Source organism: Streptodolium elevatio, assembly GCF_053592165.1.
In genome coordinates this window covers 257935-315237 of the sequence record NZ_JBSFVE010000007.1, presented here as the reverse complement: position 1 = coordinate 315237, position 57303 = coordinate 257935, and the positions used below count along the sequence as shown (strand labels likewise).

At 72.2% G+C, this 57303-nt stretch carries 49 protein-coding genes and 1 other RNA gene (2 of these 50 cut by a window edge); 23 read left to right on the top strand and 27 right to left on the bottom strand.

Translation table 11 applies throughout. The features are described from left to right. The 4 genes from rny to ACWD12_RS16350 form a co-directional block, all read right to left on the bottom strand. A protein-coding gene (gene rny, locus ACWD12_RS16365; RefSeq protein ID WP_450100074.1) for a ribonuclease Y crosses the window boundary here: on the bottom strand, positions 1 to 1408 show its 5' portion. 191 nt of this gene lie to the left of the window's left edge; 1408 of the gene's 1599 nt are visible here — the first part of the coding sequence; it begins with the start codon at positions 1406 to 1408; its stop codon lies off the left edge, out of view. A gap of 762 nt (positions 1409 to 2170) precedes the next feature. Further along, positions 2171 to 3109 (bottom strand): regulatory protein RecX, encoded by a 939-nt coding sequence (locus tag ACWD12_RS16360; RefSeq protein WP_450100088.1) that lies wholly within the window; start codon positions 3107 to 3109, stop codon positions 2171 to 2173. Between the two features lie 465 nt (positions 3110 to 3574). Next, complete coding sequence (gene recA / locus ACWD12_RS16355) at positions 3575 to 4642, bottom strand: recombinase RecA (protein ID WP_450100073.1); 1068 nt, start codon at positions 4640 to 4642, stop codon at positions 3575 to 3577. Between the two features lie 376 nt (positions 4643 to 5018). Then, positions 5019 to 5210 (bottom strand): hypothetical protein, encoded by a 192-nt coding sequence (locus ACWD12_RS16350; protein WP_358356416.1) that lies wholly within the window; start codon positions 5208 to 5210, stop codon positions 5019 to 5021. A 423-nt stretch (positions 5211 to 5633) separates the two neighbouring features. Between ACWD12_RS16350 and ACWD12_RS16345 the strand changes: the two genes are divergently transcribed. After that, positions 5634 to 6245: an NADPH-dependent FMN reductase gene (locus ACWD12_RS16345; protein WP_358356414.1), complete on the top strand. Its 612-nt coding sequence runs from the start codon at positions 5634 to 5636 to the stop codon at positions 6243 to 6245. A gap of 263 nt (positions 6246 to 6508) precedes the next feature. Here ACWD12_RS16345 and npdG read toward each other — a convergent pair whose 3' ends face one another. Further along, positions 6509 to 7201 carry an NADPH-dependent F420 reductase gene (gene npdG, locus ACWD12_RS16340; protein ID WP_358356412.1) on the bottom strand — a complete coding sequence of 231 codons (693 nt, stop codon included), beginning with the start codon at positions 7199 to 7201 and terminating at the stop codon, positions 6509 to 6511. Between the two features lie 223 nt (positions 7202 to 7424). Here npdG and ACWD12_RS16335 point away from each other — a divergent pair, with 223 nt between their 5' ends. Then, positions 7425 to 8219 carry a histone H1-like repetitive region-containing protein gene (locus ACWD12_RS16335; RefSeq protein ID WP_450100072.1) on the top strand — a complete coding sequence of 265 codons (795 nt, stop codon included), beginning with the start codon at positions 7425 to 7427 and terminating at the stop codon, positions 8217 to 8219. Positions 8220 to 8347: 128 nt separating this feature from the next. Then, positions 8348 to 9130 (top strand): MgtC/SapB family protein, encoded by a 783-nt coding sequence (locus ACWD12_RS16330; protein ID WP_450100071.1) that lies wholly within the window; start codon positions 8348 to 8350, stop codon positions 9128 to 9130. 9 nt (positions 9131 to 9139) lie between these two features. Here the strand turns inward: ACWD12_RS16330 and ACWD12_RS16325 are convergent, their stop codons facing one another. Beyond that, on the bottom strand, positions 9140 to 9436 hold the full coding sequence (locus tag ACWD12_RS16325; RefSeq protein ID WP_450100070.1) for a hypothetical protein: 297 nt from the start codon (positions 9434 to 9436) through the stop codon (positions 9140 to 9142). A gap of 81 nt (positions 9437 to 9517) precedes the next feature. On the opposite strand from ACWD12_RS16325, the gene map reads away from it, so the two are divergent. After that, positions 9518 to 10366: a type I methionyl aminopeptidase gene (map, locus tag ACWD12_RS16320; RefSeq protein ID WP_358356406.1), complete on the top strand. Its 849-nt coding sequence runs from the start codon at positions 9518 to 9520 to the stop codon at positions 10364 to 10366. A 64-nt stretch (positions 10367 to 10430) separates the two neighbouring features. Continuing rightward, the gene (locus ACWD12_RS16315; protein WP_450100069.1) at positions 10431 to 11420 is read left to right on the top strand and encodes a hypothetical protein; all 990 of its coding nucleotides are present in this window, start codon (positions 10431 to 10433) and stop codon (positions 11418 to 11420) included. A gap of 99 nt (positions 11421 to 11519) precedes the next feature. Here ACWD12_RS16315 and ACWD12_RS16310 read toward each other — a convergent pair whose 3' ends face one another. The 3 genes from ACWD12_RS16310 to ACWD12_RS16300 all read right to left on the bottom strand — a co-directional run bounded on the left by ACWD12_RS16310 (position 11520) and on the right by ACWD12_RS16300 (position 13239). After that, positions 11520 to 12227 (bottom strand): bifunctional DNA primase/polymerase, encoded by a 708-nt coding sequence (locus ACWD12_RS16310; protein ID WP_358356402.1) that lies wholly within the window; start codon positions 12225 to 12227, stop codon positions 11520 to 11522. A 478-nt stretch (positions 12228 to 12705) separates the two neighbouring features. Further along, positions 12706 to 12948 (bottom strand): chaplin, encoded by a 243-nt coding sequence (locus ACWD12_RS16305; protein ID WP_358356400.1) that lies wholly within the window; start codon positions 12946 to 12948, stop codon positions 12706 to 12708. A gap of 87 nt (positions 12949 to 13035) precedes the next feature. After that, complete coding sequence (locus tag ACWD12_RS16300; protein ID WP_358356398.1) at positions 13036 to 13239, bottom strand: hypothetical protein; 204 nt, start codon at positions 13237 to 13239, stop codon at positions 13036 to 13038. A 274-nt stretch (positions 13240 to 13513) separates the two neighbouring features. Between ACWD12_RS16300 and ACWD12_RS16295 the strand changes: the two genes are divergently transcribed. Next, the gene (locus ACWD12_RS16295) at positions 13514 to 14083 is read left to right on the top strand and encodes a hypothetical protein (protein WP_450100068.1); all 570 of its coding nucleotides are present in this window, start codon (positions 13514 to 13516) and stop codon (positions 14081 to 14083) included. A 148-nt stretch (positions 14084 to 14231) separates the two neighbouring features. Here the strand turns inward: ACWD12_RS16295 and ACWD12_RS16290 are convergent, their stop codons facing one another. Then, complete coding sequence (locus ACWD12_RS16290; RefSeq protein WP_450100067.1) at positions 14232 to 15359, bottom strand: LLM class flavin-dependent oxidoreductase; 1128 nt, start codon at positions 15357 to 15359, stop codon at positions 14232 to 14234. A 527-nt stretch (positions 15360 to 15886) separates the two neighbouring features. On the opposite strand from ACWD12_RS16290, the gene ACWD12_RS16285 reads away from it, so the two are divergent. After that, positions 15887 to 16270: a winged helix-turn-helix transcriptional regulator gene (locus ACWD12_RS16285; RefSeq protein ID WP_450100066.1), complete on the top strand. Its 384-nt coding sequence runs from the start codon at positions 15887 to 15889 to the stop codon at positions 16268 to 16270. Between the two features lie 10 nt (positions 16271 to 16280). Here ACWD12_RS16285 and ACWD12_RS16280 read toward each other — a convergent pair whose 3' ends face one another. Then, positions 16281 to 16835: a carboxymuconolactone decarboxylase family protein gene (locus tag ACWD12_RS16280; protein ID WP_358356389.1), complete on the bottom strand. Its 555-nt coding sequence runs from the start codon at positions 16833 to 16835 to the stop codon at positions 16281 to 16283. Positions 16836 to 17015: 180 nt separating this feature from the next. Continuing rightward, entirely contained in the window at positions 17016 to 17666 is a 651-nt protein-coding gene (locus tag ACWD12_RS16275; RefSeq protein ID WP_450100065.1) for an SDR family NAD(P)-dependent oxidoreductase, read from the bottom strand. A gap of 265 nt (positions 17667 to 17931) precedes the next feature. Between ACWD12_RS16275 and ACWD12_RS16270 the strand changes: the two genes are divergently transcribed. Continuing rightward, entirely contained in the window at positions 17932 to 18828 is an 897-nt protein-coding gene (locus ACWD12_RS16270) for a LysR family transcriptional regulator (RefSeq protein WP_450100064.1), read from the top strand. A gap of 168 nt (positions 18829 to 18996) precedes the next feature. After that, positions 18997 to 19272 (top strand): hypothetical protein, encoded by a 276-nt coding sequence (locus tag ACWD12_RS16265; RefSeq protein ID WP_358356384.1) that lies wholly within the window; start codon positions 18997 to 18999, stop codon positions 19270 to 19272. A 576-nt stretch (positions 19273 to 19848) separates the two neighbouring features. Here ACWD12_RS16265 and rnpB read toward each other — a convergent pair. Together rnpB and ACWD12_RS16255 are read right to left on the bottom strand one after the other, a co-directional pair. Further along, positions 19849 to 20251: RNase P RNA component class A (gene rnpB / locus ACWD12_RS16260), an RNA gene on the bottom strand. A gap of 24 nt (positions 20252 to 20275) precedes the next feature. Further along, positions 20276 to 21706 (bottom strand): RNB domain-containing ribonuclease, encoded by a 1431-nt coding sequence (locus tag ACWD12_RS16255; protein ID WP_450100063.1) that lies wholly within the window; start codon positions 21704 to 21706, stop codon positions 20276 to 20278. Between the two features lie 205 nt (positions 21707 to 21911). Here ACWD12_RS16255 and yaaA point away from each other — a divergent pair, with 205 nt between their 5' ends. Then, on the top strand, positions 21912 to 22709 hold the full coding sequence (gene yaaA / locus ACWD12_RS16250) for a peroxide stress protein YaaA (protein WP_450100062.1): 798 nt from the start codon (positions 21912 to 21914) through the stop codon (positions 22707 to 22709). Between the two features lie 39 nt (positions 22710 to 22748). Here the strand turns inward: yaaA and ACWD12_RS16245 are convergent, their stop codons facing one another. From ACWD12_RS16245 to ACWD12_RS16235, 3 genes are all read right to left on the bottom strand, one after another. Further along, the gene (locus tag ACWD12_RS16245) at positions 22749 to 23972 is read right to left on the bottom strand and encodes a bifunctional RNase H/acid phosphatase (protein WP_450100061.1); all 1224 of its coding nucleotides are present in this window, start codon (positions 23970 to 23972) and stop codon (positions 22749 to 22751) included. After that, positions 23969 to 24712, bottom strand: a complete 744-nt coding sequence (locus tag ACWD12_RS16240) for a zinc ribbon domain-containing protein (protein WP_450100087.1) — start codon at positions 24710 to 24712, stop codon at positions 23969 to 23971. The genes ACWD12_RS16245 and ACWD12_RS16240 overlap by 4 nt, the downstream gene beginning before the upstream one ends. A 137-nt stretch (positions 24713 to 24849) precedes the next feature. Further along, positions 24850 to 25680, bottom strand: coding sequence for a Nif3-like dinuclear metal center hexameric protein (locus tag ACWD12_RS16235; RefSeq protein WP_358356375.1), 831 nt, complete (start codon positions 25678 to 25680; stop codon positions 24850 to 24852). A gap of 359 nt (positions 25681 to 26039) precedes the next feature. Between ACWD12_RS16235 and ACWD12_RS16230 the strand changes: the two genes are divergently transcribed. Beyond that, the gene (locus ACWD12_RS16230) at positions 26040 to 27239 is read left to right on the top strand and encodes a PASTA domain-containing protein (protein WP_450100060.1); all 1200 of its coding nucleotides are present in this window, start codon (positions 26040 to 26042) and stop codon (positions 27237 to 27239) included. Here the strand turns inward: ACWD12_RS16230 and ACWD12_RS16225 are convergent. Then, positions 27160 to 27933: a MerR family transcriptional regulator gene (locus ACWD12_RS16225; RefSeq protein WP_450100059.1), complete on the bottom strand. Its 774-nt coding sequence runs from the start codon at positions 27931 to 27933 to the stop codon at positions 27160 to 27162. The genes ACWD12_RS16230 and ACWD12_RS16225 overlap by 80 nt on opposite strands. Positions 27934 to 28160: 227 nt before the next feature. Between ACWD12_RS16225 and ACWD12_RS16220 the strand changes: the two genes are divergently transcribed. The 6 genes from ACWD12_RS16220 to ACWD12_RS16195 all read left to right on the top strand — a co-directional run bounded on the left by ACWD12_RS16220 (position 28161) and on the right by ACWD12_RS16195 (position 38537). Then, positions 28161 to 28925, top strand: coding sequence for an SDR family NAD(P)-dependent oxidoreductase (locus ACWD12_RS16220; RefSeq protein WP_436772812.1), 765 nt, complete (start codon positions 28161 to 28163; stop codon positions 28923 to 28925). Between the two features lie 405 nt (positions 28926 to 29330). Next, positions 29331 to 32396, top strand: a complete 3066-nt coding sequence (gene lanL / locus ACWD12_RS16215; RefSeq protein ID WP_450100058.1) for a class IV lanthionine synthetase LanL — start codon at positions 29331 to 29333, stop codon at positions 32394 to 32396. Beyond that, positions 32393 to 34297, top strand: coding sequence for a S9 family peptidase (locus ACWD12_RS16210; RefSeq protein WP_450100057.1), 1905 nt, complete (start codon positions 32393 to 32395; stop codon positions 34295 to 34297). Before lanL ends, ACWD12_RS16210 begins: the two co-directional genes overlap by 4 nt. Positions 34298 to 34448: 151 nt before the next feature. Then, a complete protein-coding gene (locus tag ACWD12_RS16205) occupies positions 34449 to 34598 on the top strand; it encodes a VenA family class IV lanthipeptide (protein ID WP_268823938.1) in 150 nt (49 codons plus the stop codon). A 283-nt stretch (positions 34599 to 34881) separates the two neighbouring features. Beyond that, positions 34882 to 36729 carry an ABC transporter ATP-binding protein gene (locus tag ACWD12_RS16200; protein ID WP_450100056.1) on the top strand — a complete coding sequence of 616 codons (1848 nt, stop codon included), beginning with the start codon at positions 34882 to 34884 and terminating at the stop codon, positions 36727 to 36729. Continuing rightward, positions 36726 to 38537, top strand: a complete 1812-nt coding sequence (locus tag ACWD12_RS16195; protein WP_450100055.1) for an ATP-binding cassette domain-containing protein — start codon at positions 36726 to 36728, stop codon at positions 38535 to 38537. Before ACWD12_RS16200 ends, ACWD12_RS16195 begins: the two co-directional genes overlap by 4 nt. Positions 38538 to 38556: 19 nt before the next feature. Here the strand turns inward: ACWD12_RS16195 and ACWD12_RS16190 are convergent, their stop codons facing one another. Then, positions 38557 to 39330 (bottom strand): DNA-binding response regulator, encoded by a 774-nt coding sequence (locus ACWD12_RS16190; RefSeq protein WP_450100054.1) that lies wholly within the window; start codon positions 39328 to 39330, stop codon positions 38557 to 38559. 170 nt (positions 39331 to 39500) lie between these two features. Here ACWD12_RS16190 and ACWD12_RS16185 point away from each other — a divergent pair, with 170 nt between their 5' ends. From ACWD12_RS16185 to ACWD12_RS16175, 3 genes are all read left to right on the top strand, one after another. Next, complete coding sequence (locus tag ACWD12_RS16185; protein WP_358356359.1) at positions 39501 to 39857, top strand: hypothetical protein; 357 nt, start codon at positions 39501 to 39503, stop codon at positions 39855 to 39857. Positions 39858 to 39892: 35 nt separating this feature from the next. Continuing rightward, the gene (locus ACWD12_RS16180) at positions 39893 to 40258 is read left to right on the top strand and encodes a hypothetical protein (RefSeq protein WP_450100053.1); all 366 of its coding nucleotides are present in this window, start codon (positions 39893 to 39895) and stop codon (positions 40256 to 40258) included. A 411-nt stretch (positions 40259 to 40669) separates the two neighbouring features. Then, positions 40670 to 41740: a PASTA domain-containing protein gene (locus ACWD12_RS16175; protein ID WP_450100052.1), complete on the top strand. Its 1071-nt coding sequence runs from the start codon at positions 40670 to 40672 to the stop codon at positions 41738 to 41740. Positions 41741 to 41880: 140 nt separating this feature from the next. On the opposite strand, the gene ACWD12_RS16170 is transcribed toward ACWD12_RS16175, so the two are convergent. The 4 genes from ACWD12_RS16170 to ACWD12_RS16155 form a co-directional block, all read right to left on the bottom strand. Further along, positions 41881 to 43071: a hypothetical protein gene (locus ACWD12_RS16170; protein WP_358351331.1), complete on the bottom strand. Its 1191-nt coding sequence runs from the start codon at positions 43069 to 43071 to the stop codon at positions 41881 to 41883. Positions 43072 to 43306: 235 nt separating this feature from the next. Next, positions 43307 to 44230 (bottom strand): 3-oxoacyl-ACP reductase, encoded by a 924-nt coding sequence (locus ACWD12_RS16165; protein ID WP_358351334.1) that lies wholly within the window; start codon positions 44228 to 44230, stop codon positions 43307 to 43309. Positions 44231 to 44333: 103 nt separating this feature from the next. Then, positions 44334 to 45413, bottom strand: a complete 1080-nt coding sequence (locus ACWD12_RS16160) for a Zn-dependent alcohol dehydrogenase (RefSeq protein WP_358351336.1) — start codon at positions 45411 to 45413, stop codon at positions 44334 to 44336. Positions 45414 to 46416: 1003 nt separating this feature from the next. Continuing rightward, positions 46417 to 47277: a MaoC/PaaZ C-terminal domain-containing protein gene (locus tag ACWD12_RS16155; RefSeq protein ID WP_358351357.1), complete on the bottom strand. Its 861-nt coding sequence runs from the start codon at positions 47275 to 47277 to the stop codon at positions 46417 to 46419. A 188-nt stretch (positions 47278 to 47465) separates the two neighbouring features. Between ACWD12_RS16155 and ACWD12_RS16150 the strand changes: the two genes are divergently transcribed. Further along, the gene (locus ACWD12_RS16150) at positions 47466 to 48161 is read left to right on the top strand and encodes a PaaI family thioesterase (protein WP_450100051.1); all 696 of its coding nucleotides are present in this window, start codon (positions 47466 to 47468) and stop codon (positions 48159 to 48161) included. A 228-nt stretch (positions 48162 to 48389) separates the two neighbouring features. Here the strand turns inward: ACWD12_RS16150 and ACWD12_RS16145 are convergent, their stop codons facing one another. After that, positions 48390 to 49967, bottom strand: a complete 1578-nt coding sequence (locus ACWD12_RS16145; protein WP_450100050.1) for an ABC transporter substrate-binding protein — start codon at positions 49965 to 49967, stop codon at positions 48390 to 48392. 342 nt (positions 49968 to 50309) lie between these two features. Between ACWD12_RS16145 and rarD the strand changes: the two genes are divergently transcribed. Beyond that, entirely contained in the window at positions 50310 to 51398 is a 1089-nt protein-coding gene (gene rarD / locus ACWD12_RS16140; protein WP_358351539.1) for an EamA family transporter RarD, read from the top strand. On the opposite strand, the gene ACWD12_RS16135 is transcribed toward rarD, so the two are convergent. After that, complete coding sequence (locus ACWD12_RS16135; RefSeq protein WP_358351366.1) at positions 51328 to 53010, bottom strand: long-chain-fatty-acid--CoA ligase; 1683 nt, start codon at positions 53008 to 53010, stop codon at positions 51328 to 51330. The two genes, rarD and ACWD12_RS16135, sit on opposite strands and share 71 nt — an antisense overlap. Before the next feature lie 441 nt (positions 53011 to 53451). On the opposite strand from ACWD12_RS16135, the gene ACWD12_RS16130 reads away from it, so the two are divergent. Beyond that, positions 53452 to 54357: an alpha/beta hydrolase fold domain-containing protein gene (locus ACWD12_RS16130; protein WP_450100049.1), complete on the top strand. Its 906-nt coding sequence runs from the start codon at positions 53452 to 53454 to the stop codon at positions 54355 to 54357. Positions 54358 to 54381: 24 nt separating this feature from the next. On the opposite strand, the gene ACWD12_RS16125 is transcribed toward ACWD12_RS16130, so the two are convergent. After that, a complete protein-coding gene (locus ACWD12_RS16125) occupies positions 54382 to 56280 on the bottom strand; it encodes a hypothetical protein (RefSeq protein ID WP_450100048.1) in 1899 nt (632 codons plus the stop codon). A gap of 223 nt (positions 56281 to 56503) precedes the next feature. Next, on the bottom strand, positions 56504 to 57303 hold the final stretch of the coding sequence (locus ACWD12_RS16120; protein ID WP_450100047.1) for a hypothetical protein. The gene runs 919 nt beyond the window's last position; 800 of the gene's 1719 nt are visible here — the last part of the coding sequence; its start codon lies off the right edge, out of view — the gene reads right to left on this strand; it ends in the stop codon at positions 56504 to 56506.

The window sequence follows — 57303 nt, the reverse complement described above, 5'->3', positions numbered from 1 at the left end:
CACCGGCGTGCGCGAGGGCGATCTGCTCCAGGCGTTCGAGGCGCGTGACGTACGCCTCCAGCGACTCGCGCCGCGCGCCCGGCCGGCCTCCGGAGATGGCGTCCGCCGCCTGGGTGAGCACCGCTTCGACCGAGCGGACCTCGACCTCGTTGTGATGGGCCTCGATCGCGTGTACGACGTCCTCCGACTCGCCGTAGCGCCGCGCGATCTCCGCGCCGATCTGCGCGTGGCTGCCCTCCACCTCGTGGGTGAGCGCCTTGCCGATGTCGTGCAGGACCGTGCAGCGCTTGAGCAGCGGTGCGGGGAGCCGGAGTTCGGAGGCCATCATGCCCGCGATGTGCGCTGCCTCGACGAGGTGCTTGAGCACGTTCTGCCCGTACGACGTGCGGTAGCGCAACTTGCCGAGCAGCGCGACCAGTTCTGGGTGCAGGTCGGTGATGCCGAGGTCGACCACCGCGTTCTCGCCGGCGCGGACGCAACCGCGCTCGACCTCGTGGCGGCAGCGCTCGTACACCTCTTCGATACGGAGCGGGTGGATGCGCCCGTCGGCGACCAGCGTCTCCAGCGTGAGCCGCCCGGTCTCGCGGCGCACCGGGTCGAAGCAGGACAGCAGCACGGCCTCGGGGGTGTCGTCGATGATCAGGTTGACGCCGGTCACCGCCTCGAACGCGCGGATGTTGCGCCCTTCCCGCCCGATGATGCGGCCCTTCATCTCGTCGTACGGCAGGTGTAGGACGGACACCACGGACTCGGCGGTCTGCTCGCTCGCGACCCGCTGGATGGCGAGCGTGACGATGTTGCGGGCGCGCTGCTCGCCCTCGCGGCGCGCCTCGGCCTCGATGTCGCGCACCACGACGGCCGCCTCCCGCTTGGCCTGGTGCGTGATGCCGCGCACCAGTTCGGTCTTCGCGGCCTCGGCGGTCAGGGCGGCGGTACGCTCCAGCACCAGCCGCCGTTCCGCCGCGACGTCCGCGAGCTGGGCGCGCTTGGCCTCCAACCGCTCCTCGGCCACCGCGAGGTCGGCGATGCGCTCGCGGAAGCGGGCGCGGTCCGCGTCCAGGCGTTCCTCGCGCTCCGCGAGCCGCTGCTCGCGGCGCTCCAACTCATTGCGGCGGTCGCCCAGTTCCTCGGTGACCCGGCGGTTCTCGCGCTGGATCCCCGCCGCCGCGGCCCGGATGTCGGCCGCGTCGGCCTCGGCACGGGCGCGGGTCTCGGCGGCCTCGCGGTCGGCCCGTGCCCTGACCTCGTCGGCGGTACGCGCCGCCCGGGACAGCTCCGCCTCCACCATCGCGGGCACCCGGGCCCGGATGCGCAGCACCGCGACGAGGCAGACGACCGCACCCACCGTGAAGAACACGGCCCCGGCCACGGGGGCGACCACATCGGATTCCAGGCCGAACGTCACCACGGGCCCACTCCCTCTCAGTCACCGACTCCGCGCGCCCGGCGAGGCTCGTCAGGGCGTGCGGGAGCTGCAGGAGGGCGGTTGTCGCGGATCGCGACCGGGGCCGCTCCGGCGGGTGGTGGCCGGAGCCGGTTGGAGGTGACCCGCGTCGAGCGCCGACGGGGCGGCGGCGTGGGCGACGGCGTTACCCACGGGCCGCCGTGCGGGCGGACGGCGATGGTCGAGAAGTGACTGCCGGGCGCGGTTGCTGGTGACGGCCGCCGAATGTGGTCGGCCGGAGTTGTCGAGTAGATGTCCGTGACTATCGAGTGGTGCGCTCGGCGTCGGTCGGCCCGCGCCACGGGATGCCCCCGAGGCGGCCCCGAATGGCGTACGGCACGGTACGGTCACATGATCCGCGATGATCCCTCACTGTCTGTGACAGGCTAGGCCGCTGATCACAGGAGGGTCAAGCAACCGGGCAGGAACTCCCTTATATCCACACGCGAGTTGCCCGCCCGGCCAGAGGGGTGACGCCACGGCCTACGGCCTCCGCGCGCTGCATGCGCGGCAGCGCGCGAGCACGGGTGTAGGGCGCGCGGGGTGGGCGGGGCAGCCTCCCGAAGAGAGATCCCGCCAAGTCCCGCGGAATTCTCTCGGACACGACTTGGGGAGTGTCTTCACAGTCCGCCGGACAGTCCGCGGGCCACAACACCGCCGAGGCAGCATGACAACGACCCCAACCACCGGCCGATCACACCCCCGACCAGCCTTCTACAACAACTTTTAGTCCTCCGGCTCCGGGGGTGTGTCGTCGGCGCCGAAGGGTTCGTGGGCCCAGCCGTCGTCGTCCTCGGCCTCGCGCTGCCACGCCTCGTCGGCGTCGAGGGCTTCTCGTACGACACGCAGTGCGAGCCCTTCGCCGTAGCCCTTGCGGGCCAGCATGCCCGCGAGGCGGCGCATGCGGACCTGGCGGTCGAGGCGGCGTGTCGACGGGATGCGGCGTTCCACCAGGGCCCGTGCGGTGGCCAACTCCTGTTCCGGGTCCAGCCTTTCGACGGCCTCGCTGACGAGTGCCGAGTCGACGCCGCGTTGCCGCAGCTCTTGGGCCAGTGCGCGGCGGGCGAGCCCGCGGCCGATGTGCCGGGTGTCGACCCATGCCGCCGCGAAGGCCGCGTCGTCGATCAACTTGACCTCGGTGAAGCGCCCGAGCACGTGCTCCGCCACGTCGTCGGGGACGCCCCGGCGCTTCATGGCGTCGGCCAACTGCGCGCGCGTGCGCGGCTGGCCGGTCAACTGGCGCAGGCAGATCGCACGGGCCTGGGCCTCGGGATCCTCGTCGGGGTCGATCTGCGCGGGACCGATCCGGCGCTCCCGGCGGCGGCCCCCGGGTTCGCCGGCGTCGTCTCTGCCGCGCCGACCGCGGCGCCTGCCGCCCGGCCGTGCCGCGCTGCCGTCGGTCGACTCGCCGAAGGCGCCGTCGCCATCGCCCCCGGAACCGGAATTCTCGTACGCGTCGCCCCGGCCGCTCCCCGCGAGTCCTCCGACCCGCCGACCGGACCCGCGCGTCGTGGTACCGCGGGCCTCTCGGGTACGCCGCCCCGCGCCGTCCGCCCCCGTCTCGCCGAGTTCCGTCCCGCCCGGTTTCGTCTCACCAGGCGCCACGCCGTCGGGCGGCCCGGTGTCCGGGTTTGCCGCGTCGCCCGAACCGCGGCGGCCCGCCAGGCGCGTACGGCGGTTGGCCTCGGCCCACTCCTTCACCGCGTCGGCGGCCCCCGAGCCGCCTTCCAGGGCCAGTCCGAGCAAGGCGCGAGCGCGCGCCTGCTCCTCGGGGCTGACCCGGCCCGCCCATGTGTCGTTCCAGCCGGGCGCGGTGCCCGCGGGTTCCGCCCCGCCGAGGGCACCGTCTTGCACGCCGTCGGACACGCTGTCGTCGGTCCCTACCGCGTCCGCGGTACGCCGCGTGGCCCGCCGGTCGGCGGGCCGTCCGGCACCGCCGCGCGCGGGTCCCTCGTCACGGCGGTCTTCGCCGCCCACCGCTCGCACTGCCTCCGCTCACTTCCCTGCCACGGCAACGTCGTCGCCACGCCGACGGCCCCCGAGCCGTCGTCTCCGCGTGGGGGGCCGGGTGTGTCACCCGCCCGGCCCCGTCCCCTCGTCGGCGCCCCTGCACCCGCTACCGCGGGTCGGTCAGGAGCCCTCCGCCGCCGGCGCCGCCGGAGCTGCTTCGGCGGCCGGGGCGGCCTCGGCGTCGACGCGCGGGCCCACGCCCAGCTTCTCCTTGATCTTCTTCTCGATCTCGTTGCCGAGGTCGGGGTTGTCCTTGAGGAAGTTGCGGGCGTTCTCCTTGCCCTGGCCGAGCTGGTCGCCCTCATACGTGTACCAGGCACCCGACTTGCGGATGAAGCCATGCTCCACGCCCATGTCGATGAGGCCGCCCTCGCGGCTGATGCCCTCGCCGTAGAGGATGTCGAACTCGGCCTGCTTGAACGGCGCGGCCATCTTGTTCTTCACGACCTTGACGCGCGTGCGGTTGCCGACCGCCTCGGTGCCGTCCTTCAGCGTCTCGATGCGGCGGATGTCGAGCCGCACGGACGAGTAGAACTTCAGCGCGCGGCCACCGGTCGTGGTCTCCGGCGAACCGAACATCACGCCGATCTTCTCGCGCAGCTGGTTGATGAAGATCGCGGTGGTCTTGGTCTGGTTGAGCGCACCGGCGACCTTGCGCAGCGCCTGGCTCATCAGCCGGGCCTGGAGGCCGACGTGCGAGTCGCCCATCTCGCCCTCGATCTCCGCGCGGGGCACCAGGGCCGCGACGGAGTCGATGACGATGATGTCGATCGCACCCGAGCGGATCAGCATGTCGGCGATCTCGAGCGCCTGCTCACCGGTGTCGGGCTGCGAGACCAGCAGGGCGTCGGTGTCGACGCCGAGCTTCTTCGCATACTCCGGGTCGAGGGCGTGCTCGGCGTCGACGATCGCGGCGACGCCGCCGGCGCGCTGCGCGCTGGCGATCGCGTGCAGGGCGATCGTCGTCTTGCCGGAGGACTCCGGGCCGTACACCTCGACGATGCGGCCGCGCGGCAGACCGCCGATGCCCAGCGCGACGTCGAGGGAGATCGCCCCGGTGGGGATGACCTCGACAGGGGCCCGCGCGTCGTCGCCGAGACGCATGACGGAGCCCTTGCCGAACTGCCGTTCAATCTGGGCGAGCGCGGCGTCGAGCGCCTTCTCGCGGTCCTGTCCTGCTCCTGCCATCGGTGATGCCGCCCTGTCGGGTCGTGGTGTGCGCTTCATTGTCCTGACGCTAACCCGTCCCACCGACATCGCGGGACGCGCCTCGCACACCTGTGGATAACTCCGCCGAACCAGCGTAAGCGAAAGTTTGTTCGAGTACGACTCCGACACACGACCACGGCCCGAAGATCAGGCGAAAGAGGAGCTTCGCAAGGGGCGGCCACGGCGTGTCGCGGGGGCGCGACGATCACGTGAGGGGCGCGCGCCAGGCGTACGGAAGCCGCCCCCACACCGAGGAAGCAGTTCACGTCGGGGCGCACTTCAAGTCGAACGGGCTTCAGCCGGACGCGCCTCAGTCGGACAGGCTTGAGCCGGAGGGGCTTGAGCCGGACGGGCTTCAGCCGGCCGCGGCCGCCGCATGGGCCTTGCGGGCCCGGCGCAGGTAGAACCACGCGATATTGCCGTCCACAGCAGCCAGCAGCAGGAACGGGACGCCGAGCCAACTGCCGTCCGCAAAGGCGATCACGGCTGCGGCGAGCGCGAGCACGCAGACGACGAGGGCCAGCACGGCGACGCGCGGCGTACGCACGGAACCCCTCCCCCCGCCGGATGCGGGCGCGGCGGAAGGGGCGGAAGAGGAAGGTGCGGGGGACGCGGAGGACATGTGGTCGGCTCCCGAAGCGGCGGTGTCGTACACGCCATTGTGGCCGAACGGAATAAAAGTCCGGCGCGCGGACCTGCATAGGCGGGAGCGGCACGTACGAGGCGGCCCCGGCGACGTCGTGCGGAGCCGGCCAAGGGAGCGGGCAAACGCACCCGCCCCGGCACCACGAACGCCCCCGGCCCGGCGCCAGCCTGCCATCGAGACCGGCCTTGGACCGGCCGCCCACGCGGACTCGACGGGCACCCCACGGGGACCCCAACCGGCACCGCAACCGGTGAAGTTGAAATCTCAACGACCCGAAGGTATGTTGTTAAACGTTCAACCACCCATGCCGCTGGAGGTTCCGTCATGACCCGCATCCTCGCCATCTCGGGTTCGATCCGCACCGAGTCGTTCAACACCGCGCTGCTGAACGCCTTCGGCCCGCTCGCCCCGGAAGGCATGACGATCGAGGTCTTCAAGGGCATCGACGAGCTGCCGCACTTCAACCAGGACCTGGAGGGCGACGTACCGGCCTCGGTCACGCGCCTGCGTGAAGCCGTGCAGGCCGCCGACGGCGTGATCATCTCCACCCCGGAGTACAACCGCGCCATCCCGGGCGTGCTCAAGAACGCGCTGGACTGGGCCTCGCGTCCGTACGGCCAGTCCTCGTGGGCCGGCAAGCCCGTCGCCGTGCTGTCCTCCTCGCCGGGCGTCCAGGGCGGCATCCGCGCCCAGGAGGAGCTGAAGGGCCAGCTCCGGAACCTCGCCGCGTACGTCGTGCAGGGCCCCGAGATCGCCATCCCCGAGGTGCACACCCGCCTGGGCGTCGACGAGCAGGCCCGCGTCACGCTCACCGACCCGGCAACCGCCGGCATGGTGAAGTTCCTCCTCCAGGGCCTCCAGAACGCCGTCGACACCAAGACCGGCGAGACGCACACCAAGGCGCTCAACGCCTGGGCCGCCTCCCTGGCGGGCTGATTCGCGGAGCGCCCCCGCCCGCGCCGGGGCACCCCTGCGGCGGCACACGCAGAACGCCGGGAAGCACCCGGCAGAGACACTCGTCGCGCGCCCGATCGGGGGCGCGGACGCGCGAAGGCCCGGCACCACCAAAGGTGCCGGGCCTTCGCGCATGGCCGTGAAGCTCGGGACACATCGCGGCGCGTGCTCGCGCATCGAGGCCGCGGCCGTACGCACCCGCATACGCGTGCCCCCGCGCGCGTCCCGCGTATGCGGAACCCGCGTCAGACGTCGGTGATGCGGACGCCCGCGTGTGCCTTGTACCGGCGGTTCACCGAGATCAGGTTGGCGGTCAGCGCCTCGACCTGGCCCGCGTTCCGCAGGCGCCCGGCGTACACGCCGCGCATGCCCGGGATCCGGCTCGCCAGCGCCTGCACGGCGTCGGTGGCGGCGCGCTCGTCGCCGAGGACCATGATGTCGGTGTCCAGCGACTCGACGTTCGGGTCGAGCAGGAGCACCGCGGAGACGTGGTGGAAAGCCGCGGTCACGCGCGACTCGGGCAGGACGGCGGCGGCCTGCTGCGCGGCGCTGCCCTCCTCGACGGGCAGCGAGTACGCGCCCTGCTTGTCGAAGCCCATCGGGTTCACGCAGTCGACGACGATCTTCCCGGCGAGCTGCGTCGCGAGGGACACGAGGAGTTCCTTGTGGCCCTCCCACGGCACCGCGACGATGACGACGTCGCTCTCGGCGGCGCACGTGGCGTTGTCGGTACCGCGGACTCCCGCGCCCAGCTCCGCGGCGGCGGACTCGGCACGGTCCGCGCTGCGCGAACCGATGATCACTTTCTGGCCCGCGACGGCGAGCCGGTACGCGAGGCCGCGGCCCTGCTCACCGGTGCCGCCGAGGACGCCGACGACGAGGCTGCCGACGTCCGGCAGGTCGCGCGGGTCGCGCTGGGCGTTGGAGGGGGTAGTCATGGCGTGATCCTGCCAGTGGGGTGCGCAAGAGGCACCAGGGCTACGCCCAGATGCAGCCGACGTCACAGCTCAATTCGGGCCTAAGCCGCCATTCGAGTATTTCCGACCTTTGACACTTCACCCAAAAGCACCGAAATATGTGACAACAGCCACAATTCGTGCTTATTTGATACGGAAATCGTTCGGCAACGGGCCGGACATGGCCCGATCACGGGAGGCACCGATGCCGGCGAAGTTCGTTCTCAGCAAGGGGCGTACAGGCAAGTACGGCTTTGTCCTGGAGGCGTCCAACGGCGACACGCTCGCGAAGTCGATGTCGTACGCGACGAAGGCGCAGGCAATGGCCGCGCTTCGCTCCGTGCAGCGCAGCGGCTCGGCCAGCGAGGTCGACGACCGGACCGCCGCGGCCAAGACGGCCAAGGCGGCCCCGAAGAAGGCCGCGGCCAAGAAGTCCACCGCCAAGAAGTCCACGACGAAGAAGACCGCGGCCAAGAGCGCGACGGCCAAGAAGGCCGCGAAGAAGGCCGCGGCCAAGAAGACGGCGGCGCAGAAGACCGTCGCCAAGAAGGCCGGCGCGAAGAAGGCGACCGCGAAGGCGACCGCCAAGAGCGTCGCGAAGAAGGCCGGCGCCAAGAAGGCCGCCACCAAGAAGGCGGTGGCAAAGCGCACGACCACGGCGAAGAAGGCGGTCACCAAGAAGGTCGCGGCCACCAAGGCGACCGCGAAGAAGACCACGGCCAAGAAGAGCGCCGCCAAGAAGAGCACGGCCAGGACGTCCGCGGCGAAGAAGACCGCGCCCAAGAAGACCGTGGCCGCGAGGAAGACCGCGGCGAAGGGCACCGTCGCGAGGAAGCCCATGGCCAAGAAGGCTGTGGCCAAGAAGTCGGTCGCGAAGAAGCCGTTGACCAAGAAGGCGTCGACCAAGGCACCCGCCCGCAAGTCGGCGGCCAAGCGCGCGCCCGCCACCAAGCGGACGACCCGCAAAACCGCGACGCGTCGCGTCGCCGCCAAGAAGTAGGCGAGAAGTCACCCACGCCGCACCGGCGTTCCACGAAAGCCCCGTCTCACGCCCGTAACGTGGGCCGTTCTCCGAGGTCATAGCGTGATCTCGGTTCGGTCCGGTTGCGGGCGTGAGGCGGTGTTGGGGTGGACAACGGCATATCCGGCGGGCTCGGGCTGGCCGCGGACCTGACGCAAGGCGACCAGTGGCGCCAATTCTGGGAAGTACTCCTGGCGTTCGCGCTCTCGAGCGCCATCGGAATCGAGCGTGAGATCCGGCAGAAGAGTGCGGGCCTGCGGACACACGCCCTCGTCGGAGTCGGCACCGCGTTGTTCGTCGAGGTGTCGAAATACGGGTTCTGGGACGTCCTTCCGGCCGGCTCCCCCAACTACGACCCGTCCCGGATCGCCGCCCAAATAGTCTCCGGCATCGGGTTCATCGGCGGCGGACTCATATTCGTCCGCCGTGACAGTGTGCGCGGCCTGACCACCGCCGCCGTCGTCTGGCTCACCTGCGCGGTCGGCATGGCCTGCGCGGCCGGGCTGCCGCTGCTCGCGATAGGCGTGACCGCGCTCCACTTCGTGGTGGTCTTCGGCTACACGCCGCTCATCAGACTGTTCAACGGGCAGAAGGACAACAACGTCGAGCTCCGCCTGACATACCTGCCCGCGCACGCGGTGCTGCCGGCCACACTCGTCGCGGCGGTCGCGCACGGGTTCCGCGTCAACGACGTCTCGGTGCACCACCAAGACCACGATCCGGCCGCGGCCGAGGCACCCGATGCGATCGACCGGGTACGCGGGCGCGTGACGTACGTCGTCCTGCAACTCGACGGCCCCGCCGAGCCGCAGTCACTCGTCGCCGATCTCGCGGAACTGGACGGCGTCCTGGCGGTCGGCGGAGGATTCGTCACCGAACCGAGTGAATGACCGCGGCGCTCACGCCCCCGGTCGCGCGCCGCCCTCGCCCGGAGCGCCCGGGCCGCCCGGACCACCACCGGGGTCCGCCGGGCCGCTCCCACCACCCGGCCGCGGGTCGTTCCAGTCCGGGTCGTTGTCCCACGACTCGTTGCGCTCGCGGGCGATCTCCAGGGCGTGCTCGGCCTCCGCCCGCGTCTCGTACGGGCCGAGGCGGTCGAGCGCGCGGCATTCCGGGCCTTCCTCGACCTTGTTGTGCCGTACGCAGTAGAACCACTCGCCCTCGCGGCCCTTCGGCCGCCGCCACAGCCTGAACATGCGGGCTCCCCTGCCGGTCGACTTCGCGGTGCGCGTTCGCGGGTGATGATGCCCCTGCGGCGCTGGCTACACTCGCAGGTTATGGCGACTCTCGTTCCCGGCAGGCCGACCCCGATCCGCACCGTCCCTGCCGAAATCCCCCGACCGGAGTATGTGGGGAAGGCGGCGCCGGCGCCGTACGAGGGCCCCGACATCCAGACCGCCGAGACCATCGAGAAGATGCGGATCGCCGGGCGCATCGCCGCCGGGTCGATGGCCGAGGCCGCGAAGCACGTCGCGCCGGGCGTCACGACCGACGAGCTGGACCGCGTCGCGCACGAGTACATCCTCGACCACGGCGCCTATCCGTCGTGCCTGGGCTACCGGGGCTTCCCGAAGACCGTGTGCACCTCGGTCAACGAGGTCATCTGCCACGGCATCCCGGACTCGACGCGCCTGAACGACGGCGACATCGTCAACATCGACGTGACGGTGTTCGTCAACGGGGTGCACGGCGACACCGACGCCACCTATCTGGTCGGCGACGTCGACGAGGAGTCGCGCCTGCTGGTCGAGCGGACCCAGGAGGCGCTGAACCGCGGCATCAAGGCGGCTCGCGCGGGCCGCCAGATCAACGTGATCGGCCGCGTCATCGAGTCGTACGCGAAGCGCTTCGGCTACGGCGTGGTGCGCGACTTCACCGGCCACGGCATCAACTCGTCGTTCCACTCCGGCCTGATCATCCCGCACTACGACGACCCGCGCGCCGTGACGGTGATGGAGCCGGGCATGACGTTCACGATCGAGCCGATGCTCACCCTCGGCACACACGAGTACGACATGTGGGACGACGGCTGGACGGTCGTGACCAAGGACCGCAAGCGCACCGCGCAGTTCGAGCACACCATCGTCGTCACGGATGGCGGCGCGGAGATTCTGACGCTGCCGTAGTCTCCCCGTCGTGGCCCGTACCGCACACTCTTCCCCCAGGCAGAATCGTTCGTCGGCATCACGCATGCGCCGAGTCCTCCGAGTACGCCGAATATCCAGAGCCGCCCCGGCGCTTGTGCTGTCGCTCGTGCTGGGCGCGGCCGCGGCCGGCTGTGTGACCGTCGACGGCAAGACCGCCCGCGTGGCGCCGCTGGACCAGCGCGAGGCGGCGCGCGTGCTCGCCGACTTCGACGCCCGCAACAACGAGGTCTACGCGAAGCGCGACGCCGCCCTGAACGCCGAGATCGAGACCGGTTCGGTTGGTGCGATCGACCAGGCGTCGCTGCGGGTCATGGCGTTCGGCGACCCGGAGCACAAGCGGCAGATCCCGGCGTTCACGCACGACAAGCCGACCTTCTGGATCCCGCGCACGGTCGGCTGGCCGAAGTGGTTCGCCGTGCACAACACGCCGTCGTACGCGAACGCCCGCCCGATGCTGCTGGTGTTCGGCAAGGACGACCCGGACGCACCGTGGCGGGCTACCTGGGGGCCGACGCTGCGCGCGGGCGCGGCCTTCCCCGAGCCGCACCGCGACAAGGACGGGTACGTCGAGCAGCTGCCGCTGGACGCGCCGGGCCTGGCAGCCCTCCCCCGCGACACCGCGGCGGCGCTGACCGGCTACCTGACGGACGGGCGTTCGTCCGCGGAGTTGTTCGCGCCCGGGCCGCACACGAGCGAGGCGCGCAAGCTGCGCGAGGAGCCCGTGCAGAACGGCTACGTACGGCAGTTCGTGGACACCCCGGCGGCGCAGTACGCGCCCCTGGCGATCCGCACCGCCGACGGCGGCGCGCTGGTGCTGTTCGCCGTGACGCACAGCATGAAGCTGACGGTGCAGCCGCCGAACACCCTCGGCGAGGTGGAGCCCGCGCAGCAGGCGTTCCTGGCGGCGAAGCCGAAGCGGTCGGTCACCGAGCACAAGTTGGCGGCGTACGCGGCACTGGTGCCGCTCGCTGGGGCCGGCAAGGTGCAGGTGGTCGCGACCATGTCGGGCGTCGTGGGTGCCGAGGGCGAGTGACGGAACAGCGGGAGCAGCGAGGAGGGCCGGGAACGACCGCGAAGGACCGGGAGGAACCGACGGAACTGGAGGGGCTGGGCAGGAAAGTGGGCCCCGGGGTCACATGCCCATGAGCCAGCGGGAGTCGGTGGCCGTCGCACCGACCGTGTCGCACGCGTCGGTCAGCACGTCGAGGACGCGCAGCGGGTCCGGCAGCGGCGTCTCGGGGCCGCGGATCCAGCGCATCTGCTCGCCCGACGGGTGTCGGGACGGCGGCAGGAGCACATAGCTGCCGCGGCAGTGCCAGCGCAGGCCGGGGTGTTCGTCGAGGGTCTCGGGGTGGCAGTCGAGTTCGCAGGGCCACCACTCGTCCTCGTCGACGGGGGTGCCGCGCGTGGCGGTGAAGAACAGGTGCCGGTCGGGGCCGCAGGCGGCGACCGGGCCGACCTCGGATCCGAGGGCCTGGAGGGCCAGTTCGCCGGCCTGCGCGGGGACGTCGAGGACGTCGTGCGCGACACCGGTGGCGGTGACGAAGTTGGCGTCCGGATGGCGCTCGAGCCAGCGGGTGACCTGGACGACGTCGGTGGTGGCCTGGGTCTGCCAGGCGAACGAGACGGGGTGCATGCCGGGCGACGGACAGCCGACGCGGTCGCACGAACAGCCGTATTCGAGGGGGTGGGCGGCGGGGCAGACGGGCCAGCCGAGGCGTACCACGTCGAGGATGAGGTCGGCCCGCAGGTCCCGTCCCGCTCCCGGGTCCTCGCGCTGCACGCGACGCAGCCATCCGGCCACGCGGGCCCGCTTGCCGATGCGATCCGTACGGTCCATGGCACCCCTTCTTCCGCCTACTGACCTTGGTCTCCCGACGCGCGGCTTCACCCTGAACGCGGCGTCACCGTGAACAACGTGGGAGAACGACGAAGGCAATCCCCATCATCGCGGTTCTCGGGGCCGTCGGGCCGGGTCGGGTGCCGAGGTGACCGGATTGCGATCGAAGAGCTGCATCCGGTCACCACACTTGGGCGCTTCGATACCGATTTAGGTTTCGAAAGTGTCCGGATCAGGTCCTCGTTCAAGTGTCCGATACGCGCGCACATTCCCGTGCCCGGGGTCGGACCCGCTCGCGCCCCGCTCCCCGGAGGTCGACGAATGCCGGGAGCCGCGTGCTCGAAGTCGACTGGAAGGTCCAAGTGTCCGGGGTCGCGGCCCGAAACGCGAGCGGCCCCGCTCCCGGCGTACCGGGAGGCGGGGCGCTTGTCGCAGCCGTCCGCGGCCAAGGAGGCAGGCCGCGGTCCGGCAGGACGGCTCAGCCGTTGTTGATGCACGTGTTCCCGAAGGCGGGGTTCAGCGCGCCGATGACGTCCACGCTGTTGCCGCAGACGTTCACCGGAATGTGCACGGGGACCTGGACGGCGTTGCCGGACAGGACACCGGGCGAACCGACGGCCGCGCCGTCCGCCTCGGAGCTGGCGTGGGCGGCACCGGTGCCCGCGGCCACGACGCCGCCGGCGACGGCGACGAGAACGGCCGCCTTCTTGATGTTGTTCACAATTCCTCCACGAAATCGCTGCCGATGGGGTTCGGCAACGTGCTCAACGACGCACCTCATGGAGAGAAACGCGAGAGTTGTCCTGATTCACCCGTTCATCCGAGGCATCGCGGCCGCCTCCGGCGTCGGGTCGTTGTCGGTGGTGTTACCCGCCTTGACCATGAAGCAGCCCAGGCAGTACTTCGACCAGGGCTTTCCCGGCACGTACTCCCCGTTGTACTTCCACGCGTGCGGGACTTCGTCGTGGCAGCGGAACGGCCACGCGTTACGCCATCCGTTGTCATCGTCCACGGGTACTCCAGCGCCGTGAGGGGTCCTAGACTCACCGTAACGGCCGTGGACGCGGACGGAGGACGTTCCCATGGAGTGCGGCGTGTGTGGGGGCCGGAAGGGTTACTTCCGGATCGTCACCGAGGTCAGAGACGGCAAGGTCGTCGAACGCCGCGAATGGGTCGACTGCTCGACCTGTCGCGGCACCGGCCAGAGTCCGGTCTGACCTCGCGACGCCCACCGCAAGCCGGGAAAGGCGTTGCCCGACGCACCGGTACGCCGCGAGCATGGCCGCATGGACGGCACCGCGGCGGCCGGGGCGCAGACACCGGCGGAAATGTCGGCGTTCGGAGTGGTGGCCAACGTGCGCTCCGAAACCGCCCAGGGCGAGGGCGGCCTCGACATCCGCAGGGGCCTGCGGCACTTCTCCGGCGGGGCCAAGGTGTGGGTCCTGCCCCCGCAGTGGGGCGACGGCGGCGAGAAATTGTTCGTCGTCGGACGCCACCGGGGCAACCGCACCTCGTACATCCGCATCGTCATCGAAAGCCGCCACCTCGAGAACTTCCGGGTCAGGGGCATCTACAGCCCCGCACTCCTGCGCGCCATGACCCGACCGGGGCGCGGCGAACGCGACTATCCCGGGCACCCCTTGTGGCGCGATCGCGAAGCGGCCGAACGCTTCGCGGCGGCTCGCAACGTGGAGAAGATGCAGGCGGTCTCCCCCGAGGGCGTCACGCTGGCGTGGGTCCCCAACCCCCCGCCGCTGGACCTCGACGCCAAGGGCCGCATCTGGCACCTGGCACACCTCAACAACCGCCGCGCGCTCTACTCCCCGCTCGAACCGCCGGAGGAACCGGTGTTGTGAGGTCTGGGGGGTGGCGGGGAGAGGAGGCCTGCGGCCGGATGCCTGGTGTCTATGCCTGGTGTCTGATGCCCGATGCCCGATGCCCGATGCCTGGAGCCTGGTACCGAGAGCCTGGTGCCTGGTACCGAGAGCCTGGTGCCTCGGGCCGCTATGCCGCCGCGTCGCGGGTGGTGGCGAGCAGCGCGTGCAGCCGCGGGACGACCTCCTCGCCAACGCGGTACGCCTCCTCCAGATGCGGATAGCCGGACAGCACGAACTCGTCGATGCCCAGCCCGTGGTACTCCGCCAGCCGGGCCGCGACTTCGTCGTGCGAGCCGACGACGGCGGTGCCCACGCCTTCGCGTACGAGCCCGATCCCGGCCCAGAGGTTGGGCGCCACCACGAGGTCGCGGACCGAGGCGTCGTGCGCGCCGCCGTGCAGGGCTGCCATGCGCGCCTGCCCGGTGGAGTCCATCGCCGCGAAGCGCGCCTGGCTCGCACGGACGGCCTCGGGGTCGAAGCGGGACTGGATGCGTTCGGCCTCGGCCCAGGCTTCGGCGGAGGTGTCGCGCGAAATGACGTGCACGCGCAGCCCGTACTGGAGTGAGCGGCCTGCGGCGCCGGCTCGCTCGCGCAGCCGCGTGATGCGGTCGGCAATCGCGGACGGCGGTTCACCCCAGAGGAGTTGCACGTCCGCCCGGCGCGCCGCCACGTCCTCGGCGGCGGGCGACGCACCGCCGAAGTACAGCGGCACGGGGAAGCCGACACTCGGATCCACCAGTTGCGCTCCGTCGATCCGCACATGCCGGCCGGCGAAGTCCACGCGCTTGCCGTCGAGCAGGTCACGCAGCACTGCCATGATCTCGTCGGTGCGTTCGTAGCGCGCGTCGTGGCCCAGGTCGTCGCCGTACGCCCGCTGCTCGGCCGGATCGCCGCCGGTCACCACGTTCAGGCGTACGCGCCCGCCCGCGAACCTGCGGAAGGCGTCCGCCTGTTGGGCAATCAGCGTGGGGCTGGCGAAGCCGGCGCGGAAGGCCACCAGGAACCCGATCCGGTCGGTGTGCTGCGCAAGTGCCGCCGTCAGGATCCACGGGTCGACGCAGCCCAGACCGACCGGGGTGAGCAGCGCGGTGAAGCCGGACTGCTCCGCGGCCCGGGCGACCTGGGACAGGTAGCCGATGTCGGCGGGGCGTCGGGTGGCGGCGCCGGTGCGGCCTTGGACGGCGGTGACACCGCCGGGGTCGCGGCCGTCGCCGCCGGTGGGCAGGAACCAGTGGAACAAGGGGGCTGGCGACATGCGGTGTCCCGGGAGTCATGGGCGGACGGGAGCGGCGCGCCCGCGTGGGTGGACGCGGGGCGGCGTACGACCGGCGGGGCAGGTGTGGCTGCGGCTCTGGGTACGGCGCGCGAACGCGCACGTGTGAGTGCGGCTGTGAGTGCGGCTGGAACCGGAGTCGGCGGAATTGGCGTGCTGCGTCAGATGCGGGCGGCACGCGGAGAGTGGGCCCGACACGCCATGGTCGCGACACGCATCAGATCCACGTGGCGTCGCGAGACGAGGTCAAGGGCCATGCCGCCATCCTGGCCGCCGGTTTTCCGGCGCGGCAAGGGTGTCTCGGATGCTGGTACACATGGCGACAAGTCGTCCGCCTCTATCCTGCATCCGGCGTACGAGGGAAAGTCGGCCGGCGGCCGGGCGGCAAGGCGGACGGGCGAACAGGAGGACAGGCAATGGCAGCACGCGGTCCGCATCCGGGTCCGCATCCGGGTCCGCATCCGGGTTCGCATCCGGGTTCGCATCCGAGCCCGCGTCCAGGTACGCCGGTGCGCGGTTCGACGTCGGGGCGCCCCGTGATGGCCGCCCTGGACCTACTCGGTCGCCGCTGGGCGCTGCGGGTGCTGTGGGAACTGAGCCTCGACCCGGCCGGGTTCCGCGAGTTGCAGCGGCGCTGCGAGGGCATGTCGTCGAGCGTCCTGAGCACCCGCCTGAGCGAACTCGCCGACGCGGGGCTCGTCGAGTCGGGGGACGACAGCTATCGACTCACGGCTTTGGGACGCGAGTTGGTCGACGCGCTGGGGCCGTTGAACGCGTGGAGCGACAAGTGGGCGCGGCAGATGGGCGCAGCCGAAGCCGACGGAGCCGGTACCAGCGCCGACACCGGTACTGGCACCGGCACCGGCACCGAGGCGGGTCGCCCGCGGCGGTGACGCCGACGCCCTACGTGCCCGGGTACGGCGTACTCCACGGCTCGGACTCCAGGCGCAGGCCGTTCGCGAGGTAGGCGACCGTCCGGTACCAGCCGCAGAGCACCAGGAACTCGAGGATCTGGTCCTCGTCGAAGTGCGCGGCCAGGGCCTGCCATGCCGGGTCGGAGAGGGCGGCCGTACGGTGCAACTCGTCCGCGGCGCCGAGCAGCGCGGCCTGACGCGGAGACCAGCGGGGGTCGTCCGGCGGAGCCGTCACGGTCGCGGCCAGCAGGTCCGCGGTGAAGCCGACGGCCTCTCCGAAGATCGCCGCGTGCACGCTCCACTCGTACCGGCAGGCGGAGCGGGCGCACACACGGGCGACCACCAGTTCCCGGTCGGCCGCGGGGAGTTTGCCGTGGGCGAGCAGTCCGGCACCCAACACCCGCATGCGTGAGGCGAGTTCCTCGTTGCGCAGCAAGGTGCGGAAAAGCAGGAGCGGTTCCTTGTCCACCCCGCCCATCCAAGCCGTGAGGGCGTCGCCGACGCCGGGCTCGTAGGGCGGGGAGAGTGGAGCGATGCGGGGCACGGGACGACCTCCTGCGCTTCGATTTCAGAATCACTCGACGCGCCCAGCCTATGCTTCTGATTCAGAAGCGCAAGGGCATCCGACTCCCCAGGCTTCCGACTTCAGCTCCGCGGCTCCCGTTTCCGGCTCCCCGCTTCCGGCTCCCCCGTCTGCCGAGTGCGCGCCCCGGCGGTCGGCCGCTCAGCGGGCGAACAGGACTTCCCGTTCCCACTCCTCGGGCGACTGCCGGTACAACTCCCAGTACAGGTCCGCGATGTCGTCGGGGTCGTACGCCGTGCCCGGCCTGACCTCGTCGGCCACCGTGACGGTCGCCACGTGGACGCCCGAGGGTCCGAGTTCCTGCGCCAGCATGTCCGCGGCAGCGCGTACGCCCGCCTTGCCGAGCGACAGGCTGACGTGGCTCGCGAGCGGCTGCGGCATGCCCCCGGTGATCAGGAACGCACCGCCTCCGGTCGCGGCCATCCGTGGGCCGAGGTGTGCGGCGGCGGTCAGTGCGCCGACGACGTTGACCGCCAAGGTCTCGAGGAATTCGTCGGAAGCCAGTTCGCCGAGCCGGTCCGCGCGGATCAGTCCGGCGTTGTAGACGACCGCGTCGGGCACCCCGTGCGCCTCGACCGCGGCGTCCAAGGCGGCACGCAGGCCCTTCTCGTCCGTGGCATCGGCGGCGAAGGCCACCGCGCGACCGCCGTCCGCGCGCACCGCGGCGGCGACCTCCTCCGCCGCGGCCGGGCGACGAGCGACGACCGCGACCGGAAGTCCCTCGCGGCCGAAGCGACGGGCCACGGAACGGCCGATCAGCGGTCCCGCTCCGACGATGATCAATCCGGACATGACTCCTCCTGGGCAAGGCTGGTTCGTTCGACAACAGTTCGGCGGCTGTGCGGCGAGGGCGCAGCGGCTCTTCGAGGACAGTTCCCCGGCGAGCAGCGGCGGCCATGCAACCGACCGCGCAGCACGTCCGGCCAGGCAGCACGTTCGACCGCGCCGCCCCGGAACGACCCGGAGAACCGGACCGCCGACCTTCGATAGCTACCGTCTCGCCGTTCCTCCGTTAAGACAAGCGCAAAGATCTGCACGCGGCGTTAAGCTGCGCTGCATGCTTGATGTGCGACGCATGCAGGTGCTCGAAGCCGTCTTGGCCGAGCGGTCCATCACCGCCGCCGCCCGGCGCCTCGGGTACACGCCCTCGGCGGTCAGCCAGCAGATCGCCGCGCTGGAGCGCGAGGCCGGGCTGCCACTGCTGGAACGTACGGCGCGGGGCGTACGGCCGACCGAGGCGGGGCAGTTGCTCGGCGCATGCGCGGCGGCCGTGGGCGCGCGGGTGAGCGAGGCCGAAGCCCTGCTGGCCGATCTGCGCTCCGGCCGCTCCGGCCGGGTCTCCGTCTGCTACTTCGCCAGCGCCGGGGCCGCGTTGGTCGCCCCGGCCGTCGCCGCGCTGCGCCGCACCCGTCCCGGCATCCACGTGGACCTGCGGCTCACCGACCCGGCCGATCCGCTGCCCGAGGTCCGCGAGGGACGGGCCGACCTCGGTCTCGTGATGCGCGCGGGCGGACCGCCGTCCGAGGACGGGGTGCGCTTCACGTACCTGCTCTCGGACAGCTACCGCGTGCTGCTCCCCGCCGAACACCCGCTCGCGGCGCACGAATCGCTCGCGCTCGCCGACCTCGTCGGCGAGCCGTGGGTCGGCAGCGCCTGGCAGGGGCCGTGTATGGACGCGGTCCTCGCGGTGTGCGCCGCGGCCGGGTTCCGCCCCGAGTTCACGGTGCGGTCCGAGGACTACGTGACCGCACAGGCCTTCGTCGCCGCCGGGCTGGGCATCAGCGTGGTCCCGGGCATCGGCCTCGGCGACCGGGTGCGCGAGGGTGTGGTGGTCCGCGACCTGCGCGACGCCGAGGCCGTCCGCGGCGTGTACGCGGCCGTCCGCAACACAGCGCCGGACCACCCGGCGCTGGCCGCGATGTCGGACGCGCTGCTCCGCGTCGCGTCGGCCTGACCGGCCCTGCGCGTTCCTCCGGGCCGAGCCGCCGTTTGGCGGAATCACCGCGCGCCGCGCCCGCAATGGGCGGTCGTTCGGCCGGGGGCACGGCAGCATGTCGGCCAGTCGGCACGGTCGGACCGACCGTCCGTCCGTGTACCCCCTCCCGAAAGGAGTCCGCCGGCGATGCTGGAGCGCACCCGTTTGAAGGACAAGGTCGACGTCACGTTCATCCTGCCCGGCGACCTGCCCTCGGGCCCGGTCAGCGTGGTGGGCGACTTCAACGCGTGGGAGCCCGGCGTACACACGCTTGCCACCCGCAAGGACGGCACCCGTGCCGTGTCCGTCCAGGTCCCCGCCGAACAGCGGGTGTACTTCCGTTACTTGGCCGACGGCGGGCACTGGTTCGACGACGCGGACGCGGACGGCCACGACGGGCGCAACGGCTACATCGACAACTGACCTGCCCAGCGGCACATTCGTCATCCGACATCCGATTTGCGCAGCCGATCGAGCGCCGCGGCCGGTGCCGCGGCGCGACGGCCCGGTCGGCGGTGATCGGACCGTCGCGGTCGGGAGTGACCCCACCCCATCGACACTCGGCACCGTCCGGTGGGGAACGCGTGACTCCGCCCGCCCCCGTGCGTGATCCGCGGCCGCGTCATCGCCGAACCCCGCGGCGCGAAGGGACGGATCAACCGGTACCGCGACACCAGGTACCGCGACACGGGGACCCGCCGACCGCGCTCGGCGGCCGACCACTTGGGCGGGCGGTTCCGGTTGCGTGGGTTGCGGCGACGGAGGCGCGGTCTACGCGTGGGGGTGCTTCGCCCGCCTTGCGTGCGGACTTTGGTGGGCGCGAGCTGTGCGACCAGGGCCGGGCGCCCGTCCAGGGGCCGCACGACCGAGATCGCCTCGGTGACAGTGTGAAGAACTCGGCGCCTGGTGAGCAGGCCATGGGACGTTCGCCGTGGCGCACGTCGACCTGGGCCGATGCCTGGGGCAAGCCCCGGCTGGCGGGGGTGTTTGCGGGGGCGGCGGAAGAGTCGGCCTGTACGCCGGGTTCTGTGGCCGCTCGGACCTCGCGGTCCGAGCGGTGGCGGCCATCCATCTACGACCGGCGTTGCCGTCGGCCTCTAGCGGTCTACCCGCAGGCTCGGGCGGGCAGCCCTCGAACGCCTGCGCAGGAGCCTGTCGGCTCCCTCTTGACCTTGCTCCAGGTGGGGTTTACCTAGCCGCCCGAGTCACCTCGGGCGCTGGTGGTCTCTTACACCACCGTTTCACCCTTACCAGGTGTCCGAGGACGCCTGGCGGTCTGCTTTCTGTGGCACTGTCCCGTGGGTTGCCCCAGGTGGGCGTTACCCACCACCCTGCCCTGTGGAGCCCGGACGTTCCTCGGCGGGACCCCGGAGGGTCCCGACGCGGCCGCCCGGCCGGCTCTTCCGCCGCGCCCCCAGCCTAGCGGTCAGGCCGGGGCGAACCGTACGCGGCGCTTCGCCGGGTCGGCCTCGGTCAGGCGCACGCGCACCGCCGAGCCGAGCTTGAGGCCGGTGCCGGAGAACTTGGCGCGCACCGCGGGCTCGCGCAGTTGCACGGTGCCGGCGTCGCCCTTGTCGTTGAGGTCGACGACCACCGCGTCGAACTCCTCCCCGACGTGGGGACCGAGGACCGCCGCCTCGACCAGGTCGACGGCCTCGCGCTCGACCTCGTGGGCCCTGCGGTCGCCCGCCTCCATGGTCTTGGGCAGGTCGGGCAGGCGGCCCAACACCCAGTCGGGCACGTCGTCGCCCGCGATCACACTCAGGCAGACCTCGGCGGCGAACCGGTCCACAAGGCGGCGCAGCGGGGCGGTCACGTGGGCGTACTCGTCGGCGACCGCGGCGTGGGTGGCCAGTTCCGGGACGCCCGCGTCGAAGGCCGTGTAGCCCGCGCCGCGCAGCAGTCCGGTGGATTCCTGCAGGAATGCGGCGTGGTTGGGGAGGGCGGGGTCGATGCGGTGGATCACGTCGCCGTACGTCGCGCCGTCCGGCCAGTCCACCTCCAGCGCCCGCGCGACGCGCCGGAGTTGTTCGAGGGCGCCGGGCGGGGCGTCCGGGAGGGTGCGGAGGATGCCGACGCCGGCATACGCCATGAGGTCCGCGGCGGCCATCCCGGTCAGGAGGGAGATCTGCGCGTTCCACCCCTCGACGGCCGGCGGCGCGCGGAACTCCAGCTCCCAGGTGTCGCCGCGCTGCACGATCTCCTGCTCCGGGATCGGCAGGCTGACGCCGCCGCGCTCGCGTTCGACGCGCTCGCGCAGGAGGCCGATCTCGCGCAGGAGCGCGAGCGGTTCGTCGGTCCGGCCCGGCGGACCCGCGTCGATCAGGCGCTGTGCCTCGAAGTAGTCGAGACGGCGGCGGCTGCGCACGGTGGCGCGCCGTACGTCGGTGGCGGTCAGCTCGCCGCCCGCGTCGAGGTCGAGCGTCCACAGCACGGCCGGGCGGTCCTGGCCGGGCAGCAGGCTCGCGGCGTTCTCGGACAGTGCCGGAGGGTGCAGCGGTACGCGCCCGTCGGGCAGGTAGAGCGTCTCGACGCGCTTCATGGTCTCGGCGTCGATCGCGCCGCCCGGCACCACCCACGACGCGACGTCGGCGATGGCGTAGTTGACGCGGTAGCCGTCGCCGCGGCGTTCGAGGTGCATCGCCTGGTCGAGGTCCATCGACTCCGCCGGGTCGACGGTCAGGAAGGGGATGCCGGTCGCGTCGTCGCCGATGAGCCGCGGGGTCGCGCGCTCGGCCTCGGCGAGGACCTCAGGAGGGAACGCGTCCGGCAGACCGAGGTCGGCCCGCAGGGCGGCGAATCCGGCGCGGAGACGCGCGCCGTCGGCGGCGTTGAGGTGCATGTTCCGTCGGGGCACGGGCCGAGCCTAGGCCCTGCGCTGCGGGATTCGGCCGGCTTCGCCCCGGTTCCATCGGGGGCCGACTGCCTCCGCAACCGGTCGGCCGGCCTCCTCACCTGCGGATTCCGCGGCCGGGTCCGGAGCATGGGCGCGTCATGATTCACCGTCCCGGGCGCGTCATAGGGTAGGGCGCATCATCCGCGCGTCGCTGGGAGTTCCGTCCGTGCTCGTCCTGCTGCCGCCCTCGGAAGGCAAGGCCTCCGGGGGCTCCGGCCCCGCGCTCGACCTGGCCGGGCTCTCCCTTCCCGGGTTGACCCAGGCCCGGGAGCGCGTGATCGACTCGCTGGTGACCCTGTGCGAGGGCGATGAGATGAAGGCCCTCGAAGTGCTGGGCCTGGGCCCGAAGCTGCGCGGGGAGGTGCTGCGCAATCTGGAGCTGCGCGAGGCACCGACGCTGCCGGTGGCGGAGCTGTACACGGGGGTGCTGTACGACGCGCTCGCACTCGGCACGCTCGACAAGGCCGCGGCCAGACGGGCGTCCCGGAGCATGCTGGTGTTCTCGGGCCTGTGGGGCGCGCTGCGGCCGACGGATCGGGTGCCGCCGTACCGCCTGTCGATGGGTGTGCGGCTGCCGGGGCTGGGCGCGCTGCCCGCGCTGTGGCGTACCGCGCTGGACGCGGCGTTGCCCGAACTCGCGGGCGGCGGGCTGGTGCTCGACCTGCGGTCGTCGGCGTACACGCCCGCGTGGCGGCCGACAGGTGCGGTGGCGGGCCGTACCGCGACGGTACGCGTGCTGCACGAGCGCGAGGTGGACGGCGTCGTCCGCCGCACTGTCGTCAGCCATTTCAACAAGGCGACGAAGGGCCGGCTCACCCGGCAGTTGCTGGAGGCCGGGGCACAGCCGAGGACTCCCGCGCAACTGGCCGACACGTGGCGCGACCTGGGTTGGACGGTCGAGGCCCAGCCTCCGGCGAAGCGCGGTACGCCGTGGGCGCTCGACGTCGTCGTCTCCGAGATCTGATCCCGCCCCGCGACGGTCCGGCCGCGGGACCTCCGCGCCCTACCCCTCCCGCAGGTGCGACGTGTCGTTGTAGACGCGGAGCGACGCGTTCCCGTCCGCCCACCAGTTGATGGCGGTGAGCGCCGCCGCCGACAGCTCCATGCGGAACATCGACTGCGCGGGCGCGTCGAGCGCGAGGCGTACCAGCGTCTTGATGGGCGTCACGTGGGTGACCACGAGCACCGTCTTCGCGGGGTAGCGGGCGAGCACCTTGTCGCGGGCCACGACGACGCGGCGGGCGACCTCGGTGAAGCTCTCGCCGCCGGGCGGCGGCGCGTCGGGGGACGCCAGCCACGCCGCGAGTTCGTCCGGCCAGCGTTCGCGGGCCTCGCCGAAGGTCAGGCCCTCCCATGCGCCGAAGTCCGTCTCGCGGAAGCCCTCTTCGACCCGCACCTGGAGTCCCAGGCGGCGGGCCGCGGCGGCGGCCGTCTGGCGGCAGCGGGCCAGCGGCGAGGTCACGATCGCCTGGATCGTGCCGCGTGCGGCGAGCAGTTCGGCGGCGCGCTCGGCCTGCCACAGCCCGCGTTCGGACAGCTCGGGATCGCCGCCGACGCCGGAGAACCGCTTCTGCGGGGTCAGCGCCGTCTCACCGTGCCGCAGCAGGACACAGGTGGTCGGGGTGCCCAGGTCGGGCCCCCAACCGGCGGGCGGCGTCTCCGAGTTGGCGGCACGGTCCGGCGAACTGCCCGCGTCGGCCCTGGCGCCGGGCACCACGGCGGTACGCGTCCCCGCCGCCGGCCCCGCAGCCGTCGCCGACTCGACCAGTTCGGGGTCGACCGCCACCGGGGTCTTCGGCCGCCACACCTCGCCCTTGGCGGCGAGGTCCATCGCCTCGTTCGCGAGCCGGTCGGCGTGCTTGTTCTTCTCGCGCGGCACCCAGGTGTACTTCACGTGCCCCGCCGGGTACACGTCGCGGACCTGGGCCGCGAGGTCCCGCATGTCGGCGTGCTTGATCTTCCAGCGCCCCGACATCTGCTCGACGACCAGCTTGGAGTCGGCGCGCACCTCGACCGGTGCCTCCGGGTCCAGGTCGCGCGCGGCACGCAGCCCGGCCAGCACGCCGCGGTACTCCGCAACGTTGTTGGTGGCGACGCCGATGGCCTCGCCCATCTCCCACAGCACCGCGCCGGTCGCGGCGTCGCGCACCAGGGCGCCGTACGCGGCGGGCCCCGGGTTCCCACGCGACCCCCCGTCCGCCTCGACGACGAACCCGCGCGCGCTCAAAGGCCCGACTCTGCGGTACGCACGAGGATGCGGCGGCAGTTGTCGCACCGCACGATCGCGTCCGGCGCCGCGGCCCGGATCGCGTTCAGGTCGGTGATGCCCAGCTCCAGGCGGCAGCCCTCGCAGCGGCGCTGGTACAGCGCGGCGGCACCGACGCCGTGCTGCTGGTCGCGGATCTTCTCGTACAGCTTCATCAGGTCCGCCGGCAGCGCGGCGGCCACGACCTCGCGCTGCTTGGTGTCGCCGGCGCTCTCCGCGTCGATCTCGGTGACGGAGGCGTCGCGGCGGGCCTCGGCGGCTTCGCGCTCGGCCTGTGCGGCGTCGCGCTCTTCGACGAGTCCGGCCAGGCGGCCCTGGATCTCCTCGCGGCGCTCCATGATCTCCAGGACGACCTCTTCGAGGTCACCCTGGCGCTTGGCGAGCGAGACGATCTCGTGCTGGAGGTTCTCCAGCTCCTTGGGGTTGCTGACGTGCCCCGAGTCGAGCCGCTGTTGGTCCCGTTCGGCGCGCGTGCGGACCTGGTCGACGTCCTGCTCGGCCTTGGTCTGCTCCCGCGCGGCGTCGCCGTCCTCGGTCTGGGCCGCGACGACCAGGTCGCGCAGCGTGGCGAGGCGGGTGCCGAGACGGTCGATCTCCTCGTGTTCGGGGAGCGTCCGGCGCCGGTGGGCGAGACGGTCCAGGCGCGAATCGAGGGCCTGCAGGTCGAGCAGGCGGAGCTGGTCGGCGGGGGCGGCGTTCAGCGGGGTCTCCTAGCGCGTGTGGTCGTCGTCTGCTGCCGGCCGGTGCGGGAGGCGCGCCGGTGCGGCGGCCACCGTACGGCCGACCCGGTCGGGCGGCCTGGTCGGTCGACGTGATCGGTCGACGTGATCGGGGTCGGTCAGGTGGTGCTGGGAACGTGGAATGCCCAGGGGTCGGTGGGCAGTCGTGAGACGTACGTCTCCACCGTAGCCCCGGACGCGGCCAACGCGGCCGTCAGTTCGGCTGCGGCCTGCTCCAGCCACGGCCACTCCGTCGCCCAGTGCGCGGCGTCGACGAGTGCGGGGCTGCCGGCCTCGATGGCTTCGGACGCGGGGTGGTGCCGCAGGTCCGCGGTCAGGTACACGTCGACCCCGGCCCGGCGGGCGGCCCCGAACAGGCTGTCGCCGGCGCCGCCGCAGACCGCGACGGTCCGCACCGTGCGCTCCGGATCGCCCGCGACCCGGAGCCCCGCCGCGGTGGACGGCAGGGCCTTGGCCGCGCGTGCGGCGAACGCGGCGAGGGACTCGGGCTCGGGCAGCGCGCCGATGCGGCCGATCCCCCGGCAACCCTCCGGGTCGGCGGCGCTCGGGTCGAGCGGCCCGGCCACCACGAGCCCGAGGGCGCGGGCGAGCGCGTCGGAGACGCCGGGGTCGGCGGAGTCGGCGTTGGTGTGCGCGACCGCGAGCGCGCAGTCGCCCTTGATGAGGCTGTGCACGACGCGGCCCTTGAAGCCGGTCGCGGCGACGGAGTGCACACCGCGCAGGAAGAGGGGGTGGTGGGTGACCAGCAGGTCGGCGCCCCACGCAAGGGCTTCGTCCGCGACCGCCTGCACCGGGTCCACGGCGAAGAGCACCTTGCGGACCTCGGCGTCGGGGTCCCCGCAGACCAGGCCGACGGCGTCCCACGACTCGGCCCAGCTGGGGTCGTAGAGGCCGTGCAGCGCGGTCAGGACGTCGGAGAGCTTGGGCACGGTCCGAGGTTACCGTGATCCACGGCGCCGCCCGGCCGCGGCCGATCTTCGCGACTCACCGCGACGCGGCCCCTTCGCCCGACGTCCGCCGCCCCTCCGCCGATCATCGTCACTGTGTCGACAATGCACGAGAAGCTTTCCCCCACATCAGGAGAAACGCCGGGAATCGGCTGCGGCTCCCGGCCGCGATTCCGCGAAACGCTCCCAACCGACCGGCAGAACCGGTAGGACCGGCCACGCGGCACCGGCTCGCACAAGGCCCGCCGCAGTCGCGACAACGGCGTCCGACCCGAAGAACCGCGGGGGCACGCCCGGCCGACCGGCCCGGGGTGGGGTATCCGTCAGGGGGGCGGGGAAACATGGTGCACTGCATACTCTGCGGCACCGGCAACGACTTGGCTGCCCAGTACTGCGCGGGGCTGGGCTGCGGTGCCGATCTGGCCGCGCAGCGCGACGGGGACACGTCCCTCGCGGTCCAGGTCGACTGCGAGCCGGCGGAGGTCGAGGCCCGCCCCGGGGACACGGTGGCGGCGACGCTGACCCTCCGGAACGCGGGCAGCATCGCCGACAAGTACGTCCTGGAGCTCCGCCGCGACATCGGCGACCGCATCACGGTCGAACGGCACGGCAAGCCGGGCGACGTACTCGCGGGCGAACTGTGCGTGTGGACCGTGCGGTACACCGTTCCGCCGGACTGGAACCCGGCAGCGCATCTCGTGGGCGCGGGCGGGTTGTTCGACGGCACCGGCCCGGACCCGACGGCGTACGGCGCACCGCTCGACGACGCCATCGTGGTGCCGCTGCGCGTGGTCTCCACGCTCGACCGCGGGGTCGCGGCCGGGGCCACGCTCACCGTACGTCCGCTCAGCGGCACGCCGGAGCCCGACGAGTTCCCCTCGCCGCGGGCCGCCCGCGCCCGGCGCAACCAGGCACGGCGTACGCAGATGGCCGCGGCGGGTGCGGTGGCCGCGGTCGCCGTGGTGGTCGCGCTCATCGTCGGCATGGCCTCGGCCGGGTCCGGTGGCGGGGGCAAGAAGGATCCGACGAGGAAGGCCGGGGCCACTTCGACGGCCCCGTCCGCCACCGGAAGCGGCGGTGACTCGCCCGCGCCGATGGAGACGGTCCCCACGGAAATACCGTCGTCCGACGCGCCGACGAGCACGACGCCCACCGCCACGCGGACGCCGAGCGCGACGCGGACCACGAGGCCGCCGTCGAGCCGTCCGCCGACGACGGTCCCGGGGCCGGGGGTTCCGACGGTGGCACCGCCGACGGCGACGCGGCCGACGGCGACGAACGAGCCTCCGGCGCCTCCCCCCAATGTCGTCGGTGAGACCTGGCGCAGCGCTCGGAGCACCTTGGCCAGGGCGGGCTTCGACGCGGAGCGCTCGGGGGCCTCCGACCCGGAGTGCCTGGACGGCCAGTCGGCAGGTACGTGCACGGTCTCGTCGCAGTCACCCCCGGACGCCGGCAAGACGGTCACTCTGACCCTGAAAGCCCCGGCGCCGCCGTCCTCGTCGCCGCCGGCGTCGCCGTCGACCGAGCCGGTGCGCGGTTAGACGCAGGCCGGCTCTCGTCGCGGTCCGTCGCCGTCAGCGCGTCGACCATCGCCTGCGCGTCGTCCGCATGTATCCGCAGCGTCCGCGCCTCGCCGCGCGGTCCGCGCCACCCGTGTACGGTCACCGACTCCGACAACTGCACCAGGACGTTCGTCTGGTGCGAAAGCGCAAGGGCCATCTCGCCGTTCGCCACCGACAGCGTACGTTCGTGGTCCCACCGGCGGGCCACCCGCGCGGACACGATCGACGCCCGCGGCACACGCAGGTCGGACACCGCACCGTTACGGATCCGCAGTTCCGACTCCGACACGACATGCGGGCGCGTCGCCTGCGCGGGCGACGCGGTGTCGTCGGTGTCGAGCGCCCCGGCGTCCGCACGGGCCAGCAGCTCGGCGAGGCGGGCGCGGCGTACCCGGATCTCCGTCTCTTGGCGGGCCAGGCTCGCGTCGATGTCGTGCAGGATCTCGGGCAGCTCGCGGGCGCGGTCGTCGGCGATGACGTCGCGAACCTCGTCCAGGCTCAGGCCGAGTTCCACAAGGCGGCGTACGCGGGCCAGGGCGACGGCGTCGCGCATGCCGTATTCGCGGTATCCGTTGGACAGCCGTACGGCTTCGGGCAGGACGCCTTGGTGGTGGTAGGGGCGGACGGTCCGGGTGGACACACCCAGAAGTGCGGCGAGCTCTCCGATTCGCATACCGCAAGTCAAGACGTTGACGTCGCGTCGAGGTCAATCCCGCGCCGACGGCGCCGACGGTGGTGCTGTGGGGTCCTGTGGTCCTGTGGTCCTGTGCGATCGGGTGCGATCAGCGCCACATGCCCGGGCCCGCCCCTCCCCGCGTCGTCCGTGCGATGCTCCGTGACGTCGTATCAGCTTGCTTCGGTCAAGCAGTCGCCGGGGCAGTGTCAGGGAGGACCCGACCCATGCTCGATCTCGCAGGAGCCTCGGCCGTCGTCACGGGCGGCGCTTCCGGCCTCGGGGAGGCCACCGCGCGACGGCTCGCCGAGGCGGGGGCCACCGTCGTGGTCGCGGACAAGAACGAGGAGCGCGGGGCGCGGGTCGCCGCCGACATCAAGGGCGTCTTCGCGGCCACGGACGTGACCGACGAGGCGCAGGTGCAGGCCGCCGTCGACGCGGCCGTGGCGGCCGGTCCGCTCCGTGCGCTCGTCGCGTGCGCCGGCACCGGGTACGCCGCCCGCACGGTGGGCCGGGACGGATCCCCGCACCCGCTCGCGCCGTTCGAGTTCATCGTGAAGCTCAACCTGATCGGCACGTTCAACGCCATCCGCATCGCCGCCGCGGCCATGGCGAAGAACGACCCCCAGGCCGACAACGAGCGGGGCGCGATCGTGTGCACCGCGTCGGTGGCGGCGTTCGACGGCCAGATCGGCCAGGCCGCGTACGGCGCCTCCAAGGCCGCGGTCGCGGGCATGACCCTGCCGATCGCCCGCGACCTCTCCGCGATCGGAGTACGCGTCAACACGATCGCTCCCGGAACCATGGACACGGCCCTGTTCGACCTCGCGCCCCAGCAGGTCAAGGACACGCTCGGGGCGGCCGTGCTGTTCCCGAAGCGGATGGGCGTGCCGGAGGAGTTCGCAAGCCTGGCGTACGAACTGCTGACCAACAGCTACCTCAACGCCGAGGTCATCCGTCTGGACGGCGGTATCCGCTTCCAGCCCAAGTAGCCTTCTTACAAAGCCGGTTGACGGGGTGTCGGAGCACGGTCCGGCACCCCGTACGCATGCCGTGCGCCGGGTCACCCAACCGCACGTTCGTCATATCGTCACACCACGCTCTCTACAGCTCCCCCTTCACTACCGCCGACATTCGGTGGTTACTTCACCCATGCGGGTGAACCCCTCCGTAACTCGTTGAGTCGCCGCGAATACGAACCGTACGGTCTTTCTCGTCCCGAACGGACCGAAGCAACAGCGGTCGGACGACGGGCAGTTCAAGCCGACACCGCCAAACGGACGGTCGTCGGCGGAAGGTTTCCGGGCGCCGGCCCCACGGACCGAGAAAGGTCCGCCGGACCGGGCGCGAGGGGGGTATCAGGGTTGGCCGCAACACGAGTTCGTGGGCACCGTGCCGTGCACGGCGCCGCCCGCGACCTGCCGGGGGGGACCCTGGTCGAGCGCGTCCGAGCGGCGCTCGACCGGCACCAGCAGGCCGGCGCCCGGGAGCAGCAGCACCAGGCACAGGACGACGGGCAGGGGGCGACGCCGGAAGGCGCGCACGGCAGCACCGACACCGACACCGACACCGACACCGACATCGACGGCCGGACCGCCGACCGCCGGGTCTGGGACATCCGCACCGACGAACTCTGGTGCACCGTCACGCCGCGCGACCACGTGCTGCCGGCGCAGGGCTGGAAGATCCACGTCAGCGCGGCGACCGGGAGTGCGGCCGAGGTACTCGACCGGGTGTGCGACGTCGTCGTGCCGCGCGGCGTACCGTTCAAGCTGGCCGCCGGAACCGAATTGCTGCGCATGCTCAACTCACGTGAGGCGGACCGTAGTTCATCGGGCAAGTTCATCACGGTCTACCCGTGCGACGACATCGAGTTCGTCGAGCTCGTCGACGCGCTCGACCTGGCCACGCGCGGCATGGTCGGCCCGAGCGTGATGTCCGACCGTGCGTGCCGTCCCGGCAGCATCGTGCACTACCGCTACGGCGGCTTCACCCACCGTTCGCGCCTCGGCAACGACGGCGCGTACCGGCCGACCCTCACCGCTCCGGACGGCTCGCTCGTCGAGGACTCCCGGGCGGCGTGGTTCTCGCCTCCCCCGTGGGCGCCCGATCCGCTGGCGTCCCGGCATGCCCGCCAAAACGCCGACGGCAACAGCGGTGTGCTGGTCGCGGGCCGCTTCGCGGTCACCGCGGCGATCCGGCACTCGGCCAAGGGCGGCGTGTTCGTCGGCACGGACACCGTCACCGGCGCCGACGTCGTGGTCAAGCAGGCCCGCGCGTACGTCGAGGTCGACCACTCGGGTCGGGACGCCCACGCCGCGCTGCGCCACGAATCCGCGCTGCTGGAACGCCTCGCCGACACGGGGCTGACCCCCGCGCACGTGGCCTTGGTCGAGCAGGAGGGCACGCTGTTCCTCGCCCAGGAGCGCATATCCGGAACCTCGCTCCGCGCCTGGGTGATGCGCCATGCCGGCACCGAACCCCGTGATCCGGGCGGCTCGCCCGACGTGCCGTGGCACCTCGCCCGCGACGTCGTCGCCGAACTCCTCGGCGTCGTCGGGGGCATGCACCGCGCGGGTCTGGTGATCCGCGACCTGGCGCCGACCAATGTCATGGTCACCCCCGACGGGCGGTTGCGCCTGATCGACCTCGAACTCGCCGCCGACGCGGGCAGTTTCGCGGGAGCGGCGGGAACTCCCGGCTACCGCGCACCCGAGCAGCGCGCCGTGCCGCGCCATGCGCGGGGCCGGGGCCTCCACGCCGTCTCGCCGGAGGCGGACCTCTACAGCCTCGGCGGCCTCCTCTTCCTCCTCGTCACCGGCGCCGACCCGGGTCTGCCCGACGACGCCGAGGAGACCGCGGCCGGCTCGCGTCCGACAGTCGAACGCATCGGCCCCTGGCTGGACTTGGCCACCCGGTACGGACGCACCGCGCGCCTCCTCGCACCGGCCGTCCGTGGGCTCCTGCGCGACGATCCGCGACAGCGCTGGGACTTGGCCCGGGTGCGCGCACACCTCGGCGCCATCGAGCGGCGGGGCGGCGCCCCCGTGCCCGCCCCCGGCCGGGTACGCGACGCCGCCCGGCCGCATCCGTACCACGCCGCCGCGGCGCACTCCGGCCCTCCGACCGGCGACGGGTCCGACCTTGACGACGGCGATCACGCCCGGTTCGGCCGGGTGCTGGCGGACGGCCTGACGCACCTCGCCGAGAGCATGTCCCCGGACCGCCGCGACCGGTTGTGGCCGGTGACGCCGGGCGGAGCCGCGATGGATCCGTGCAGCGTGCAGTACGGAGGCGCCGGCGTCCTCGGCGTCCTCGCCCGCGCCGCCCGCACCCCGACGCTCGCGCCCGAGCTGCGGGAGATGCTCGTCGAGCGCGTGCGCACCGCGTCCACCTGGCTGCGCGAGCACGCGGCGCGGGAACCGGTCACGCTGCCCGGCCTGCACTTCGGCCGCTCGGGCACCGCGTGGGCCCTCATGGAGGCCGCCGAGCTGCTGGACGACTGCGAACTCGCCGGGCACGCCGCCGACATGGCGCTGCGCGTCCCGGTCCGCTGGCCCAACCCGGACGTGTGCCACGGCGCCGCGGGCGCCGGGTTCACCCAGCTGCGGATGTGGGACGCGACCGGGGACGGACGGTTCCGCCAGCGCATCGTGGCGTGCGCCGACGGCCTGCTGGCCGCGGGCCGCGAACACGGCGACCTGATGCTGTGGCAGGTCCCGAAGGACTTCGACTCCCAGCTCGCGGGCGCCGCCCACCTCGGGTACGCGCACGGCGTCGCCGGGATCGGCGCGTTCCTGCTGGCCGCCGGCCGGGCCACCGGGCGCGGTGCGTACCTCGACGCGGCCTTGGCGGCGGGACGCACACTCTCGCGAACCGTGCGCGCCGAGGACGGCGCCGCGTGGTGGGCCCAGGGGCCCGCCGATCCGCCGGGGGTGCGCCTCGCCCACTGGTGCAGCGGCTCGTCCGGTGTCGGGACTTTCCTGATCCGCCTCTGGGACGCCACCGGCGACCCGGTCCTGCGCGACCTCTCCGAACAGGCCGCGACGGCGGTACGCCGGGCCCGTTGGCACAGCGGCACGACCGCCTGCCACGGACTCGCGGGCAACGGCGAGTTCCTGCTCGACGTCGCCGAACTGTCCGACCCGGGCGGTGCCGAGCTGTACCGCGGCTATGCCGAGGAATGCGCCGAACTCGTCGCGGCGCGCAGCGCGTCGGTCGGCGGCCGGCTCGTACCGTGCGACGAGACGGCGGTGGGGATCTCCGCGTCGTACGGCACCGGCCTCGCGGGCGTGGTCGCCTTCCTGCTCCGCCTGGGACACGGCGGCCCGCGCCTGTGGGTGGACCCGGTGGACGCCGCCTCGCGCCTGGGCGGCATGGACACCATGGCCACCGAACCGCCCGCCGACACATCCCCGATCGCCCGGAAAGACGCCGAGACCGAAGGAGGACACGCCGCATGACCACGACCCTCGTCGCGCCGCCCCTGCGCCGCGTCAGCTACTCCTTCTCCGCGGACGGCAACCACGCCGCCTGCCTGGCCACGGCCGGCGACGGCGCGTGGCATGTCGAGTCCTGGTCGCTGCGCCCGGACGACGGCTCGGGCGTGCTGAGCGCTCCCGAACGCCCGCACGCCGACAAGCCGGAGCAGCTGCACACGCAGCTGCTCGCCCTCGACGACGGCAGCGTGCTGGTCTGCCGGCACGAGCCGGGCCACCACGAACTCGTGCTCCTGGGCGGACCCGAGGGCGCCGAGCGGCGGATCGCCACGGTCCGGAGCCCCGGCCTGCGGTTGCTGCCGTACCCCGGTCCGGACGGCCTCGCCCTCGTTCTCGGCACCGACACGACGCCGGTCACCACCATGTGGCGCGTACCGCTCGACGGCGGTCCGCTGGAGGTCCTGACGGAACTCCAGGGCCTGTTCGGCGGGGGCGTGTGGCTCGACCCGGCCGGGCGCCGGCTGGCGCTCGACGCGGTGCGCGACGGACGCGTCAAGAGCGCCGTCCTCGACCTCGACGACGGCTCGCTCAACCCACTCCTCGAGATGTCCGAGACCAGCAACGACCGCTTGCAGATGTGCGATCCGGTCAGCGGCCTGCTGGTGATCTCCAGCGACGCGCCGGGCCACGACCGCCTCGGGTGGATCCGACTGGCCGAGGACCGCGGCGAAGCGCCCGGCCGCGTACGGTTCCCCGAGATGGTGCACCTGCCCAACACGACGGTGCGCCCGGTGGCGATCGCCCCCGACGGGGACCGTGTCGCGCTGCAACTCGACCGGGGCGCGACCTCGCGCCTGGCGGTGTGGGGGCCGGCGGAGGGCACGCTCCTCGACGTCAAAATGCCGGAAGGCTGCCTCGGCGGCCTGGGCCGATGGACGCGGTCGGGCCTGCACATCCCGTTCTCCGCGCCGGACCGGCCCAGCGGGCTCGCCACGGTGCTGCCCGACCGGCCCGGCAGTTGGCACCTCACGGGCACCGCCGGTGCCCCGGCCGCGGGCGGCTCGGCCGTTGGGGTCGCGGCAGTTGGTGTCGCGGCGGCGACCGCGTCCGAGGAATCCGCTTCGGCCGACGACCCGGCGTCGGAACCCGTCTGGGAATCCGCACACTTGGAGCTTCTGGTCGGCGAAGTTGGGCCGGTCGAGTCGGTCGTCTACGGCGGTCTGGACTGGCGGACGTCGGAACATGTGGTCCTGGCGCTGCACGGCGGCCCGGCGGCAGCCTGGCGCTTCGAGTTCTCCCCGGTGCTCCAGCACCTCGCGGCCAACGGGGTCGCGGTCGTGGCCCCGAACCAGCGGGGCAGCATCGGCTACGGCGAGTCGTACGCCTCGTGCCTGCACGGCGCCTGGGGCGGACCGGACCTCGACGACATCACCGCGATCGCCCGCACGCTGGTGAGCGAACGCGCCGCCGCGGGGCTGCCGTTGCCGGCGCTGTTCGGCACCAGCTACGGCGCGTACCTCGCTCTGCTGGCCGCGTGCACGTCGCCGGACTCCTGGTCTCGGGTGCTCGCCATCGCGCCCTTCCTGTCCGGCCCGCGGCTGATCGCCGAAGCCTCGCTGCCGGTAAGGGCGTTGATGACGCGCCTAGGCGGCGACGTGGAACTGGACGACGCCCTCGGACCGCGCGACGTCGTACGCCTCTGCGAAGGCGTACGCGCACCGCTGATGTTCGTGCACGGCGACCGCGACGACATCATCCCGGTCGGCCAGTCCCGCACCCTGCGGCACCGGCTCCTGCAGCTCGGACGCTGCGAGGGGACGGACTTCCGCTATCTGGAGCTTCCCGGCCAAGGCCACGAGGTCTTCGCCGGGGACGGGGCCCCGGAGCTGTACACCCGCCTCACGGCGTTCCTGCGGGACTCGTGACGAGTCCCGCGCGAGCTGCCGGACGGGCGGACCGGCCCACCGACGGGCCTCGGCCCGGCGGCCCCGGCACCACCCGCGTGCGCACCGCGCCGCGGCCCACGATCCACGGACACCCAATGGGGGGCGGTCCGTGTCACGAAAGGACACCATCATGCAGAACCTTGAGACCGACCTCGCGGCCCTGCAGCGCCTGCCCGAGACCGAGTCGGTCGAGCTGGGCGGCGGCCACGGCGGGGGCGGCGGCGGCTGCCAGTTCACCTGCCTGATCGTCACCTGCCTGATCTTCACGATCGGCTGCTGACGCCCCGCCGGGAGGCCGGTGGTCGGTGACGGCGTCCGGATCCACCCCCGGACCGCCGTGAGAGAACCGGGAGTTCCTGCCGGAATCAGGAGCTCCCGGTTCTCCGACAACTCTGCCAGCACGGCGGAGGCGACACCAGAACCGGGCCGTGCACGAGGTACGTACGCGGCGGCACCGACGCCGCAGCGGACGAATACAGCACGGCACGGCAACTGCACCAACGCACCATCGCATTCAGGCACCAACGCATTCAGGCACCACCACACAGGAAGGGACCTTCGACGTGGCCGACTCCGGAACCGGGTTCCGTGCCGCCTGGCGGCACGCTCCCGGGCCGATGGCCGCGCTGACGGTCTCCGTGCCGGCCGCGTCCGCCGCCGCGCTGCTCCTTCCGGCGGCGGCGGCGGAGGCGGTCGACACGATCCTCGACGGGGGCGGCGCGGGCTCCGCGCTCCCCCCGCTCGCCGCGGTGCTGGCCCTCGGCCTGATCGCGGCGCTGCTCGGCGAGTTGGCGGGCCCCACGCTGACGGCCGCGCTCACCGCGCGGCTGCGCGGCCGACTCGCCGACCACGTGGTGGCGCTCGGTACCGGAGGCCGCAACCCGTACCCCGAAGGCGATGTGACGGGGCGTCTGGTGGGTGGCGCGCCCGACGCGGCGCGGCTCGTACCGGCGTTGATCGGCACCCTCGGGGCACTGGCCACCTCGCTCGGCGGCATCGTCGCCCTCGGACTGCTCGACCCGTGGCTGGCCGTCGCGTTCGTCGCGGGTCTGGTGCCGGCCCTGGTCATCGTGCGCACGTTCATGGTCCACGCGACGGACCTGAACGAGCGCTACCAGAAGGTCCAGGCACGGATCTCCGCACGACTCGCGGACGCCCTCGGCGGCATCCGTACCATCCGGGCCTGCGGCACGCGCGACCGCGAAGAGTCGCGCGTACTGCGGCCCCTCCCCGAACTCTCCGCCGTCGGACACGGACTGTGGCGCGCACAACGGCGTGCCGTCGCCCAGATCCTGCTGCTCGCACCGGTGGTGGAACTCGCGGTGCTGTCGGTCGCCGGGTGGGCTCTGTCGGAGGGGCGGATCCCCCCCGGCGACCTGGTGGCAGCCGCGGGGTACGCGGCACTCGGACTGGGGTTCCTGGAACAGCTGGAAAGCCTGGTCGGAGTGGCGCACGCCCGTGCGGGGCGGCGGCGTACGGACGAACTGCTGTCCGTGCCCGTCGCCCCGCACGGGACCAAAAGGGTCCTGCCCCCCGGCCGGGGCGAACTGGCCTTCCGCAACGTGTCGGTCCGCGCGGCCGACGACCGCCCGCTGCTGAGCGGCGTGGACCTGACCGTGCCCGCCGGAACCTGCCTGGCACTGGTCGGCACCACCGGCTCGGGCAAGTCGCTGCTGGCGGCGCTGCCGGGGCGGCTGCACGACCCCGACGAAGGCGAAGTCCTCGTGGACGGGCTGCCGGTGGCGGCTTTGGCCCAAGGGGAGCTGCGCCGGGCGGTGGCGTACGCGTTCCCCGATCCGGCCCTGCTCGGCTCCGACTTGCGCGACGCGCTCGGGTACGGACGCCCGGGCGCGGGGGCGGGCGAGATCGGCCGGGCGGCGGCCATCGCCCAGGCCGACATTTTCGTCCTGCGTCTTCCGGACGGCTACTCCACCCCTGTCGAGGGCCTCGGCCTGTCCGGCGGCGAGGTGCAGCGGCTCGGCCTGGCCCGCGCGGTCGCCCAGGACGCGCGCGTGATGGTGCTGGACGACGCGACCTCGGGCCTCGACATGGTGACGGAGCATCAGGTGATGGACGCGTTCCGGCGGCGGCTCGCGGGACGCACCCGCATCGTGGTGGCACACCGCGCGGCCGCGGCGGCGCAGGCCGATCGGGTCGCGTGGCTGGACGCGGGGCGCATCCGCGCACTGGGCACGCACGAAGACCTGTGGGACGACGCGGACTACCGTGCGGTCTTCGCGAGTTCGGTGTCGAGCACCGCGTCGGGCGCTGTCTCGGGCTTCGTCTCGGGCGCCGTATCAGGTGCCGTATCAGGTGCCGTATCGGGTGCCGCGTCGGGCGCCGCCTTGGGCACCGTGTCCAGCTCGGCCTCGCGTCCTCCGATCGGACCGCCCGTCGAGGACGCGCGGTGATCCGCCGCCGGGCACGCGACAATGCACGGCACGCACCGGTCGACCCGGGTGGCATACGCGCGGGCCGCGATCTGCTGGTCGGCGAACTCCGTCCGCGGAAAGCGGCGTTCCTGCGCGTGTTGGGCTGGTCGGTCCTGGAGGGCATGCCTGCGCTGCTGTCCGGCGCGCTGGTGGCCGCGGCTCTGGACCAGGGGTTCCTGGCGGGGCGGAACGCCGTGGGGTTCGTGCTGCTGGGCGTGCTGGGCCTGGCGATGCTGCTGCGCGTGGCCGCGACGTACGCGATGTTCCCGCACCTCGCCGCGGTCGTCGAGCCGCTGCGCGACGCGCTGGTGCGCCGCGTGGTCGGCGGCGCACTCGACGCCGCGGTCGCGGGACGGCGCCCGGGCGGGACGGACCCGTCGGCGGCCGTCGCGCGGCTGACCGAGCAGGTGGAGACCTGCCGCAACTTGACCGCGTCGCTGCTGCGGACCCTGCGGCAGCTGGCCGTCACCGTCGTAGCGGCGCTGGTCGGCCTCGCGGTCCTGGCCCCGATCGTGCTGCCGCTCGTCCTGATCCCGTTGATGCCGGCCGCGTGGCTGTTCGTCCGGCTCCTCGGGCCGCTGGCCCGGCGGCGCCGCGCGCTGGTCCTTGCCGACGAGCGGATCGCGTCCGACACCGGGCGCGTCGTGGGCGGCCTGCGGGACGTTGTCGCACTCGGCGCACAGGACCGCGTCGTCGCGGAACTGCGGGTCGCGATCGAAGCCCAGGCGAAGGCCGCGCGGGCACTGGCCCGAGCCTCCGCGCTGCGCCTGCTCATCGTCGGTATCGGCGGTCAACTTCCGCTGATCATCCTGCTATTGGCCGCCCCCCGGTTACTGCGCGAGGGCACTCTCTCCCCCGGCGAGGTCGCCGGTGCCGTCCTCTACCTGGTGAAGGAGCTGGCCCCGGCGCTGCGCGCGCTGACCGCGACCGTGGGCGACTGGATCCTCGAACTGGGCGTGGTGGCAGGTCGCTTGGCCGAGTCCGGCGGGCGGCCGAAGGCGGCGGCCGAACCCCTGGCCGCCTTCCCGGCACCCGGCACCGAGCGTTCCATCCGGCCCGCCGCGCTGACCGCCCGCGACGTCACCTTCTCCTACGGGCAGTACGCGGCTCCCGTGGTCCAGGGCCTGCACCTGTCCGTCCCCGAGCGCGGACACCTCGCGATCGTCGGCCCGAGCGGCATCGGCAAGTCGACGTTGGCGGCGTTGCTGGCGGGTCTGCTCACGCCGCAGCACGGCACGGTGCTGCTGCGCGGCGTGCCGACGTCCGACCTCGGCGAGGAGCGCCTGCGACGGGAGATCGCCGTCGTGCCGCAGGAGGCGTATGTCTTCGCCGGGACGCTCCGGGAGAACCTCGCCTACCTGCAACCCGCCGCGACCGACGCCGAACTCGACCGTGCCGTACGCCTGGTCGGCGCCCGCGAGCTCGCGGAGCGGATCGGCGGCTACGACGCGGAGCTCCCCGACCCGGCGGCCCTCTCCGCGGGCGAGCGCCAAATGATCGCGCTGGCACGTACGTTCGTCTCTCCGGCCCGCCTGGTGATCCTCGACGAGGCGACCTGCCACCTCGACCCCGGCACCGAGGCACTGGCCGAATCCGCCTTCGCGGCCCGCCCGGGAGCCCTCATCGTGATCGCCCACCGGATGGACTCGGCGCGCCGCGCGGACCAGATCCTCCTGATGGACGGCCACCTGCCCACGGTCGGGACGCACGACGAGCTGATGGCGCGCTCGACCCTCTACAACGACCTGATCGGCCACTGGTCCACCGCGAGCGCGCCCCGCGCCTGAGCGGCGGGCGCGTACCGGCTCACAGCCAGCCGCGCCGCGCGGCGAGCACTCCGGCCTGGAAGCGGCTGGCGGCTCCCAGCAGAGCCAGGAGTTCGCTGACGCGCCGGGCGTACGTGCGCGGGGAAAGACCGGTGCGCGCCGCGGCGGCGGCGTCGGTGAGGCCCTCGGTGAGGCAGCCGAGGACGGGGGCCAAGTAGCCGGGGAGTTCGTGGGCCGGCCGGTCGGCACCGGGGTCCTCGCCGCTGCTCCACCATCCCTGGTGCACCCGGACGAGCGCGGCGACCACCACCGGGTCGCGGACGACGAGCATGCCGTTGTAGAAGACGTCCAGGTCGAGCGGCAGCAGTGCCACGGTGCGGTCGATGACCGAGAGCCGGAAGGGGATCCGCGGGATCAGCCGGGCGTGGGCGCCCTGTTGCCACGCGATCGTGCCGATCGGCGCGTCGCGGAGCAGCCCTTGCCGGGAGGTGATCTGGCGTACGGCCGGGACCTGGGCGGCGGCCCCGCGCATGCAGTTGGCGACGTGCACGAGCTTCCGCTCCGGAACCCCTTGGTCCAGGCAGCCGGAGGGGTCGTCGAACATGAGCATCTCGTGGCGTGCGGTCCGGGAGAACCGCGCCGCCGCATGGCCCACCTGCGGGGGCGGCACCACCAGCGTGGGCGGGCGGATGCCCTGCTTCGCGTGGAACGCGGACTCGTCGAGGGCCTGGGCCACGGCCTCCCGGATGTCCTCGCGCTTCGCGGCGGCGGCAGTGCCCGTCGCCTGCTCCGCCCGCCTCGTACCGCGGTCCATGGCTCGTCCCCCGTCGCCGTCTCGGCGCAGCGTGGCCCGCCACGGCGCCGATCCGTTTGTTCAATGCCGAACAAATGGCATCTTCACGCCATGCGGTTGATCGACTCCCGAGTGTAATCAATGCTGATCGCAGGTCCAACCGTTTAGTCACAGACATCAAGGAGCTCGTCGTGCACCGACACCGTTTCCTGCCGGCCGCCCTCGCCCTCGCCTCCACGATGCTGCTGGGGACCGTCGTCGCCGCCCCCGCCGGCGCGGCGGAGTCCGTACCCGCCGAGGACAGCCCGCGCGCCGCCTGCCTGGTGATCACCAAGCAGGGTGGCGGACATCCGACGATCTTCGACAGGTGGGCGGACGTCCGCAACGACTGCGGACGCCACATCGACCGGGTCACCGTGCAGCTCGACTACCACTTCGACCCCACGTGCCAGGCCCTCGGACCCGGACAGTCCGCTCGGTACCACTGGATCTCGACGCTCCAGGAGAACGTCGAGGCCAATTACGCGTACGAGTGCCCTGGTCCCTGACCGCGGGCGCAGGTCCACCGACAAAGGAGCAACTTGTGCGCAAGCGCAGCAATCGCCTCGCCCTGCTGGGCACAGCCGCCCTGCTGGCCGTCGGCGCCTTCGCCGGGCCGGGGCAGGCCGCCTCGGTCGCACCGGCGAGCCCCGCGGGGCTATCGGGGCCCGCCGGACCCGCCGGACCCGCCGGACCCGCAGCCGGGGACTACATGAAGTGCGGCTTCTCGCACCACTTGAGCCTCCCGCAGTACGGCGACTGGTACTACAACTGCACGTGGGCGGACGCCCAGATCACCATCAAGTGGAGGGACGGGCACGTCAGTTGGAAGTGCACCGCAGCCGGCCGGGCCTACCGGCTGGGTGACGTGAACTCGGTCGAGAGCGCCTGGATCGCCGCCCGGTGCTGAACGGTCGGAGCACCCGCCGAGTCCCGTCCCGGGGACTCGGCGGGTCTCGCGCGTTCGCCCGCCGGCGATCCCCGCGGCGTCCGTCGCATCGCGCCTGAGGGTGTTCCCTCACGCTCCGGCGTGTCCGGCGGTCCGACGGAACCGGGGGCCGCGGGGTTCACGTCCCCCATACATCCCGGCGGACATCCCGATGGATGAGGAGAACGGGCCGGATTGGGAGGGGAATTCGGGATGAGGCTCTTCTGCCGCCTGTGCGGCGCGCGCACGGATGGGCAGGAACGGCTGGGGTCGTACTGTCCCGGGAACCGGTGCGGCACGGACCTGCGGGCGGGGAACGACACGGGGGTCCAAGCGTGGTGCGAGCCCGAGCGGATCCGGGGCGAGCCGGGCCGTACCGTGACCGTGCGGCTCGTGGTGCGCAATTCGGGGATGCGCCCCGACACCTTCCGGGTCGAGCCGGTCGAACAAGTGGACGGGCGCCTCGACTTCGATGCCACGGTCCTCAACGTGCCGCTGGCGCCGGACCAGACGCGCGTGGTGGCGATCCGGTACACGCTTCCGCAGGACCGCACGGCGCTGGGGATCGACGTCGCGTCGCGCTTCGGCGTACCGGGGGCGGACGCCGCGGGGCGCGTCAACGACGGGCGCAGCGAACGCTTCGGGGTGGCCCTGCGCGTGGTGTCGACGACGGCGAACCAGGGTGCGGCCTGTGCGGCGTTCGCGGTGGACGTCCCGGCCCGGTTCCGGCAGGAGCGCCAGGACGGCCGTTCGTCCGGACTGCGGGCCCGTTCCACGCCCATGCTTGTCGGCGGGGCGGTGATCGCGCTGATCGTGGCGGTCGCCGCCGTGGTCGCGGTCGCCGCGAACAACGCGGACGGCGGCGGCGCGAGTAACGCGGCGGCGAGGCCGTCCACCACGGTGACGGTCGGCGAGACCGCTCCGACCGCCCCCACGTCCACCGTGACGCCGACCGACGACGCCGGCGGGGACGACGACGGTTCCAAGAGCGCTTCGGGCGGCGGGAACGGGAACGGCGGGAACGGGAACGGCGGTAAGGGGAACGGGGGTTCCGGGGAAATCACCACCCCGCCCACCAAGACTCTCGTCCGGGTCCCCAGCGTCACCACCATCTCCGACCGCAGAGCCGCCGAGACGCTGGAAGCGGCCGGGTTCCAGGTGCAGTTCCAGTACCTGCCCGGCACCGGCGGACCGCGCGGGCTCGTGCAGGCACAGAAGCCCGTCCCGTCCACGATGGCGCCGCAGGGCAGCACCGTGGTCCTGAGCCTGCGCGACGGCAAGGTCAAGGTCCCCGACGTGGTCGGCATGACGCCCACTCAGGCGCGCACGAAACTGGAGGAGTTCAACCTCGTCGGCGAGTCCGCGCAGTCGCTCACCGCGGACCGCAGGGTCGTGTCGACGGACCCGCCCGCGGGCACGCTGGTCGACGAGGGCTCGACAGTGATCCTCTACTCGGACTACTGACCACGGCAGCGGGCGGGGCGCGGTACGGACGTCTCCGTACCGCGCCCCGCCCTATGTCGTGGGTACGTGCGTGCGCGCCTACGTGCGCACGCACGCCTGTCGGGCTCGTCCGCTACCGCACGGCCGCGTCCGTTGCTCCACTACTCGACGGCGCCCGCGCCGAGCCCCGTGTCGGTCGCGCCGTCCAGGATCTCCTGGAAGCCGTACCGCTCGTGCGGGCCGAAGACGATCTGCTCCAGCACGCCCACACCCACGCGGCCTTCGCCGCCGATCTCGGTGACCCGGATGACCTGCTGCTGGTGCTGCCGGTCGAAGGCCAGCGGGTCGACCTCGTCCACGACCCAGCTCTCGCCCTCGACGGCGAGTTCGCCCTGCCAGACGCCGTGCGCCCACTTGCTGTGCAGGTAGCCGAGCCCGGCCAGGAAGCCGCGCGTGCCCATGGGTTCGATGCGGTACGCGAACTCCTTGCCCTCCGCGTCGGCCAGGTGCATCGTCCCGCCGGCCACCCGGCGCGTCCCGGGCACGAACGTCAACTCGTGGCGTACCGGGTGCAGTTCGGTGTAGCCGGTGGCCCCCGCGCCGTCCGTCGGGACGGCGAGCGCGGCGGTGTCCGGCACGGTGCCGAGCGGCTGCGCGACCATGCGGTGGCCGTCCTTCTGGTACATCTCGCCGTCGGCGCGCTCGAAGGACCCCCAGAGGGTGACCTCGTTCTCCCAATGGATGGGGGCCCACAGCCACATCATCGGGTTGAACGGCTTGGGCGCGCCCGCGTCGCGCTCGCCGACCGGGCGGATGCCCCACGAACGGTCGCGCGTGGCAAGCGTGGTGGTGGGGTCGACGGCGATCTCGCGGCCGCCCGGCAGCGTGATGGTGCCGGACCAGACACCCAACTGGGTGAGCCGGGTGGCGTCCATGATGACGTGGTGGCCGTTGCGGGTCGTGACGCGCGGCTCCTCGATCACCGCGGCGCGCGCCGTGAAGGTGAGATCGCAGGTCAGGCCGGTCTCGTTGTCCGTCGCGTAGATGCGCAGCACCTTGAGGGGTTCGACGACCTCGATCCCCAGCGGACCGACGGTCAGGTCGAAGCGGTCCTGGGCGGCGCGGCGCGACGCGTGCAGGCTGTGCTGCACGCCGTCGACGCTGACCGTGAAGTGCGCGTCGGCCACGAAGCGGTTCGGGTACAGGCCGTGCGCGAACGCGAAGTAGAACGCGCCGTCGCGGTCGTAGCCGTTGAACCAGTAGCGGTCGTACGCGTTGCGGTCCGAAGTGCCCGGGTGGGCCACGGGCTCGGGGGTCTGGTGGATCGGGAAGTCGTCCGCGGGAGTGAGCACGCGGCGCCCCTTTCTGGTTCGCGGGCCGGGCCCGACGGATGAGGCGGCCCGGGTCCGGAAGGGCAGGCCGCGGTGACGGCTGGTCAAGGTGACGGCTGGTCGGCTGACGACGTACTCGGGTGGCCGCGTACTCAGGTGACACGTGTCGACATTGCGGCGACGGACGGCGCGCCCGGACAAGGCCGGGCGCGCCGTACACGCAGGTGCCGGGTGGCCGCGCCGGGCGGCCCGGCGCTCAGCGCTCGCGCTTGAGGAACAGCAGGTCCGTCGCCGAGTAGCCCTGGTTGAGCTTCTTGTCCGCGTAGTGCGGCACGAGCACCTGCTCCAGCTCCTCCGGCGTGAAGGTCTCCTGCTTGGAGTCGAACTTCGCCTGGAGCGTGGGGCGTTCGACGACCGCGACGAAGCCGCCGTGCACGACGAAGACCTGGCCGGAGATGTTCTCGGCGGCCGGGCTGGCCAGGAACGCGACGAGCGGCGAGACGTGCTCGGGCGCCAGCGGGTCGAGTTCGCCGTCCGCGAGGCCGTCCTTCGCGTTGAACACGTTGCTGGTCATGTTGGTGAGCGCGCGCGGGGCGATGGCGTTGGCGCGGATGCCGTAGCGGTGGCAGCCGTTCGCGGTGCTCATCGTGAGGCCGACGATGGCCGACTTGGCGGCGGCGTAGTTCGGCTGGCCGGGCGAGCCGGCGAGGAAGGCCTCGGACGCGGTGTTGACGATGCGCGCGTACACCGGGCCGCCCTCGGCCTTGGACTTGTCGCGCCAGTACTTCGCGGCGTGGTGCGAGGTGTTGAAGGTGCCCTTGGCGTGCACCGCCAGGACGAGGTCCCACTCGGCCTCGGTCATGGAGAACAGCATGCGGTCGCGCAGCACACCCGCGTTGTTGACGAGGATGTCGATCGAGCCGTACGTGTCGATCGCGAGCTGGATCAGTTCGCCGCCGACCTCGAACACCGAGATGTCGCCGCGGTGCGCGACGGCCTCGCCGCCGCCCGCGACGATCTCGTCGACCACGGCCTGGGCCGGGTTCGGGGCACCCTCGGGGGCGAAGTCGTTGACGACGACCTTCGCTCCCTGCTTGGCCAGTTCGAGGGCCTCGGCGCGGCCGAGACCGCCGCCGGCGCCGGTGATGACGGCAACCTTGCCTGCGAGGGACGTGGTCATGTGCTGCTCTCCTGGGTGTGCGGTGTGGTCGTCGGCGGGGCCGGGCCGGTCCGCGGGGCTCCGCGCGTCCGGCCCGGCCCGCCGACTGAGGATCGGACCGGGGTCAGGCGAGGGTGACGATGGTGCGGATCGACTCGCCGCTGCGCATCAGCTCGAAGGCCTGGTTGATGTCGGCGATGCCGACGCGGTGGGTGATCATGCTCTCGAGGTCGATGCGGCCGGCCCGCCACAGGCGGATGATGCGGTTGTACTCGCGCACGATGTCGCCGCCGCCGTAGATGCTGCCGATGATCTGCTTCTGGTCGAAGAACAGCTCGAACATGTTGAACTGCACGTTGTCGTCCATGGCGCCGGCGCCGACCACGACGACCTGGCCGCCGCGGCGGGTGAGGTCGTACGCGCTGCGCACGGTGAACGACTTGCCGACCACCTCGAACACCGCGTCGAAGCCCTGGCCCGCGGTCAGCTCCTGCTTGAGCGCGGCGGCCTCGTCCGGGGTGGCGGTGTGCGTGGCGCCGAACTGCTTGGCCCAGGCGTGCTTGCTGGTCGCGGGGTCGATGGCGACGATCTCCGAGGCGCCGCACGCGCGCAGGGCCTGGATGACGGCGATGCCGACGCCGCCCGCGCCGATGACGGCGGTGCTCATGCCCGGCTCGATCTTCGCGCTGTTGAAGACCGCGCCCATGCCGGTGGTCACGCCGCAGCCGATCAGCGAGGCGATCTCGTACGGCACGTCGTCCGGCACCTTGACGGCGCACGGGGCGGCGACCACGACCTCCTCGGCGAAGGTGCCGGTGCCGGTCATGCCGAAGGACGGCGTACCGCCGAAGGTGAAGTTCTGGGTGCCGGCGTTCATGAAGCCCGACAGACACAGGTTCGACTGGCCGCCGGTGCAGAAGTTGCAGGTGCCGCACGGCGGCGCCCAGCACACGATGACCTTGTCGCCGACCGCGACGGTGGTGACGTCGTCACCGACCTCGACGACCTCGCCGGCGCCCTCGTGGCCCGGCACGAACGGCGCGGGCTGCGGCAGTACGCCGGTCATCGCCGACAGGTCGGAGTGGCACACGCCGGTCACGTGCAGCTTGACCTTCACCCGGCCCGGCCCCATGCCGACGGCCTCGACGTCGTCGCGGACCTCGAGCTTGTCCTGTCCGGTCTCGTGCAGGATGGCTGCGCGCATGATGCTGCTCCTCGTCCTAGCCGTGCCCATGAGGTCGCCGTGGCCCCGGTCGGGCCCGGTCGGGGTGCGGTCGCCGACGTCGCGAAAATATAACGCGTTCTCGTTTCCGACAAGGTCGATGACAAGGTCAAGCTATACGCCCGGGCAAGTCTGCTGAAGCCCTCGGGGCCCTTTGGCCGCCATCAGACCCTCCGGAGCACGCTCCCGACCGCCGGCAGAACCGCTCCCGAACCGACAAAAGAGTCTTTGCGCACACCGCAGTTCAGGGGACTCCGCAAAAAGCAGACTCTCTGCAAAATTATCAAATCACCATAAATAGCCAACGCGCCGACAGCGGCTTCGCCGGGCGCTGCCGTGCCACGTGCAACGACTGCCGTCCGAGACACTCCCCTCGCCAACCTGCGCACCGCCGGGGTGAGCGGCCCGACGCGCAGATCGGACACCGCGAGTGCAGCCCACAATCCTTCAGCCGCTGACGGTGGCTCCACCACGGCAGAAGAACAAGACTCGAAATCCCCGGTCCCAGGACGAACGCCGGCAAGCCCAGCGGGAAGACCGCGGGGCAGGACTCCTCGCCGGCTCTTTGCAGTTCGGCGGCGAGGAGCGATCGCTGGGGCCTATCGGGGTCGTACACGGCGTCGACGGAGACGGCGAAAAGTGAGGCCGACGCCGATGCCCAGGCCAATTGCCACGGGCCCCACCAGAGCCACCGTGAAGACCGGAACGAAACGCGTTCCCCGAAGGCCGGTTGGTGGCCGGACAGGCCGCAGAAGGCTGTCAGTGGAGCCGGGCTGTCGGGCTGTCGGCGGCGCGTCGGCCGGGCGTGGCTGCGGGGGCCGCTTGAGTAGGCACCCGGGGGCGAGGAAGAACACGGGCCGCACGACGGAGGGGCGGGGGCGGGTCCCCCGTCGGGAAGACCCGCCCCTTCACGATTGCCGGACCGCGAATTCGCGGTTCGCCAATGCCTGTGACAGCCCGTCAGGCGGCCACTACCTCACGGGTGTCAGTCCGAGTACTCGACGACCGTGTCGGACAGCACGATGGCGTCGTCGCGCTCGACCGAGGAGGTCTGGACGATGAGCTTGCCGCCCTCGTCCCAGACGCGGATGCGCATCGTCTCGCCCGGGAAGAAGATCCCCGCGAACTTGGTGCGGTAGCGCTTGACCCGGGCGACGTCGCCGCCGAGGACGGTGTCGACGACGGCCTTGAGGGTCAGGCCGTACGAGCACAGGCCGTGCAGGATCGGGGTGTCGAACCCGGCGCGCTTGGCGAACTCCGGGTCGGCGTGCAGCGGGTTCCAGTCGCCGGAGAGGCGGTACAGCAGCGCCTGGTCCTCGCGGGTGGCGACGTCGATCACGTGGTCCGCGTCCCGCTCCGGGACGTCGATCTTGGTGACCGGGCCGCGCTCGCCGCCGAAGCCGCCCTCGCCGCGCACGAAGATCTCGGCGCGCGAGTCGTACAGCGGTGTGCCGTCCTCGAGCGTCGCGGACGACTCCAGCACGATGACGGCGGCCTTGCCCTTGTCCCAGACGTCCGCGATGCGGCTGGTGGCCTGGATGTTCTTCGCCTTGGCCGGCAGCGGGTTGTGGATCACGACCTCCTGGCCGCCGTGCAGCACGGCCGCGAGGTTGATGTCGATGCCCGGCAGCGCCGAGAGGCTGCCGCCGACCTTGGTGCCCGCGACCGTCGCGAAGGTCGGCAGGACCTGGAGGTTCTTCTCGTACGTGTAGCGCAGTTCGTCCGCGCCGGTCGCCGGGGTGCCCGCACCCACGCCCAGGTGGTAGAGGATCACATCCTTGTGCGTCCAGCTGATCTCGCCCTTGCGGGGTTCGGCGCCGGTGGCCACTGCGACGTCGATCGGCATGACGTCTCCTCCCTGGTGTGGTGATCAAGTCCGTGATGCGCTCCGGGTGACCGGCAGCGCTCACAAACTAGAACTTGTTTTCGTTTCCGTGCAATGATCGGCCGCCTCTGTGACCGACACCGCAGCGCGCCGCCGCCCCCGGAGGACGCCCGCGCCGGTGCCAGACCTAGAACGACCTGGGGGTCGCCATGTCCACGATCCAACCGCTGCCCGACGAGACGCCCGCGGCCGCCTCGGGGGTACCCGAGGTGCCCGCCGACGTCCTGGCGGAGCTGCGCAGCACCTGGACGCCACGTCCCGCACCGGGCAGCGCGGGCCGCGCGGCACGCCACCGGCTGGCCGAGGCCACCCGCCGCCTGGTCGAGGCGGTCAAGCTGGTCGACCCGGAAGGCGACGCGGACGCGCTCAAGAGCGTAGCTGACGATGTATCAGATCTGGCAGCCCGGATCTCCGCGATGGCCTCGCTGAACGATCGGGAACCCACCTTCGACGACCTCCAACTGCACGAACGCAGCCCGTTCGTGGGCGCGGCGAACCCGCTGGCGCCGCCGATGGAGCTGGTGGCGGACGGGCCGGTCATCCGCGCGCACGCGGTCTTCGGGGCGGCGTACGAGGGCCCCACCGGGCGCGTGCACGGTGGCTACGTATGCGCGGCCTTCGACGAGGTCATGGGGGTCGCCCGGTCGGGCGCCGGGGCGCTCGGCATGACGGCCTACCTGACGGTGCGCCTGAAGCGCGGTACGCCGCTGTTCGAACGCATCGACTACGAAGCGGAAGTCACCCGCGTGGAGGGCCGCAAGGCGTGGGTGGAGGCCCGTTCCTACGCCGACGGCGTGCTGGTGGCGGACGCCGAGGGGCTGTTCATCCGGGCTCGCGCGGTCTGAACGCGTTCGGTCCGACAGCGTGCGGCCCGAAGCCCTTCGGGCCGCGTGCGGTCAGGCCGAACGTGCCAGGCCCGAACTCGCCTGGCCTGTACAGCCACGAGCGGCGGCCGGGGAGCAGGAACCCGGCCACCGCTCGTTTTTGACGCCGCGTCAGCCCGACCGAGAAGGCCGGGCCGACGCTATGTCAGTGACGCGCTGTCAGCGGCACGCCGTCAGGCGGTTTTTCGCCTAGCTGACGCTGACGCGGTCGAACAGGATGAGGCCGTCCTCGAACAGCTCCAGCCCGTCGACCTTGCCCTTCTTGCCCTGGATCGCGGCCATGAAGCCCTTCTCGTAGGACCAGAACGGCAGGTCCTTGACGATCTCGGCCTGCACGATCCCGTACTGCTCCTTGCGGACGTTCTCGTCGGTCGAGTTGCGCGCCTTGTCGAGTGCGGCGTCCACGACGGGGCTGCTGTAGCCCGTGCGGTTCTCCGCGCCCTTCGAGTGCAGGATGTTGTAGAACAGCGGCTCCGGGTCGTCGAAGAAGACGTTGAACTCGGCGGCCTGGAACTCGCGCTGGATCATGACCTTGGAGCCGTACAGCGCTCCGTTGAGGAACTCGGTCTTCATCTCGATGTTGCGCATGCCCTGGAGCTGCGTCTGCCAGTACTCGGCCGACTTGCGCGCGGCCGGGCTGTCGTTCGTGGTGTACGTGAACGACAGCGGCTTGCCCTCGGCGGCCAGCTGGTCCAGCAGGGCCTGCGCCTCGGCCTTGTTCTGCGACGGCATCTTGGCGTCCGGGTTGACGTACGACGAGCTGGGCTGGAAGAAGGTACTCAGCGTCTGGTCCGCGCCCGCCGGGCCCTGGATCAGCTTGTTGCGGTTGCCGGCGTCCATGATCAGCGCGTACGCGCGACGCGCCCGCGGGTCGTTGAACGGCGCCTTGTCCGTCTTGAACATGGTCATGAAGCCGCCGTTCTTCTCCGCGTAGGCGACCGTCAGACCCTTGTCCTTGGCGTCGTTCACGATCTTGAAGTTGATCGTGGTGACCAGGTCCGCCTGCCCGCTCGCGAGCGAGTTGAGGCGCTGGTTCTGGTCCGGCACCGGCTTGAAGGTGACCGACTTGAGCAGCGGGCGGTCCTTGTTCCAGTAGTCCGGGTTGCGCTCGAGCGTCATGGCGCTGTCGCGCACCCAGTTCTTGACCTTGAACGGACCGGCGCCGACCGGCTTCGTGGCGAAGCCCGCCGGGTCGGCCTTGATCGCCGTCGGCGAACCGATGAACGCGAGGTTGTGCGCGATCATCTGGTCGAAGTGGATGTTCGGGGTGGGCAGCGTCACCTTGAGGGACAGCGGGTCGACCACGTCGAACTTGAGGTCCTTCGCGGCCAGCGCGGCGACCGACTTGGCCGCCGGGTCCTGGTGGCGCTCCCAGTTGAACTTCACGGCCTCGGCGTCCAGCGGCGTGCCGTCGGTGAACTTCACGTTCGGGCGCAGCTTGACGGTCCAGACCTTGCCGTCCTCGGACGTCGTGGCGGACTCGGCGAGCTGCGGCTCGACCTTGCCGGTCTTCGGGTTGATCCAGAAGAGCACGTCGAAGACGGCCGCGGCCTGGGTGCCGCCGTTGACCGACGAGATCGTGGCTATCGCGGGGTCGACGCCGCGGGTCTCCTGGGTGATCAGGACGGTGAGGTCGCCGCTGCTGCCGGCCCCACCGGGGGCCGCGCTGCCGCCACCCGAGCCGCCGGAGCCGGAGTCCTTGTCGTCACCGCCGCCGCATGCGGACATGGTGAGGGCGATGGCGGCGGCACCTGCGACCGCGGCCATCGTGCGGGGTGTACGGAGTCGTTCGAGACGCAAAACTGCTCCTGGCGCTGTGTCGGCGGCCCGGGTCGGGCGAAATGAGGACCGACCGCCGGGCAGTTCAGGGGACCCGGCTTTGCAAGGCAACCGGAGTGGTGGATTCGGTCAACCTAACTCGATCGGCCCGGAATCTGACGGGTCGTCATATAACGATTTCGCGACATACGCATGCGTTGGTCACGGGCGGCTACAGGCCCTTCACTGTCGGGCTCGGGCAGCCGGTTGGGTGGCGTCCACGATCCACCCGAGGCGAATTGGACCGCGACACTTGGCGGGATCCGTGGCTAGGGTCCGGCCGTGGGCGATTTGACGGAAACGGCGGAGCAGCGTCGGGGCCTGTGGCTGGGCGTCGCGGCGTACGTGATGTGGGGGCTCTTCCCCCTCTACTGGCCGCACCTCAAGCCCGCCGGAGCGGTCGAGATCCTCGCCCACCGCATGGTGTGGTCGCTGGTCTTCATGCTCCTCGTGCTGGCCGTGCTGCGGCGCTGGTCATGGATCCGCGCGCTGCTGCGCAATCCCGCCCGGCTGGCCAAGATCACGATCGCGGGCGTGGTCATCACCACCAACTGGGGCCTGTACATCTGGGGCGTCAACTCGGACCAGGTCGTCGAGACCTCGCTCGGCTACTTCATCAACCCGCTCGCGTTCATCGCGATCGGGGTGCTGGTCCTGGGCGAACGCCTGCGCGCCGCGCAGTGGGCCGCAGTGGCCCTCGGCATCGCGGCCGTGCTGGTGCTGACCGTGGCGTACGGGCGGCTCCCGTGGCTCGCGCTGGTCCTCGCCACCAGCTTCACGATCTACGGGTACGTCAAGAAGACCGTCGGCCTGGCCCCCACCGAATCGCTGACCGCCGAGACCGCGGTGATGTTCCTGCCGACCGCGGGCTACCTCGCGTACCTGGCGTGGACCGGCGAGGGCACGCTCGGCACCGTGTCCTTCGGGCACACGCTGCTGCTGATCGGCACAGGCGTGGTCACCGCGATACCGCTGCTGTGCTTCGGCGCGGCGACCGTACGCATCCCACTGTCGACGATCGGCATGCTGCAGTACCTCGGCCCGATCCTGCAGTTCGGCGTCGGCGTGTGGGTGTACCACGAGGCGATGCCCGCGTCCCGCTGGGCGGGCTTCGGGCTGATCTGGGCGGCGCTCGCGGTGCTCACCGTCGATGCGCTGGGCCAGGCGCGCAGGACCCGGGCGAAGGCCCGGTCCCTGCGCGCGACGGCCGCCGCGCAGCCGCTGAAGGCCCCCGCCGTCGTGGTGCCCGCGAGCACCGCGACCGCGACGAGCGCTGCCGCCGCCACGACCGGTACGGCCGCCACCACTGCTACGGACGGTCCAGCAGGTCCAGCACGTGAGCCCGGCCGTGCTCCGCAAAGCGAGTCTCCAGCGCCTTGACGTCGGCCTCGGTGAAGGGCTGGTACGGGCCGTCCTTGCCCGGCCGGAACCACAGCGCGTCGCCGTTGTCCGCGTACCACGCCTGCCGCGAGAGCACGCGCACCAGCACCTTGTTGGTCTGCGTGTGCGGGAGTTCGCGCGCGACGCGCACGTAGCGGGGACGCCACGTCGGCGAGAGGTCCGGCTGCTCGGCCTGCCACGCGGCGAACCCGGCCGGGTCGAACTCGGCGCCCTCACGCAGCACGACCGCCGCCATCGCCTGGTCGCCGGCCGCCTCGTCGGGCACGCCGTAGACCGACACGAGCACCACGTCCGGGTGCCGGGCGAGGATCCGCGCGACCGGCGCCGAGCCGAAGTTCTCGCCGCCGACGCGGACCCACTCACCGCTGCGCCCCGCGAAGAAGAACATCCCCCGCTCGTCCCGGTAGGCCAGGTCGCCGCTCCAGTACCAGCCGTCGCGCAGCCGGTCCGCGGTCGCCGCGTCGTTGTTCCAGTAGCCCTCGAACGAGCCCGCGCCGTCGAGGTTCACCAGTTCGCCGACCGCCTCGTCGGCGTTCAGCAGGCGCCCGTCCGCGTCGAACCGGGCCGTCGCGCACTCCTCGCGCGTATCCGGGTTCAGCACCCGGATGTCGCCGCTCGCGGTCCCCAGCGCGCCGGGCGGCATGCCCGGCACCGGGACGAACGACAGGCCGCCCTCGGTCGATCCGAACCCGTCCCGCACGCTGCACCCGAACCGCCGGGCAAACCGCTCGACATCCTGCGGCCCGCCCTCGTTGCCGAAGACGCGCGTCAGCGTGCTGTCGGCGTCGTCCGGCAGTTCGGGGGTCGCCAGGATGTAGGACAGCGGCTTGCCGACGTAATTCGCGTACGTCACCCCGTACTTGCGCACGTCCGGCAGGAAGCCCGACGCCGAGAAGCGACGCCGCAGCACCAGTGCCGCGCCGGACGCCACCGCCGGGGTCCAGCAGGTGATCATCGCGTTGGAGTGGAACAGCGGCATCGCGCAGTAGGCCACGTCCTCGCCGCCCAGCTGCTGCATCGCCACGACCGAGCCGCCCTGCGACGCGATCTTGCCCTGCGAGCAGATGACCGCCTTCGGGTGGCCGGTCGTCCCGGACGTCAGGATCAGCATGAACGGGTCGTCCGGTGCGGGCGAGCTGCCCGGCAGCTCGGCACCCTCGAACGGGGCCAGCGCGTCGGTCCACGCCGCGGAGTCGACGTTCCACACGTTCTCCGCCGGGAAGTCCGGCACCGCCTCGGCCAGCTGCGCCGCGTGCGCGTCGCCGGTGATCAGCAGCGTGCAGCCGGTGTGCTCGACGTCGCGCGCCAGCTCGCTGCCCTGCCGGGTCGGGTTGAGGCCGACGACGACAGCGCCCGACACCGCCGCGGCGGCCAGCAGGAACGAGAACTCCGGCACGTTCTCCAGCATCACGCCCACGTGGAAGGGCTTGTCGGGATCGCGCCGGGACTCCAGGAACGCGGCGCGCTGGGCGGACAGGCGTACGTGCTCGTCCCACGTCCACGAAGAGTCGCCGTACCGCACGCCTGTGGACGTGTCGCCCACCCGCTGCCGGACCAGGTCGTTCATGGTGACGGACCACCGGCTGGCCATGCGTATCTCCCGCTGTGCTCGTGTGCGCGCACGAATGCGCGCTCGTGGGTGCGCTCCTGGGGCGCCCGGCCTGGCGACACCCGAAGGGGCGTGCCCGCCGTGCTCCCGCTGACGCACGCAAGGTAGCCGCAAGCCGGACAACGTGGAAGATCGATCGCCCGCCGGCACACGTAGCCGGGGCTCGGGCGCTCTGCGGTCGGCGGTCGGCGGTCGAGATCGGGGGTCGGCGGTTGGCGGTCGGCGGTTGGGGGTTGGGGGTGCGGTTGGCGGTTGAGGTTGGGGGGGTGGGGTTTGGGTTGGGGTGGGTGGGCTCTGGTCAGGGGCGGGGGCGGGTGTCACCGTAGGTGGGGCGGGCCCGGCCCGAGCGACGCAGCCCACGGACGCAGTCCCGGACGCCGCCCCCTTGACGCGGCCCGGGACGCAGCCCCGAGGAGGACCCTCGTGCCCAAGCTCACCGTTCCCCTGGCCCGCGGTCTCGCCCGCCGCACCATTCGGCCGTTCCTGCACCCCCGCGTCCCGCTCGCCGTGCAGCGGGCCCGCCTCGACGCCAACTCCGGCCCCCTGCCGCCCGGAACGCACGTGCTGCGCCGTTCGCCCGGCGGGGTGCCCGCGCGCCGCGTCTCGGTCGGGCCGCGGGATCCCGAGCGCACGATCCTCTACCTGCACGGCGGCGGGTACGCCACCGGCTCGTCGCGGTCGCACCTGTCGTGGGGCGCGCACCTCGCGCGGGCGACGCGGAGCGCCGTCTACCTGCTCGACTACCGCCGCGCGCCCGAACACCCGTACCCCGCCGCCCTCGACGACGCCCTCGCGGCGTGGCGCGCGCTGGCCGCGACGACGCCCGCGACCACGCCTCTCGTGATCGCGGGCGACTCGGCCGGCGGCGGGATCGCCCTCACCACGGCCCTCGGCCTGGCCGCCGGCGGCAGCGGGCACCCCGGCGACCGGGTCCCCGACGCGATGGTCCTGATATCCCCCTGGCTCGACCCGCTGCGGCCCTGGCCGTACGAACCGCGCTACGGCCGCGATCCCGTCCTGCGGCCGACGTGGCTGACCTGCTGCGCCGAGTGGTACGCGAACGGCGTCGACCGCGAAACGCTCGCCCCCGCGCGGAACTCCGACCTGTCGGGGCTGCCGCCGACGATCGTGCAGTGCGGCACCGACGACATCCTCGCCCCCGAAGGGGCCGCGTTCTCCGACCGCGCGGCCGCCCACGGGGTCACGGTCGACCACACCGACTACCCGGACCTGTGGCACATCTTCCAGGTCGGCGCGGGCCTGCTGGCGGCGGCCGACGAGGCTCTCGGCGATCTGGCCGGGAGCCTCGACGACGTCCTCAAGTCCTGAGCCGGCGCGACGACTTCGCGGCGGTCACGAACCTCCGCAGAACTTGCGCTCCGCCTGGATCGGATCCGAGGGGATGCGCAGCTTGGTGCGGTCGTAGGCGCCGGTCAGGTTGTCCCAGAACCGCTTCACGCTCATCGGTTCGGTCACCGAGTCGATGAGCTCGGCGACCTTCCCGCATCCCAGCGTGCGGTACGCGGCGCGGATCGCCTCCGGCGACGCCAACTGCGGCGGCACGTCCTTGAACGCGGCCGGGTCCACGTACAGCGCGATGTTCCACGCGGGCGGCAGCAGCTTCTGGTGGCCGGCCGCCGCGAAGTGCGTCTGCTCGATGTGCGAGCCGATGGTGCTGGAAAGCCCCCACAGGTCCGCGACCATGCCGTCCAGCGGCACGATCGCGCCGCCGAGGCCGAGGCGTCCGATCACCAGGGCGACGTCGTTCTGCAGGTCGGGGCGCAGCGGCAGTTCGAAGTCCCCGGGCAGTCCGTACGCCCGGGCGTAGCCGAAGTCCCAATAGAGCACGCGCTTGCCCGCCGCGTCCGCGCGCACCACCAGGGAGTACGACTTGCGCAGGTAGGCGATGTGCGCTTGGGAGCTGACGGGGTTCTCGTGGCCGGTGTCGCCGACGTAGACGCGGCGTTCGTTCCACGTCTGGTTCTGCGGGGGTTGGCCGTCGCGGGGCGAGGTCAGGGTCGTCACCACGCCGCTGCGCATGTCGATGCCGCAGAACAGGGCCCACACCGTCACGGTGGCGACCAGCGGCGCGGACAGCTTGTCGAACGGCACGAGCAGCAGCGGCAAAAGGACCAGGAACATGATGGGCAGCATGAGCCGCCCGTGCATGAAGTCGCCGCCCACCTTGGCGAGGTACAGGGTCTGGACGAACGCGGCGACGAGCGGGGTGGCGACCAGCAGCCAGGTGCGGTTCACGTCCCGGCGGCGGCCGAGCAGTACGGCGCCGCGTACCGCGACAAGGAGGAGCAGCACGGCGGGGATCCACAGCCGGTACGGCCGCTCGTAGTCCAGGATGTAGTCCCGGCCGCGCGCCCACAGCGAGTCCCCGGCCTCTTTGGTGAGGGCCGGCATCGGGAAGACCAGGCCGTAGTAGCCCATGCGGAACACCTCGTACGCGGCGGGCAGAGCCCCCGCGACGGCGGCCATCGCCACCAGCCGGGGCCACCGTGCCGCGGTCAGCACGGCCAGCGCGGTGAGCAGCACCAGCGAGGTCAGGAGCAGGTCGGGGCGCATCAACGGGCCCAGCCCGAACCAGAACGAGGTGGCCGGCAGCCGCCGGGTGCCGACTCCGGCGACCGGCGCGGCCCAGGCGCCGACCAGCAGCGACCACGAGACGGCGATCCACAGCAGGACCAGGCCCATTTCCATGCCCGCGGTGAGGAAGTCCCAGTTCACCGGCACCGCGACGAACACCAGTGCGCCGGCGGGCAGCAGGAAGCGCTTGGCGGTCAACGCCCGGTGCAGGCGCCGGGTGGTGTCGAGGGCGATCCAGAACCCCGTGACGGACAGGGCGAGTCCGAGGTAGACCGCGGTCTCGGCGGGCGGGAAGGGACTGACCCGATGGAAGGCCACCAGCACCCACTGCCACGCGGTGCTCGTCGACGTCTCCGCACGCTCGCCGATGCTGTACACCGGGCCGTTGCCCGCGGCGATCTGCCGGACCACGCGCGTGAAGATCAGGCCGTCGTCGGTCATCCAGCGCCGGTGCCAGCCCATGACCGCGAGGATGGCGGTCGGCACCAGCATGACGGCCAGGTCGGCCGGCCTGGGCAGGCGGCGGCGGACCGCGCGGGCGAACGGCCGGGCGCGGCCGCCCGTTTGGTCCGGCGCCGCGGGTCTCGGCCGTGTCTCTTCGACGTCGGCGGAGTTCGCGGGTGCGGGGGTGGCGGCCGGGACGGACGTCGGGGGCATGCGGCTCCCAGGGGGATTTCGGCTCCGGCCCGCGGCGGATCCCCGCTCGGATCCCGGTACAGGCGTTGGAGTGCGGCTCATTTCCGCCCCGGCGTGTGCCGCGGAGCGGGACGCCCGGCCTCCGGCGGCCTCGGGCGTCTACTCACCAAAGACGCTGTCGGGCGTCCGAAAAGCTGCGTCGGTTGGGAAATTCACCGGGGAAATTCGCCCGGTCAGCCCCGGGTCAGTCGCAGAATTTGCGGGCGGCCTCGACCGGATCCGCCGGTATACGGATGTTTGTCCGTTCGTACGCACCGGTCAGGTTCTTCCAGAACCGGTCGAAACTCATCGGCTCGGAGACCGACTCCAGGAGCTCGCGTACGTCGCCGCAGCCGAGGACCCGGTGCGCGGCCCGTAGTTGCTCCTGGTCGGCCAGCGCCGGCGGCACCGACGGGAAGGCCGCCGGGTCGACGTACAGCGCGATGTTCCACACCGGGGCCAACAACTTCTGGTGCCCGGCGGCGGTGAAGTTGGTCTGCTCCAGATGCGCGCCGAGGGTGCTGGACAGCCCCCACACGTCGGCGAGCAGCCCGTCGAGCGGCGTCATCGCGCCGCCCGCACCGAGTTTGCCGATGACCAGCGCGACCGGGTTCTCCAGGTCGGGCCGCAGCGGCAGCGCGAAGTCCGGGGGCAGCCCGAACACCTTGCCGTAGCGCGGGTCGAGCATGAGCACGTGCCGCCCGTCGTCGCGGGCCGCGACCAGCAGGCCGTGCATCTGCGCGTTGTACGCGACGTGCGCCCCGGCGGTCACCGGGTTCCGTTCCCCGGTCGCCCGCGTCGTCACGCCGCGCTCGTTCCACACCTGGTTCTGCCCGTTCGCGGCGGGCACGGGCGGCTTGGTGGTGCCGCTGCCACCGGGCCGCAGCACCGCGGCGCACACGACTGCCCACACGGCCACCACGGCGACGAGCGGCAGTACGGCCCGCCGGAGCGGCAGCAAGAGCATCGGGAGGAGCAGCGTCAGCAGGATGGGGACCCACATAC

What these genes read in the sequence shown, in the direction of transcription:
- recA (WP_450100073.1), bottom strand. Translation starts at nt 4,642, where the DNA reads ATGGCAGGAGCAGGACAGGACCGCGAGAAGGCGCTCGACGCCGCGCTC.
- ACWD12_RS16345 (WP_358356414.1), top strand. Translation starts at nt 5,634, where the DNA reads ATGACCCGCATCCTCGCCATCTCGGGTTCGATCCGCACCGAGTCGTTC.
- npdG (WP_358356412.1), bottom strand. Translation starts at nt 7,201, where the DNA reads ATGACTACCCCCTCCAACGCCCAGCGCGACCCGCGCGACCTGCCGGAC.
- ACWD12_RS16335 (WP_450100072.1), top strand. Translation starts at nt 7,425, where the DNA reads ATGCCGGCGAAGTTCGTTCTCAGCAAGGGGCGTACAGGCAAGTACGGC.
- ACWD12_RS16325 (WP_450100070.1), bottom strand. Translation starts at nt 9,436, where the DNA reads ATGTTCAGGCTGTGGCGGCGGCCGAAGGGCCGCGAGGGCGAGTGGTTC.
- map (WP_358356406.1), top strand. Translation starts at nt 9,518, where the DNA reads ATGGCGACTCTCGTTCCCGGCAGGCCGACCCCGATCCGCACCGTCCCT.
- ACWD12_RS16315 (WP_450100069.1), top strand. Translation starts at nt 10,431, where the DNA reads ATGCGCCGAGTCCTCCGAGTACGCCGAATATCCAGAGCCGCCCCGGCG.
- ACWD12_RS16310 (WP_358356402.1), bottom strand. Translation starts at nt 12,227, where the DNA reads ATGGACCGTACGGATCGCATCGGCAAGCGGGCCCGCGTGGCCGGATGG.
- ACWD12_RS16295 (WP_450100068.1), top strand. Translation starts at nt 13,514, where the DNA reads ATGGACGGCACCGCGGCGGCCGGGGCGCAGACACCGGCGGAAATGTCG.
- ACWD12_RS16290 (WP_450100067.1), bottom strand. Translation starts at nt 15,359, where the DNA reads ATGTCGCCAGCCCCCTTGTTCCACTGGTTCCTGCCCACCGGCGGCGAC.
- ACWD12_RS16275 (WP_450100065.1), bottom strand. Translation starts at nt 17,666, where the DNA reads ATGTCCGGATTGATCATCGTCGGAGCGGGACCGCTGATCGGCCGTTCC.
- ACWD12_RS16270 (WP_450100064.1), top strand. Translation starts at nt 17,932, where the DNA reads ATGCTTGATGTGCGACGCATGCAGGTGCTCGAAGCCGTCTTGGCCGAG.
- ACWD12_RS16265 (WP_358356384.1), top strand. Translation starts at nt 18,997, where the DNA reads ATGCTGGAGCGCACCCGTTTGAAGGACAAGGTCGACGTCACGTTCATC.
- ACWD12_RS16230 (WP_450100060.1), top strand. Translation starts at nt 26,040, where the DNA reads ATGGTGCACTGCATACTCTGCGGCACCGGCAACGACTTGGCTGCCCAG.
- ACWD12_RS16225 (WP_450100059.1), bottom strand. Translation starts at nt 27,933, where the DNA reads ATGCGAATCGGAGAGCTCGCCGCACTTCTGGGTGTGTCCACCCGGACC.
- ACWD12_RS16220 (WP_436772812.1), top strand. Translation starts at nt 28,161, where the DNA reads ATGCTCGATCTCGCAGGAGCCTCGGCCGTCGTCACGGGCGGCGCTTCC.
- ACWD12_RS16210 (WP_450100057.1), top strand. Translation starts at nt 32,393, where the DNA reads ATGACCACGACCCTCGTCGCGCCGCCCCTGCGCCGCGTCAGCTACTCC.
- ACWD12_RS16205 (WP_268823938.1), top strand. Translation starts at nt 34,449, where the DNA reads ATGCAGAACCTTGAGACCGACCTCGCGGCCCTGCAGCGCCTGCCCGAG.
- ACWD12_RS16190 (WP_450100054.1), bottom strand. Translation starts at nt 39,330, where the DNA reads ATGGACCGCGGTACGAGGCGGGCGGAGCAGGCGACGGGCACTGCCGCC.
- ACWD12_RS16165 (WP_358351334.1), bottom strand. Translation starts at nt 44,230, where the DNA reads ATGACCACGTCCCTCGCAGGCAAGGTTGCCGTCATCACCGGCGCCGGC.
- ACWD12_RS16160 (WP_358351336.1), bottom strand. Translation starts at nt 45,413, where the DNA reads ATGCGCGCAGCCATCCTGCACGAGACCGGACAGGACAAGCTCGAGGTC.
- ACWD12_RS16155 (WP_358351357.1), bottom strand. Translation starts at nt 47,277, where the DNA reads ATGCCGATCGACGTCGCAGTGGCCACCGGCGCCGAACCCCGCAAGGGC.
- ACWD12_RS16150 (WP_450100051.1), top strand. Translation starts at nt 47,466, where the DNA reads ATGTCCACGATCCAACCGCTGCCCGACGAGACGCCCGCGGCCGCCTCG.
- ACWD12_RS16145 (WP_450100050.1), bottom strand. Translation starts at nt 49,967, where the DNA reads ATGGCCGCGGTCGCAGGTGCCGCCGCCATCGCCCTCACCATGTCCGCA.
- ACWD12_RS16135 (WP_358351366.1), bottom strand. Translation starts at nt 53,010, where the DNA reads ATGGCCAGCCGGTGGTCCGTCACCATGAACGACCTGGTCCGGCAGCGG.
- ACWD12_RS16125 (WP_450100048.1), bottom strand. Translation starts at nt 56,280, where the DNA reads ATGCCCCCGACGTCCGTCCCGGCCGCCACCCCCGCACCCGCGAACTCC.